We start from the raw sequence: 57,671 nt of genomic DNA on the forward strand, positions 1-57,671 counted from the left end.
CTGGTGCTCAGCGTGATCCACTACCAGGGCTTGAAGCAGTTTGCGACCCAGGCCTTGATGACCCAATTGGACAGCGAGGTGCATGTTACTCAAGAGAAGCTGGACAATGAATTACGAGCCATCACCAGTGGTTTACGCTTGTTGACCGGGCATGAAACCATCATCAAGGGGGTTTCCAGTCTCTACTACAGCTCTCAGGTTCGGGAACGATTCGAATCCTTTACCAACCGCTATAGCATGGTCTCTTCCTTGTATCTGTTGACGCGTGATGGCCGGGTTCGGGAGAATTTTGGTGGCAAGATCCGCCCGGTCGAGAGGAGCCGGGAGATCCTGGAGGTCGTGCATAATTTGGGACGAGCCTATGAATCCGGTGTGACGGGGGGGCGGGTGGTGGTAATCGAATCACCTGAGCTGGTCCCGGGGGCCGATCATCGTGCCTTGGTGTTCATATCCATCATCAATAGCGTCATTGTGCGCAATAGTGATTCGCTACAGGGTTATCTCATCGCGGTCGTGCCATTTAGCAATATGCTGGCACAGGTCAGTCCCTCTGCGAACCAGCATAGTTCGGTCATTCAGCTCGGGGTGGCGTTGCCACCGGATGAGGAAGGACAGATCAGTCAGAGTCTGCGTTTGAGCGTCGGTGAGAAGGATTATTCGCCCAGCGTCAATCTGTTTGTGAAAGTGAGCCGCTCGCCAGAAAGCATGAGCCAGGCGGTCACCGAAGCGATCCGTCCCTTCATCAGTTATCAGCTGGTGGTCATGTTGGTGATGATCGTGTTGTTTGTGCTGTTTTCCCGTCCTATCTTCCGCGCCTTTAATGTCCTGTATGGCATTATTCAGCGCATGGAGGCAGGACAACTGGTGCAGGGAACGACCTCGCGAATTTGGGAATTTGCCCATACCGAACGTCTGCTGATCGATATGCAGGCCCGCATCCGTCAGCAGCTCACGACACTGGAGCATAACAACCGCGATCTGGCCCATCTGGCGGAAGAGAAAGATCGTTACCTGCACGAACTCAGTCAGCTGAATCATAGTCTGGAAGAAAAGGTCCAGGAGCGGACCAATAAGCTCGCGTTGATCCTGCAGCGCATCGAAATCAGCAACCGCATCTACAACCAGGTGATTCATTTGCGTCAGGAGTTGAGTACCGAAAGCTCGGATCAGTCCGTACTCAATGCTGTGATCAAGCGGGTGCAGGCTTGTGAGCTGGGCGTTCCTTTTATGGTGGTACTGACAGTGCCGAATAGCCCGGTGATGTCGTACCGGCATCCTGATTTTGTCGGCGAACCTCTGTTGCCGGTGCAGGAGCCGAGCACCGATTACCATATCAACGATGGTATTTATAGCATGCCGTTACCGCCGCCATTTGGTGGTGGTTGGCTGTTGTTTCAGGCTCAGAGTCTGCGAGAGGAGGAGCTCAAGGGCATGTTGTTATTTGCCCGTGAACTCAGCAGCTTCCTGGAAAACCGGGCCTTGACGTCTCGCTTGGCCTTCTGGGCTCGAACCGATGGTCTGACCGGGCTGGGAAATCGCATCGCTTTCGATCAGAGCATGGCGGGTTTGGAAACCTCGCTGGATAAGGAGGCCGGGCTATTCCTCATCGATGTCAATGGCCTGAAGGATCTCAACGATACCCGCGGCCACGAGGCCGGGGATGCCTTGCTGCGCACCGTGGCGAGTCGTTTGCTGAACTGTCTCAAGGATCTGCCAGGTTCGTTATTCCGGATTGGCGGTGATGAGTTTGTCATCCTGCTGGAAGGTGAAGCCGTCGCCAGTCACGATGTATTACTCCGTCGTCTGCAGGAGGCCCAGTTCCAACCGGCCAGTCTGGCGGGGCGTGAACATGGCATCAGTTTCAGTGTCGGGTATGCGGATAGCAAGCATACCCCTTTCTCCTTGCTCTATAAGATGGCGGATAAAGCCATGTATCAACAGAAGCAAGCTTACTATGAGCGCAAGCGCTCCGGTCATGAGCAAACGCTTGAGCATTCAGGAGAAAGCGTGTAATTTTCGCCTCTCGAGATTTTTGACGTTAATTACATGGACCATAGGGGATACATAATGCGCATTATTCTGCTGGGCGCTCCAGGCGCTGGTAAGGGTACGCAAGCCCAGTTTTTGATGGATAAGTACGGCATTCCGCAGATTTCTACTGGCGACATGCTGCGAGCCGCTATCAAGGCGGGGACCCCTCTGGGTTTAAAAGCCAAGGAAGTGATGGATCAGGGACAACTGGTCTCCGATGACATCATCATTGGTCTGGTGAAGGAGCGTATTGCTCAGGACGATTGCGCCAAGGGCTTCTTGCTGGACGGTTTCCCGCGCACCATACCGCAAGCCGATGCCATGAAAGAAGCCGGTGTCGTGGTCGATTTTGTGTTGGAGTTTGATGTTCCGGACGAAGAGATCGTCAAGCGCATGAGTGGTCGTCGTGTGCATCCAGGTTCAGGTCGGGTGTATCACGTGGTGTTCAATCCGCCGAAAGAAGCCGGTAAGGATGATGTCACGGGCGAAGATCTGGTGATCCGCGCCGATGATGAAGAAACCACAGTGCGTAAGCGTCTGGATATCTATCATCAGCAGACCGAACCGCTGGTCGGCTATTACAAGGCTGAGGCTGCGGCTGCCCGGACTCGTTACGAGCGTCTGGATGGTACACAGGCTGTTGACGTGGTTAGCCAGCAGTTGGCCAATCTCCTCGGCTAAGCTGTGATCGGATGACACCGGGCGCCCGTATCATTGGTACGGGCGCCTTTTGCATTTAATAAGGAGAGAAGATGCCGCAGCGTGGAGTCATTCTGGTCAATCTGGGGACACCAGCCAGCGCAACGGCGCAGGGTGTTCGCGAATTCTTGCGGGGCTTTCTCTCGGATCGCCGGGTGGTGGATGTACCGCGTTGGTTATGGTGGCCACTATTGCATGGTGTGATACTGCCACTCCGCAGTCGACGGGTGGCCAGGGCCTATGCCCAGATCTGGCAACCTGGGGGTTCACCGCTGATGGTTATCTCGCGGCAACAGCAAGCGGCGGTGCAAGAAGCGTTGCAGGGACTCGGGTATGAGATGCCGGTCGAGTTGGCGATGAGCTATGGCGAACCGTCACTGGGTACCGCCTGGTCACGACTCAAAGCTCAGGGCGTCGACGAGGTGCTGATCCTGCCACTCTATCCCCAGTACTCATCAACGACCACGGCGCCGATCTTTGATGCCTGGGCTCGAGTGATGGCGACTGAGCACAGGATCCCGACTACCCTGTTTCTGGACGACTATCACGATCATTCTCTCTATATTGCCGCCCTGAGCCAGAGTATTCGACACCACTGGCAAGAGCATGGGCAGGGGTACTTGCTGTTCTCCTTTCATGGCATCCCCGAGCGCTATGCCGAGCGAGGCGATCCCTATCCCCAGCAGTGCCGGACGACAGCACGTCTGGTCGCCGAGCAGCTGGCTCTGGAGGATGGGACGTGGGGCGTTTCCTTCCAGTCTCGTTTTGGCCGCGAGCCCTGGGTACAACCCTATACCGATGAGACGCTGATCCAGCTAGCTCATTCCGGCCGACGGCAGCTGGATATTATCTGTCCGGCGTTTGCCGCCGATTGTCTGGAGACGCTGGAGGAGATTGCGGTCGAGGGTAAACAGAGCTTTTTACAGGCGGGTGGAGAGCGTTATCACTATATTCCGGCCCTGAATGCCGAGCCGGCTCATGTGCATTTATTGACCCAGCTCATCACGCAAAGGTTTGCCTGATACACAAGGCGGCGAAACCCCTGTTCCCCCCCTATGCAAGGCTGAGGAATGTGCTAGGATCCGCGGCCTTTCGTCCTGGTCTGGCTGTTGCCTACAGCACTCATTATGAAATTTCCCGGTCAGCGCAAATCCAAGCATTACTTCCCGGTCGGACGGCGAGATCCCTTGCTGTCGGCCGTCAATCCCCTGTCGGCGCGTAGCCCGGCATATATCGTCGGTATCGATCAAACGTTGGTGGATATCGAGGCCCATGTGGATAGCCAGTTCCTGCAACGCTATGGCCTGAGCAAGGGCCATTCGATGTTGGTGACGGATGCAACGGCCGAAGCCATGTACCACGAGCTTGTCTCTCGCCAACTCATAGAGAGTCAGTTTGCTGGCGGTACCATTGGCAATACCTTGCATAACTACTCGGTGCTGAGCGACTCGGCGTCGATTCTGTTCGGGGTCATGAGCCGAAATATCGAAGTCGGCGGCTATGCCTATCGCTACCTGTGCAATACCTCCTCCAAGGTCGATCTCAACTACTTGCAGCCGGTAGCAGGGCCCATTGGTCGCTGCTTTACCTTTATCTCCGAGGACGGTGATCGTAGTTTCGGTATCAATGCCGGCATGATGAATCGATTGACCCCGGAGCATATACCTGAAGCTCTGGTGGCAGGGGCCTCGGCCCTGGTCATCAGCGCCTATCTGGTGCGAGGCGAAGAGGGCGATACCATCAAAGCGGCGACCATGAAGGCCGTCGAGCTTGCGACTCAACATGGTGTTCCAGTGGTATTAACTCTGGGTACCCGCTTTGTTATTGATGCCGATCCCCAGTGGTGGCGAGACTTTATTCGCCAGTACGTCACTGTAGTGGCGATGAATGAAGATGAGGGTGAGGCGCTGACCGGATTCTCGGATCCGCTGGCGGCGGCCAATCAGACTCTGGAGTGGGCCGATCTGGTGCTCTGTACTGCAGGTGCTCAGGGGCTCTATATGGCGGGTTACACGGAACAAACGGCCAAGCGGGAAACCAGCCACCCCTTGTTACCAGGAGCGATCCCGGAGTTCAATCGTTACGAATTCAGCCGTCCCATGTTGCAGCAAGATTGCCAGCATCCACTGCGGGTTTTTGCCCATATAGCGCCCTACATGGGCGGACCAGAAGCCATCAAAAATACCAATGGGGCAGGCGATGGGGCTCTGTCGGCGGTGTTACACGATATGGCGGCCAATCATTATCACCGTCAGGCGGCGCCCAACTCGGCCAAGCATCAGCTGCCGTTCTTGAGCTACTCCTCGTTCTCGCAACTCTGTAAATATGCCAATCGGGTCAGCTATGAAGTGCTGATGCAAAGTAGCCCCCGGCTGTCGCGCGGATTGCCGGAGCGGGAAGACAGCCTGGAAGAGGTCTACTGGGAACGATGAATGCCTGGATGTTTGCTAGTGATGACAGTTTGCTAAACTGGAGCGCGCCCGAACGGGCGCGTTTTTTCATCGATTTTTCCGGAGTGAATTGTGTATTCCGAACTACTTGCCCCTATCCATGCTTTTCTTGCCTGTCCAACTCCCGATGCCTGGATTGACGAGGCAGTGCGACAGCAGGATACATTGCTGATTGATCATGCCAACTGCGAGAAGAAAGCTGCCGCCACGGCGATGAGCCTGATGCACCGCTATGTGGAGCGCTCCGAGCTCTTGATCATGGCTTCGCGATTGGCGAGGGAGGAGCTACACCACTTCGAGCAGGTGGTCGAGATCCTGCGAGAGAGGGGGATCGGCTACCGGGTGCTGAGCCCATCGGGTTATGCCGCGGCCCTGATCAAGGAGGTACGGACCCATGAGCCTGCAGCACTGGTCGATAAGCTGATTATTGGTGCCCTGATTGAGGCGCGCTCCTGCGAGCGCTTTGCCAAATTGGCTCCGCATCTGGACGAGACGCTACGCCGCTTCTACTTATCGTTGCTGCGCTCTGAATCTCGTCATTATGCCGATTATCTGGCGCTGGCTGAACGTTATAGTGATGGCAATATCCAGCAACGGGTTGCCACTCTTGTTGAGAAAGAAGCCAGCTTAATCCTGGCTCCGGATCCGCAGTTCCGCTTTCATAGCGGTGTGCCGGTTTGCGCCATGGTGGAGTAGTGGTAGGTGCGTATTACCAGAATACGCACCTGTAACAAGAACAGGTTTTAACGCCGATACTCGTGGCCATAGCTCTGGATCAGCCGCCTGGTCACTTCATGCTGCGGTGCAGCAAAGACCTGCTGAGTCTCGCCGCTTTCAACCACCTTGCCTTGATGCATGACGATGACCTTATCACTGATATGGCGTACCAGCCCGAGGTCATTGGCCACGATCACATAGGCAATCCCCAGCTCCTGCTGCAATTTCAGCAGCAGGTTGATAATCTGGGAGCGAACCGAAAGATCCAGCATCGAGAAGGTTTCATCGGCCACTATGATGCGGGGGTTCATGATCAGAGCCCGGGCGAGGGCCACACGCTGCTTCTGACCCGAGGAGATCATCTGCGGGTAGAAGAGTGCATGTTCTGCCAGCAGACCGACCATGCGCAAAGTCTCCTGCACCTGATGGGCTCGCTCTTCTGGCGTCATGGCGGTATTCAGCATCAGCGGAGCTTCGAGGATCCGCCCGATACGCAATCTGGGATTCAAGGACGAATTCGGGTCTTGAAAGATCATCCGGATCTGCTTGCAACGCTGCTCATAATCATCGGGGGCTATCAGTTGTCCATCGACACGAATTTCCCCCTCGCTGGCAGCGACGACTCCCGCCAGTATCTTGGCGAGCGTGCTTTTGCCGGATCCGGCTTCACCGACCAGGGCCAGGGTTTCACCAGGCTCCAGAGTGAAACTGATCTGCTCGAGGGCACGTACCGCCTCTTTGCGAAACAGCCCACGGCGTTCAATAAAACTCTTGCCAATATTGGTTACGCGTAACAGCGGCTCGGCCTTCATTTTTTAGCTTCCTCCATATTGAGCGGGAAGTGGCAGCTGTACTGCTGATTTTTGAGTCGGGTGATGGGCGGGGTTTGGACACATAATTTTTGAGCATAGGGGCAGCGCGGGCCCAGGCGGCAACCGATCGGCAGATGCTGCAGCGGGGGTATGGCCCCAGGGAGGGCATTGAGCCGTGATTTATGGGGCAGGCGACCACTGAAGTCGGGGATCGCATTCAACAAGGCATTGGTATAGGGATGATGGGGGGTTGCCAGCAATTGTTCGCGGCTTCCAGTCTCGACCATCTGCCCACAATACATGACGGTAATGGTCTCCGTCAGATTGGCGATGGTGGAAATATCGTTACTGATCAACAAAATAGTGGTGTTGTTGTTCTGGTTCATCCGATCCAGCAGCCGCAGCAATTGTGCCTGGGTGGTGGACTCCATCGCACTGATGGGTTCATCGGCAACCAACAGCCGAGGCTTGATGGCAATGGCCATGGCGATCATCACCTTCTGGCACACCACCTCGGAGAGTTGGTGGGGGAAAGCGGCCATGACTTTCTTATGATCCTTGATGCCAACCCGGTGCAACAAGCCAATCGCGTGCTTCTTGCGCCAGAACAGGCGCTGCCACCAACGACCTTCAAACACCCGGCCCGGGATGACCTCAATCAGTTGGGCACCGATCGGCATGGAGGGATCGAGACAGGAACGTGGCTCCTGAAAAATCATGGCAATATCACGGCCAATCACTTTCCTGCGTTCGCGCGGGCTCAGACTCATCAGATCGATGTCGTTGATCCGCATCCGATCCGCGGTGACGCGCCAGTTTTCTTTTTTCATGCCCATGATGGCCTTGGCGACCAGGCTCTTGCCAGAGCCTGATTCACCCACCAAACCCCGGATCTCCCCTTCATTGAGGGTCAGATTCACACGGTCCACGGCCTTGACGCGACCTTGGGGAGTATCGATTTCGATGGTGAGGTTGCGAATATCGAGCAATGGCATCAATCAATACCCTTCTGTAACGCACTACGCAGTCCATCGCCGACCAGATTGGTGACCAGGACACTGAAGATGATGGCAAAACCGGGCAGCGTCACCGTCCAGGCACCGATATAGATGAGATCCATGCCGTCGGCCAACATGGTTCCCCATTCCGGAGACGGCGACTGCGCACCGATCCCCAAAAAACAGACTGCGCTGATATCGAGGATGGCGGTGGACAACGCACGCGTGGTTTGCGCCACTATGACGTCGACGATATTTGGCAAGATCGCCAGTCGGAGGATCCGCAGCGGCGGTGAGCCATCCAACCGGACCGCGACTATATACTCTTTTTGCAGTTCGTCATTCACCGCGTTGTAGGTCGCGCGGATAAACTGCGGTGTCAGGGTCAGGGTGACGGCCAGCGCCGCATTATCCAGGCCTGGTCCCATCACAGCAACCAGCACAATGGCCAGCAATAGCGATGGAATGGACAGCAGGGTATCGAGCATATGATGCAGGATACTGGACTTCAGACCTCGGCTCATACCCGCCAGCAGACCGACGGCACAACCGCACAGCATGGCAATCAGGGTCGCGACCACGGCACTGCCAAATGTGAGCCGGGCGCCGTAGATCAGTCGGGTCAGCAGATCCCGGCCGAGATCATCAGTACCCAGGAAATGCACTATGGTACCGTGCGCGGCCCATGACGGTGGCAATAACAAGGCATTGGGGTCTTGTTGAAGCGGATTGTAGCTGACAAAGGATGGCCCGAAGATCACCACCAGCAGCAGACACGCCATGCCCCACAAGGCAGCCATGGCGACCGGATTTTCCTTATAAGCCAACCACGTCTGGGTGACCGGCGACGGAATGCGGATTTCCGGATAGGTTTTAGCCTTGCTGGCCATAGGATTCCTTCCTCTTGGCAGGATAGAGCAGGGTGGAGAGCAGCTCGGTGGCAATATTCAGGACCACCAATACGCTGGAGATCAGCAACATACTGGCCTGGATGGCGACATAGTCGCGGCTCATGATGCTGTTAATCAGCCAGTGACCCAGACCTGGCCATTCAAAAACCTGCTCGATGACGATGGCCGAGGTGATGATGGCTCCAAATTGTAACGACAGTTGCGGCAAGATCGGCGGTAGGGCATTGCGTAAACCGTGACGGGAGATAACCGCAAGCGGTGACCAGCCACGACTGAAGGCGGCCTTGATATAGTTTTGCTTGAGCACTTCCAACATAGAGCTGCGCACCAGACGCGTGACCTCGGTGATCGGTAACAGTGCCAGGGTCAAGGCGGGCAGGCAGAGGTGTTGTACCGCGCTCATAAAGGCTGGCCAGCGTTGGGGCCCTGCCATCAGCCAGGTATCAATCAGCATGAAGCCGGTTACCGGTTTGATTTCGTATAACAGGTTCAGTTGACCCGAGGAGGGCAGCAGCTGGAAGTGCATCGCAAACGCCATGATCAGGAGCTGGGCCAGCCAGTACACAGGGATGGAGGAGCCCAGCACGCTGAAACCCATGATGCCGGTATCCAGCCAACGTCCCTGATTCAGCGCGGCAATGGTGCCTAATGGAATGCCGATCACAGTGGCGAGTAGCACAGCTGCAAAGCAAAGCTCCAGCGTGGCAGGAAGATGTAGCATGATGGTTTCGAGGATCGGCCGCCCCGATTGACTGGATACACCAAAGTCGCCGGAAAACAGGCGGCGCAGATAATCCAGATAGCCGCTCCACAGACTCTGCCCACCGGGACCGAGGCGATACTCCAGCCAATAGGCGAACAGGCTGAGGATCAGCAGGGTAAAGATCAACAAGTTCAGTCGTCTCAGGGTGTAGATCAGCATGTTTTATTCTCGATAGGCACGCTTGAAGGAGATGCCCCCCATGGGGGTCAGTTCCAGGTTATGCAGGTTCTTCCAACCGGCATAGAGATATTGTGAATGCGCCAGAGGGATCAGCGGAACGTCCTGATACACCATTTCCTGCATCTGCTGATAGGCTTCGATGCGTTGTGCCATCCGGGTGGTCGTAATCGCTTGTTCCAGTAACCGATCAAACGCTGGCTCGCACCAGCGTGAATAGTTGGCGCCCTTTTCTCCGGAGTCCTGACAACTGAGCAATGGTCGGAAGAAGCTGTCGGGATCGGCAGTATCGGCATTCCAGCCCATGACGACGGCGTCATGGCGCCCCTCTTGCAGCAGGATCTGTATCAGCGTGCCGCGCAATTGGGCCACTTGTACCTCGATCCCCAGCTTGGCCAGATCACTCTGGATCAGCTGGGCGGTCTTCTGCGCATTGGGGTTGTAGGTTTGATTCGCGGGTTGGACCCAAAGCGTCATCTCGAAACCAGCTTCGAGACCCGCTTTTTTGAGCAGGGCTTTGGCGGCAATCGGGTCGTAATTGTACTCGCCAATATTCGGGTTGTGCGCCCAGGAAATCGGCGGTAACAGGGTATTGGCCCATTCACCGGTCCCGAAATAGACAGCTTTGAGCAAATTATCTCGATTGATGCCCATGGCAATGGCCTGGCGTACCCGCAAGTCGTCGAATGGTTTTTTCCGGACGTTCAGTGCTAAGAAGGCGGTATTAAGCGCACTTTCCTCATCGAGCCGCAGGTTCGATTGCTTGCGAATGAAATCCAGCTGGCTCGCGGCGGGAAACGCCATGACCTGGCACTCTCCGGTCAACAACTTGGCCAAACGCTTGGTTGGACGCGGGGTATAGTCAAATGCCAATCGCTCCAGGGCCGCAGGTTGATCCCAGTACAGCGGGTTGCGGTGCAGGCGAATGAATTCATTGCTGCGATATTCTTGCTGCATGAAGGGACCGGTACCGACGGCGAGTTGATCCAGTTGCGCTGGCCGACCACTGAGTAGCAATTCCTGAGCGTACTCAGCCGAGAGGATCACGGCATAATCGCTGGCTAGACTGGCGAGAAAGGAGGCATTGGGCGCGTTGAGTTCGAACTGGATCTGATGGTCGCCCAGTTTGCGGATATCGCGGATCTGCTGGCCAACCCCGGTGTTGTCAAAGAAGGGGTAATGACCACCGGATATGTCGTGATAGGGGTGGCTCGGTATCCGCATGCGGTCGAAGCTAAACAGCACATCTTCGGCCGTAAATCCACGGGTAGGGCTGAACCAGTCAACCCGGTGGAATTGCACCCCTTTGCGCAGCGTAAAGGTGTAGGTCAGTCCGTCACGACTAATGGTCCAACCCGTTGCCAGAGCTCCTTCCAGACGCTGAGTCGCGGGATTGACGGTGAGCAGTCGGTCATAGAGTTGATGGGAGAGCGAGGAGCCCAGCGTGCCTTGACCATACAGTTGCGGGTTCATGCTGGAGGGGGCGCTCTCGACACAGTAGACGGCACCGTTTTGTTGCTGTGCCTCATCCTGTTGGCACCCGGCGAGTAGTAATCCCAGGCTGCAGAACAGCAGGATGCGTCCTGCGCGCCATATCTCCAAAGTGCTCATCATTCATTCATCTCATTAGCAACAGGCCTGGTATTGAGCCCATATTTGCGGAGTAATCCTCGTAGCTGATCGTAACTTAAGCCAAGGGATTGTGCAGCTAATCTCTGGTTAAAGTGTTGTTGCAGCAATGTTTGTTGCAATAACTGCCGTTCGTAGTCGGCTAGATGCTGTTTCCAGTTCAGTGGGGTTGTCGGTAACGCCACCTCCTGTAGCTCCTCCGGTTCATGACGCCATGGTGAGGCAAATGGATCCAGAACCAGCGACGCCAGCGGAAGCTCGGGCTCGGCCTGGCGATACAGGCTGCGTTCGATAACATTGCGCAACTCCCGCACGTTCCCCGGCCAGGAGTGGCCGAGCAGTTGTTGCTGAACCGCGGCACTAAATCCGGCAAAGGCAGGTAGCCCCAGCTCTTGACTCAGGCGCTCGGCAAAGTGCCGCCCGAGCAGCAAAATATCTTCACGGCGGGCCCGCAAGGGCGGCAGTGTGATGACATCAAAGGCCAATCGATCGAGCAGGTCGGCACGGAATTGGCCACTACGACTCAAGGCGGGCAGGTTGGCATGGGTGGCGCAGACCAACCGCACATCCACTTGCATGGATTGTTGTCCGCCGACACGTTCGAATTCGCCATATTCGATGACGCGGAGCAGCTTTTCTTGCAAGCGGGGGCTCATGGTGGCGACTTCATCCAGAAATAGCGTGCCACCATCGGCTCGTTCAAAACGACCCGGATGGCGCTTTTGCGCTCCGGTGAAAGCGCCGGCTTCATGACCAAACAACTCGGTTTCCAGCAGGCCCTCATTGAGAGCCGCGCAATTAATCGAGATGAAGGGTTGCTGCCACCGGGAGGAGAGATAATGCAGCCGGTGAGCAAACAGCTCTTTACCGGTGCCGCGTTCACCAATCAGCAGCACCGGACGCGGGATCTGCGCCAATCGTGATACCTGCTCCAGGACCTCCACAAACGCATTGGATTCACCGAGCAACCGTTCTTCTTGCATCATTTCACCTGGTTAATTTCACCAACTATTGGTTTATTTAATCATGGGCGTTGCCACGCCAAAAGCTTATTTTTATTTATTAAGATTATTAATCAATGAGTTATATGTATTTCCGCATCTGGCCTGATTATTGCTCTATTCGAAGTGGCAACTGTATCTGGCGAAATTAACACGCTACGCCAGGTGACATAGTGACACCGGATCTTGTAAGGAGACCACCATGGGTATTTTTTCTCGTTTGACCGATATTGTGAATGCCAACCTCAATAGCTTGCTGGACAAAGCCGAAGATCCGCCCAAGATGGTGCGATTGATCATTCAGGAGATGGAAGAGGGGCTGGTGCGCGAGCGCTCCAATCTGGCCCGTTACTTGGCCGACAAGAAGGAATTGCGGCGGCAACAGGAGCGCAATCAGCATCAACTGCAAGACTGGCAGAGCAAGGCGGAATTGGCTTTGCAAAAGGGCCGTGATGATCTGGCCCGTGCTGCCCTGATTGAAAAGGGCAAACAGCAGCAACTGGTCGATGCTTTGGGTCAGGAGTTCACCGCAGTTGAGGAGGGGATTGCCAAACTGACGGCGGAAATTGAGCTGCTGGAAGCCAAGCTGGAGGATGCGCGCGGACGTCAAAAAGCCATGTTGCTGCGTTCGGCAGCGGCTCAGAGTCGGCTGAACGTGCAGCAGCACGGACAGCGTGCGACACCACACTCCATCATGGAAAAATTTGATCGGATGGAGCGCAAGATCGAAGAAATGGAAAGTAAAGCCGATGTATATCATCCGAATCCCAGTTTGCAGCAACAATTTGCCGAACTGGAGGCCGACGATGCGATATCCCGTGAGTTGGCTGCCATGAAGGAGCGGTTACAAACCGCTGCCACCAAGGAGGAGTAAATGAGCGCCATCTGGATAGTTTTTGTGGTGCCCGCGATCCTGTTCATGATCTTCGTCGCTCCGATCTGGCTGGTGCTGCACTATCGTAGCAATCGCCAGTTGGGGAACGGCCTCAATGAGCAGGAGTTAGCCCGTCTGACGGCTCTGGTAGCCCAGGCTGAATTGTTGCAACAACGAGTGCATACCCTGGAGCGGCTGCTGGATGTTGATAATCCGCAGTGGCGTGGTGATGGGGAATCGCGAGGAGGTGGACATGAGTAAGAACCTGTACCGGGATCCGCAACGGGGCGCACTGGGGGGAGTCTGTGCAGGCTTGGCAGATTACCTGGGTGTCGAGATCTGGGTGGTGCGGCTGGTCACGGTGACGGCGCTGATCTTTGCATCCTTTTTGACGATGCTGCTCTATCTGGCAGCCTGGGCCATGTTGGATAAAAAGCCCAGAGTCGAGGGGGGAGCGAGCGCGAGTTATGGTGCGGCACAACTCAAACAGCACGGCTGGCAGCAAGGCTTAATGCCCCATCAGGCTCTGGATCGCACGGCCCAGCAGCTGGATGCGCTCGAGCGGCGCTTGCAGGCTATGGAGCGCTGCGTTACTTCCAAGGAATACCAACTCCGTCGTGATCTGCAGAGGCTGTAATGACCCTGTTTGACAAGTATCAGTGGCAACAATGGCAGGAAAAAGCGGAGACGCTGGTCAATCGTTCGCTGGATCGCCACCTGCGATTGGCGGTGACCGGGCTCTCCCGGAGCGGGAAGACTGCGTTTATCACCGCCTTGGTGCAACAGCTGGAACAGGCTGGTTTTTCTGCCCGCTTGCCCCATTGGCAGGTGCTGCAATCGGGGCGCCTGCTGGGGGCTCGTCGGGTGCCCCAGCGCCACCACCATATCCCGAGTTTTCCCTATGAGGCCGGGCTTACCTGCTTGTATGCCGATTTGCCGCTGTGGCCTGAGCCAACACGAGGCGTGAGCGAGATCCGGCTGGAATTACGCTTTGACAGTCATCACCCGCTGTTGCGCCATCTCAAGCGGGATGCCAGCTCGCTGTTTCTGGATATTGTCGATTACCCCGGTGAGTGGCTGCTGGATTTGCCGTTGCTGGAGATGAGCTATCAGCAGTGGAGCGAACAGATGCGACACCAGCTGGCAGATCCGCTCTTGGCCGCTGCCGCCAGCGAGTGGCTGGCATTGGGGGCTGGCTTGTCGCTGAGCGAGCCAGGTGATGACGGTGCCCTGCGGGCTCTGGCTGCCCGTTATACCGACTGGTTGCATCATTGTAAGTCCCAACTGGGTTTGTCGTTGATCCAGCCCGGTCGTTTCGTGTTGCCGGGACAGTATGCCGATGCCCCCATGTTGCAGTTCGTGCCTTGGGTCTGGGAGCCGCTAGCGGAAACCGCTATTCCAGGCTCCTTGCAGGCGATGCTCGAGGAGCGGTTTGCCTCCTACAAACAGCACCTGGTCCAGGGATTCTATCGCGATCATTTTGCCTCCTTCGATCGCCAGATCGTGTTGGTAGATTGTTTGCAGCCATTACAAGCCGGCGCCCGAGCATTTGCCGATCTGGAGCAGACATTGGCACTGTTGATGCGCAGTTTTCACTATGGTCAGAGCAGCTGGCTGCGACGGCTGTTTTCCCCCCGGATCGACAAGCTGCTGTTTGCCGCCAGTAAGGCCGATCATGTCACGCCGGATCAGCATGCCAATCTACAGAGTCTGCTGCGGGATTTGGTCCAGCGCGCGTATGGCGTGGCGCGATTTGAGGGCATCACCATCGAATGTTTACCCATCGCATCGGTTCGCTGTTGTGATTATCGGCAGGTAACGCATGAGGGACGGACTTTGACTGCATTGTCAGGCACCACCCTCGATGGTGAGCCGGTACACCTGTTTCCCGGTGAAGTCCCTGCCGCGCGTCCAGGTGGTGATTACTGGCGCGCGGAGATCCCGTTCGGGTTTATCGCGTTACGTCCTCCAAGCTTGCAGCCCGGAGTGGCGATGCCTCATTTGCGCCTGGATCAGGTTCTGGAGTTTTTGCTGGGAGATAAGATGCAATGAGTACGACCGAGGAACAACCGCGGCTACAGGGGCGTGTCGATCTCCCCTTGCCTGCGGAGGAGCCAGCCTTGCCGCATCAGGGAGCCATCCTGCTGTCGGAGTCGGAATTAGCGCACAGTCAACCGTACGAGGATCCACTCGCCAGTGCCACCGAGGACTTGGTGCCGCGGGCGTTACAGCGTCGTCGTTTCGGGGCTCTAGGCTGGGGATTGGCCGGGGTTGCCATGCTCAGCGTGGTCCAGTTGGGGAGTTTCGTCTGGCAATCATTTCAGGATTCCTGGCTGTGGGGCGGACTCTGGAGTGGCGCACTGGGACTGTTAGCGGTTGGCGGCGCCCGTCTGTTGTGGCGCGAGTGGCGCGAGCTGCATCTGCTTAAACGACGCCAGGATAGCCAGAGCCAGGCGCGGGTGTTGCTGCAATCGAATCAGCCGGATGGCGCTCGTGGTTTTTGCGAGGCTTTGGCTGTCCAAACCGGTGCCAAGCAATCGGCAGGATATGTCCGCTGGCAGGCGGAGTGTGAGTTGCATCATAGCAGTGCCGAACAGCTGCAACTCTATAGCCAACGAGTGCTTAGCGAGCAGGATCGGCAAGCCCGAGCTTGCATCTCGCGCTGGAGTGGGGAGGCTGCCGTGCTGGTTGCCATCAGTCCGTTGGCGAGCGTGGATATGTTGCTGATCCTCTGGCGCAGTCTGAAGATGATTGATGAAGTCGCTGCCTGCTATGGTATCCGTTTAGGTTATTCCAGTCGGATCCGACTGTTGCGCCAGATTGCTCGTCATATGCTCTATGCCGGAGCCGCCGAGCTGATCACCGATGTGGGTCTCGACTGGCTGGGGGCGGAGCTCTCGGCTCGTCTCTCCGCCCGGCTGGCGCAAGGCGTTGGTGCGGGTTTGTTAACCGCGCGTCTTGGGCTGCAGACCATGCAGGTTTGTCGTCCCATTCCTTTCAGTGCTGACGAAAAACCGCGTTTGGGTCAGATCCGTCGCGAATTATTGTCGCTGTTGGCGAACAAATTGGGTCGCGTTTTGACTGGGGCGGCGGTATCCGTCCCGACAGACGCAGCAGTAGGTGCTGATGTCGAGACCACAGGCGATTCCAGAATAAATTAGATCTCATATGAAGCCGAATTGATCCACTGTAGTGTAACAACTCACCACACTCTCAAGCCCCTTATGCGGGTGCCAGGATACAGGCACCACGCGGGTACATGACGGAGAACAAGGAACATGGGAATGAGCAGATCCACACGCATGATGATGGCAACTCACACTAGGGCTCTGATGGAGGGCTGGCGGCGACTTCTATGGCCGATGAGTGTTTTACTGTTGGCTCTCGGGTTGAGCGGTTGCGATGTCAATCGCATCCCTACGTTGGATGAACAGACCAAGGCGGCTTGGGCGCAGGTCGAAAATCAGTATCAGCGTCGCGCCGATCTGATCCCCAATCTGGTCGCAACGGTCAAAGGATATGCCAGCCACGAGCGGGAGACGTTGCAAGCCGTTACCGAGGCGAGGGCCAAGGTAGGGAGTATGCGTCTGGATGCTGCCGCCTTGAGTGATCCGGCCCGGATGAAAGCTTTTGAACAGGCACAGGGACAGCTGAGCGGAGCGCTGCAGCGTTTGATGCTGGTTACGGAGAAGTATCCGGATCTGAAAGCAAATCAGAATTTCCTGAGTCTGCAGGCACAACTGGAGGGGACTGAAAACCGCATCAGCGTGGCGCGACGTGACTACATCGCGGCGGTGCAGGCCTTCAATACTGAGATCCGTACCTTCCCGGGTCTTATCTGGCATAAAGTTCTGTATAGCGAACTACCACCAAAAGAAAACTATGAAGCCACCAAGCCCGGTGCCGAGCAGGCTCCTGAGGTGAACTTTTGATGAAGGGGATGGGCAGACGTGTACCCTGGACGGCTTGCTGGCTCACCCTGTTGCTGCTGCTCTCCGTCACGGTGCGGGCCGAGGTTGCCTTTCCAGCATTGACCGGACGGGTGGTGGATCTGGCCGGGATCTTGACGGCGGATGAGCATGAGCAACTGGTTGCCCAGCTGACCGAGCATGAACGCCAGACCAGTAACCAGTTGGTGGTCGTCACTGTGCCGACCCTGGATGGTCTGAGCATCGAAGAGTATGGCTATCAGCTGGGGCGACATTGGGGCATAGGTACGCGAGAGCATAGCAATGGCGTGCTGTTGATCCTGGCTTTGCAGGAGCGCAAGGTGCGCATCGAGGTTGGTTATGGGCTGGAAGGGGCTTTGCCGGATGCGATAGCCGCCAATATTATCCAGACCCGCATACTGCCGCACTTTAAACAGGGGGATATGGCGGCGGGAGTCAGTGCCGGGGTGAGTGCCATTTTGCAGGCAGTCCAGGGCGAATATAAGCCGCAGAAGGTCAATCACAAGAGTGGTTACTCGAGTCTTATTTTCTGGTTCTTGCTGCTGGCGTTTGTCGGATTGACCTTTCTCAGCATGTTTGGTCCTCCTGGTTTGCGACAGGCACTTCGTGGCTGCTCCCATCGCAACGGCGGTTGGGGCGGCGGCTGGGGCAGTGGTGGCTCTGGGGGCAGTGGTTTCGGTGGTGGTGGGTTTAGCGGAGGTGGTGGCGGATTTGGCGGCGGCGGTGCCTCGGGTGATTGGTAACGGAGTGGGTCATGAGTTTAATGAATGATGTTTTTGCCAATGAGCTGGCTCAACAGATCCAGCTCATCGAGGAACAAACAGATGCCGAGATTGTCACGGTCCTGGCGCGGCAGAGTGATGACTATCTGTACATCCCGACGCTCTGGGCGGCGTTTATCGCCATGTTGACGCCATTAGTTGCCTATGAGTTGGGATTTTGGCTTGAGTGGCAGGATATCTTTATCTGGCAATGGGGGATCTGGTTCGTGGTATCGGTTGCCTGTCGCTGGATGCCGCTGAAAATGCTGCTTGTGCCTCGCCATGTTCGTCGGCGCCGAGCAAGCTTGATGGCGCGTCAGCAATTTTTGGCTCAGGGGCTGCACCATACCCGGGATCGACTAGGGGTGCTAATTTTTGTCTCTGAAGCCGAACGTTATGTGGAAATTCTGGTGGATCAGGGAGTTGCAGCACGGGTTGATGATGGCGAGTGGCAACAGATCATCAACGATTTCGTGCAGCAGCTCAAATCGGGTCAAATTGAAGTGGGTTTTAGGCAATGCGTAGCGCAAGTGGGGACCCGGTTAATCACCCTGTTTCCAGCCAATGTCCCCCAACAGCAGTTGTCGAATCGTCTGGTGCGGCTCAATTAACGGCGAGTTTGATTACCCTGCACAGCAGGTGGCGAGCGTACAGCTTTGCACCTTGCATCTGGCGCTTTAGCTTGGGCATCCCCGAGCCCTGTTTTAGTTGAGAGATGAGATGTTTGATACCCCACAAAGTGATGTGCGCATCATTGGTCATCGTGGCGCCGCTGCCGTCGCGCCGGAAAACACCCTCGCATCCTTCCGTGCCGCCGCGGCTTTGGGGGTCCGCTGGGTCGAGATGGATGTCTCTGTGCTGGCGGATGGCGCCCCCGTCATTTTTCATGATGAAGCGCTGGAGCGGTGCAGTAATGGCCGAGGGCTGCTCGCCGAAGTTGACTTAGCCTATGTACGGCAGTTGGATGCCGGTTGTTGGTTTGCACCACAATTTTCCGGAGAGCGGATCCCGACCCTGAGCGAAGCGTTGCAGGAAATCCAGCGTCTAGGCATGGGGCTGAATCTTGAAATCAAACATGATGGACCGGGTCTGGAGCGGTTGGTTGCTACCGTGTTGAGCACATTGGCGCTCGAGTGGCGCGACAGTGACAAACTTCTGTTGTCCAGCTTCAATCATCAGGCGTTACGCCTGTGCCGGAATCAGGCACCTCATCTGCGTCGCGGGCAATTATATGAAGTGGTTCCTGCCAACTGGCAGCAAGAGTTGCAGGAGATCGATGCATATAGCTTGCACTGTGACTACCAGGCACTCGATTCCATGTTGGCTCGGAGTATCAAAGCAGCGGGTTATCGGTTGCTCTGCTATACGGTCAATGACCCGCAAGCCGTGGCCCGGCATTGGGGCTGGGGAATGGATGCCATATTCACCGATGATCCGGCTCGTTTTTTAGGGAATGAGTGATGTCTCAAGTCGTTACATTGCTCACAATCAGCAGGCTCCCGAGCATTGCAATGAAATAATATGCACTACGCTGATGATAGGTCAGGATAGAGAACATGCGATGCCGCGTGGTCTCAGGGTGTGGTAGCGGATTGCGGTTTCCGACGGGTAATTTGGCGGCGGCGTCGCCTCAAGGGGAATGGGCTCATGAGTGATGATCTGCTCTTTATCGACGATGAACCGGCTCAAGAGACGGTGCGTAGCCTAGCGCAGTGGCAGGTTATGATCGTGGACGACGAACCAGCGGTGCATGAGGTAACTCGGCTTGTTATGTCGGGATTTACCTTTGATGGTAAAGGACTGGAGTTTATCCATTGCTATAGTGCCGGGGAGGCCGTCGATATTCTGAGTGAACGCAACGATATCGCCCTCATCCTGCTGGATGTGGTGATGGAGACCGATAGTGCCGGATTGGATCTGGCCCGCTATATCCGCGAAGATCTGAAAAATTTGAATGTACGAATCGTGCTGCGTACCGGACAGCCTGGGCAAGCGCCGGAAGAGCATGTGATCAAAACCTATGACATCAACGATTACAAAGAGAAGACCGACCTGACCCATGGCAAGCTGATGACGGTATTTTATGCCTCCTTGCGAGCCTATCGGGACATCATGCGTCTGGAGCGCGCCCGACTGGGCTTACGCCGGGCCATTGATGCCATCACCGAAGTTTATGATTCTCACAACTTACGACGTTTTGCTTCTGCGGTGCTTGAACAGGTCAACTATCTGTTGAACCTGGATGGGGATGGTCTCTGCGCCAGTCGAGTTTCAGCCTATGCCGCGTCTTCCGAAGATGGTCGACTCAAGGTGCTCGCCGCCACGGAAGCCTATTCCGGCCTGCAGATTGATGAGGATGTCGAGCAGCTCCCCCCTGATGTGCAGGAAGCATTTCACAATGCGTTGCGAGATCGCCGCAGCCAGTTCGGTGCTCATTATTTTACCTGCTATTACCACAGCAAGGCCGGCTCCGAGACCGTGGTCTACATGTCGTTTGCGGATGTAATCAGCGCCGATGCTCGCGAATTGCTCGAGATCTTTACGGCCAACGTTGCCATCACCTACGAGAGTCTGCTGCTGCGAGAGGAGATTGAGGAGACTCAGCGCTCGACTATTTTCATTCTCGGTGAGGCGGTAGAAAAACGCTCCAAAGAGACAGGCGCCCATGTCAAACGGGTGGGTGAAATTTCGGCATTACTGGGCCAGCTCTCGGGTATGAATCTCCGTGATGTCGAGTTCTTGCGGCAGGCAGCTCCGTTGCACGACGTCGGTAAGATCGGTATTCCGGATCGGGTATTGAACAAGCCTGGCAAGCTGGATCCGGATGAGTGGGCGATTATGCAGACTCATGCCCTGATTGGCTTTGAAGTTCTCAGCAAGTCGGATAAGCGAGTACTGCAGCTGGGTGCGACTATAGCCCACGAACACCATGAAAGCTGGAATGGTGAGGGGTATCCTCGGGGCTTGAAGGGGACCGATATTCATATCTCCGGGCGAATTGTGGCGATTGCGGATGTGCTGGATGCTTTGGTCAGCCCGCGCTGTTACAAGATTGCCTGGCAATTCAGTGATGCCGTGGATTATATCCGGCAGGGAGCTGGTAGGCATTTCGACCCGGAACTGGTCGCATTATTTTTAGCTAATTTACCCGCGATTGAAGAGATTTACCGCAAGTACCCGGATTAAAAGGCGATGGCCTGCAGAAAGAAGTAAGGCTGCCATGGGCAGCCTTACTGACGTCGGATGATGTGAATGGATTAGGACTCGATACCCTGGCTGCGCAGGTAATCTTCGTAGTTGCCACCAAAGTCGATAATCTTCTCGGGGGTGATTTCCAGCACCCGAGTGGCCAGGGAGCTGACGAATTCACGGTCATGAGAAACAAAAATCAGGGTACCCTGATACATCTCCAACGCCATGTTCAAGGATTCGATGGATTCCATGTCCAGGTGGTTGGTCGGTTCATCCATCACCAGAATATTGGTGCGTTGCAGCATCAGCTTACCGAATAGCATCCGCCCTTTCTCACCGCCGGAGAGAACCTTCACCGATTTTTTGATGTCATCCTGACTGAACAGCAGACGTCCTAGAACGCTGCGAACCGCCTGTTCGTCATCACTTTCATGTTTCCAGTCCGCCATCCAGTCAAAGACGGTCTTATCGGTCTCGAAGTCGGAGGCATGGTCCTGAGCGTAATAACCAATTTTGGCATTTTCCGACCACTTGATGCTGCCCGCATCTGGGGGCAACTCGCCCACCAGCGTCTTGATCAGTGTGGATTTACCAATCCCGTTGGCGCCGAGGATGGCAATCTTTTCACCGACCTCCACCATCAAACGGAAATCTTTGAACAGCGGCCCCTTGTCGTAGCCCTTGGCCAAGTTTTCGATTTCGAGAATATTGCGATACAGCTTCTTCTCTTGCTCGAAACGGATGAAAGGGTTCTGGCGACTGGAGGCCTTGACCTCTTCAATCTTGATTTTTTCAATCTGTTTAGCTCGCGAAGTCGCCTGACGAGACTTGGAGGCGTTGGCACTGAAGCGACTGACAAAGGATTGCAAGTCGGCAATCTGGGCTTTCTTCTTGGCATTGTCAGAGAGCAGACGTTCGCGTGCCTGGGTGGCCGCGGTCATGTACTCATCATAGTTGCCCGGGTAGACACGCAACTCGCCGTAATCCAGGTCAGCCATATGGGTGCAGACCATATTCAGAAAATGGCGATCATGCGAGATGATAATCATGGTGCTGTTGCGTTCGTTCAGCACTTGCTCAAGCCAGCGGATGGTATTGATATCCAGGTTGTTGGTCGGCTCGTCCAGCAACAGGATGTCCGGGTTGGAGAACAGCGCCTGTGCCAGCAACACCCGCAACTTCCAGCCTGGAGCCACTTCACTCATCGGGCCCATGTGCTGTTCCACCGGAATGCCAACCCCCAGCAGCAGTTCACCGGCTCGGGATTCGGCGGTATAGCCATCGTATTCGGCTACTTTGCCTTCCAGCTCGGCGGCACGCATATAATCATCGTCGCTGGCTTCCATATTGGCGTAAATGGCGTCACGTTCTGCGATAGCGGCCCATAACTCGTTATGGCCCATCATCACCACGTCAATCACACGCATCTCTTCATAGGCGAATTGATCCTGCTTCAACTTACCGAGGCGCTCATTCGGGTCAAGGTACACGTTGCCCGCGCTCGGCTCCAAGTCACCACCGAGGATCTTCATAAAGGTCGATTTGCCACAACCGTTGGCACCGATAAGGCCATAGCGATTGCCATCGCCAAACTTGACGGAAATGTTTTCGAACAGCGGCTTGCTGCCGAATTGCATGGTGATGTTGTTGGTAGAAAGCAAGATTTAGCTCCAGCCGGTGAGGGCGAGTGGTGGCCATTAGGGCTCCGCACGCGCGAACCTAGGCCAATTAATGAAAACAGGCGCCATAGTAGCGATCTTGCTCACAAAGTTCAAAGCCGGGAAGGAAAACTGGTGGTTGCATCAAGGACCCGGAACTCATTTGGGCGGCTTTTGCGGCACTTTTATCTGGATCCGCTAGATTTTTACCAATGTCCTTAGCAAGAGAGCAAATCGATGCGCGAGTTTCTTTCCCGCTTCAAACTCACCAATCTGTTGTTGGTGATCGCCATGTGTCCGGTGGTGTACGCACTACTCGTCGGAGGGTACTTGATTTCTGGTTTGCAGCAATCTGTCGATCAGGATCAACAGACACTTCGCCTGATGGATGTGATTCGCGCTTTGGATCGGGTGGTGGATGCCAATGCGGCAGAGCGCGGGATCAGCATGGGCTATCTTGCCAGCAAGGGGGGGCGTTTTGTCGATGAGCTCCGACAAGCTCGTCTGCTGAGTGATGAGACTCTTCAACAGTTGAGGCGACAACTAGCCGATGTGGAGCAGTTAACCGTATTAACACGGATCCCCGCATCCTTTGAGTTGCGAGCGGCGATCCGGGGCCAAGTGGATCAGCTCGACTCCGAAGGGGTCTTTGCAGCGTATAGTCAGCTCAATGGCGGTTCGCTGGATGGATTGCGGGTTTTAATCAACCGGATCCCGGTTGAAACCGTTCGTGAACAAGCTCAGGGATTACTGGATTTGTTGTCACTCAAGGAGAATACCGCGCAACTCAGGGGGCTGGTGAATGGCATGCTCAGCGCCAATCGCGCTACCCCAGATGTCTTGTTCAAGTTGCTCGCCCTGAACACGGAGGATCGACGTCTGATGGCTCAGCTGGAACTGACGGCATCACCAGACTTGCAGGTTGCGGTGCAACAATGGCGGCAGGGGGCTGAAGGACTTGCCGTCAAAACCATGCTGGATCAGGTTCGGCAGCAGGGGGCTGGCCCCTATTCCGGTTTACAAGCTGGCTCCTGGTTTAACGCGGTCACCGCTCACATCCAGCAGTTGAGCCAGCTTTCAGCGACCCAGTTGCAATCCATGATGACCTATACCCGACAGCGGGTGCAGACCAACCAGTCCGCGGTCTGGATCGCCGGTTTCCTGGCTGTCAGTTCAACCATTCTGCTGATTGGCATGAGTTGTCTGCTGATCCGGATCACCAGCCAGCGGGTTCGAGGCATCGAACAAACGCTGACGGTGATCGCCGAGCACCAGGATTTGACCCTGCGTATTCGCGACTCTGGCCAGGATGAATTGGCCCACATCAGTACTGCGGTCGATAACTTATTGCAGCAGATGGTCCGCTTGCTTGGGGAAATCCATGCTCATTCAGTGGAGGCGCAAGCCGTTGCCAAGGCGGTTGATCAGTTGAGCGGACAGGGGCAGCAGCAAGCGGCCATGACCCATCAACATGCCGATCAAATCGCTGCTGCTGTAACCCAGATGGCACAGTCCAGCGTCGAGGTTGCCCGGCACACCCAGCAGGCAGCTGCTGATACTCAGGCCGTACGTGACCTGGGGGCTGAAAATCGGGATATCAGCCGTCATGCCAATCAACTCATCACCACTTTGAGCCATGAAATCAAGTTGACCCATGGTGAGGTCGAGCAGTTAGCGGCCCGTAGTCAGCAGATCGGCTCGATTCTGGATACCATCAGTGCCATTGCTGAACAAACGAACCTGTTGGCGCTCAATGCGGCCATTGAGGCCGCGCGTGCGGGTGATCAAGGCCGAGGTTTTGCCGTAGTGGCCGATGAAGTCCGGCAATTGGCTAGCAAGAGTCAAGGCGCGACCGAAGAGATCCGGACTATGATTGCGGCGTTGCAACAGGGTGCTAAGCAAGCGCTGGAGAAAACGATCCGCAGTCATACCTGTACGGAGCAGACTGCGGAGGCGATTGGGCGTTCTGAGCATGCCATGGTGACCTTATTTAGTCATATTGACAGCATGAGTGGCGTCATTGGACAAATAGCCGAGTCGGTGGATGAACAAACCCGAGTCGCACAGATGCTAAATGAGCAGGTAGAGCAGGTTGCGCTCCTGGCCGATGGGACGCGGCAGGTGGTTATTGAAAGCCATCAACAGACGGTGTTGCTGGATCAAGCCGCCAGCTTGATCCATCAGGAGCTGGCGGCTTTTCGGCTACAGTCATAGAGGGTCGTTGCTAGGTTCGAGGTGACAGTATCTGCTGGCACCGACCTGGCAGGATCGGCAGTGGCTTGGGTTTTGAGCTGCTGCTCACTTCCGTAGGGCCGCTGAACCAGCTCTGCAACTCGGCATCACAACCGTCACCTGGCGGGATTGGTTTTTGCGCCTGGCAGTCCCGGGCACCCCGAGGACACTGCAAGCGGACATGCAGATGAGCCCGATGGCCGAACCAGGGGCGGATCCGGTGGAGCCAGCTGCGATCCCCCGTCGTTTGTGTACACAGTGCCTGCTTGATTGCTGGATGCACAAAAATACGCTCCACCCGAGAGTCGGATGCGGCTAATCGAAGCAAGGTTTGTTGCTGCGTGCTGAAGGCGCGACTCACATGCCGGTTATCTGCTCGGACCATATCTAGAGGGGTTGGATTGGCTAACTGTTGCCGAGACAATGGGGGGGCGGCAAACCGGAACCAGATATCCACATCCAGACCATTCTGGTGGCTGCGATGACCTGAGCTAAAAGGTCCGCCTCGCACCATGGCCATGTCGCCAATTAATAGCGGTGGCAGTCCTTGGGATTGGCTGCGCGTGACTAGATCATGCAAGTAATCCACCAGCGCCGGATGACCGAAATAACGCCGCTGAGCTGGACGCAACAGCTGATAGCCCTGGCCGTGCAAAGCCATCTGCTGGCTACCTTGTAAACATCCGGCACTGTAAGAGCCTATGGGTTCTGGATGCCCGGGGGCCGGAGTTGTCAGTAAAGGCCAGGGATTACCCAAGGCCAGTGCCAAGAAGAGATGTACCACTCGATAGTTCCTTGGATACGCAGGCTAAGCATGGTGCTATTCGAGCCTGAATTGAGTGGTTGTGCAAGTGATTGCTGCCATGACGTTGTGATTAACCATAACGCTCCACTGGCAGCGTTATGGTCGTCAGCATCATTCGTGTTTCAACTAGCACATACCAGCAACAAGACGGCTCGAGCGCCAAGGGTATAGCTGGTGCCGACTTCCGGCAGTGGCCGCCCATGAGAGTTGATATCATCAGGTGCTGAGAGACTGGTATCGGTGATCCGTAACCAGGTCCCTTGTGGATTATGGGGTGGGGGAGGCAATTCCAGTGTCAATGGTTCCCAGAAAGCGTTGAAGAAGGCGTAGTAGTCCGCCTCGTGGCTGAGCGAATAGGCCGTAAGCCCGATGGAGCGCGAGTCGTCACCCCAGTCTGGAGCATAGGGTTTGACGCCGTGCCAGACGATGCGGGCGTTTTCCAGGGCATCCCCCAACGAAATCAAATCGGATGTTCCGCTCCCGCGCAAGGCGCGATAGCTCAGCAGCTCACGCACAAACCGGAACATCTCGTCACGCTCTGGGCTGGAGTCCCAATTCATCCAGCTGATGGCATTATCCTGGCAATAGGCATTGTTGTTACCCTGTTGGCTGCGTAGCCGCTCATCCCCCATCAACACCATAGGGGTGCCGACCGAGATCAGATTAATCGCCATCAGGTTCTTGGCCTGGCGCAGGCGCAGGGCCCGTAACTCGGGATCTTCCGTTGGACCTTCGACGCCATGATTCCAGCTGTAGTTGGCATCACTGCCGTCCCGATTATCCTCACCATTGGCCAGATTGTGTTTTTGGTTATAACTGACCAGATCCCACAACGTAAAACCATCATGGCAAGTGACAAAATTCAGGCTCTTGTGAGGATCGGCATAGGGTGCCTGATAGATATCCGGACTACCGGTCAGACGGCTGGCCAGGCGAGACACCATGCCTCGGTCGCCTTTGATAAAGCTGCGTACATCATCCCGGAAATGGCCATTCCATTCGCGCCAGCGTGCACCAGCCATGCGGCCGACTTGATACAAGCCACTGGCATCCCAGGCTTCGGCGAAGATCTTGGTCTCTGCCAGGGTGTAATCGCTGTCGATGGCCAACAGAGTGGGCGGATCATTCAGCGGATGTCCGTTTTTGTCACGCGAGAGAATGGCTGCCAGATCGAAACGGAAACCGTCGATGTGCATCTCTTCTTTCCAAAAGCGCAAGCTGTCGGTGATCAGACGTTTGGTCATCGGATGGGAGGCATTCAGGGTATTACCGCAACCGGAGTAGTTGGTATTGAAGCGACGGCTCTCATCAAGGATATAAAACGCCGAGTTATCGAGGCCTCGGAAGCAAAAGGTCGGACCCTCATCATCGCCTTCGGCGGTGTGGTTATAGACCACATCCAGGATGACTTCGATATTGGCCTTGTGCAGCGCTTTGACCATGTCGCGAAACTCATCCAGCACGCCATTGTAACTGCTGTCACTGGCGTATTGGGCGTGGGGTGCAAAGAAGCCCATCGGGCTGTAGCCCCAATAATTGCTGTTGCCGGGACGTGCATCCTGAGGGTCGAACTGGAAGACTGGCAGCAATTCTATGGCCGTGATACCCAATTCTTGCAGGTAAGGGATCTTGTCAATGACGCCAGCATAGGTTCCGCGACGGACTTGAGGCAGTCCGGAGCTGGGATCCTTGGTAAAACCGGCGACATGCATCTCGTACACCACGGAGGCGGAGAGTGGATGCCGCGGCATTTTGTCTCCTTCCCAGTCATAGTTCGCCATGGAAATGACGGCACACTTGGCGCAGCCTTCCAGATTAGATCCGGGCGCAGCTGCCTTTTGTCGATCGTAGTTGTCAGGCAGGACGATGCGCTTGGCATAGGGATCGAGCAATACTTTCTCAGGCTCCCAGCGGTTACCCGGCATATTCAATAACAGGCACGGGATACGCCAGCCATACAGTTGTCCTGGCAGGACTCCTGTCACATGCACATGCCAGTAATAACCAGAACGGTGAGTCGGTGCTTTGAGACGGATGACTTCCGGGTCTGTGTCCAGCTCAGAGCGAAACAGCAGCAGCTCCATCTCTTTGGCAAAACGCCCCCAGATGGCGAAATTGACCCCGTCGTGTTCGACGGTGGCGCCGAGTTCTCGGCAGTGGCCAGCGGTTATCACCTTGGTCATTTTCATGGTAAGCATCCTGTCAACTGTCCTTTCATGCAGATATCAATGGTACTGCATATGCGTCGGGGCGGAAGGGGTGGCACCTGAAAAAGTGTATTGAAAAGGTTATCTTCTGGTTCCTGGCCGCTGTTGGGGGACTCTTATGTCTACATTCTGTCTATTTTTTGTGCTGCACGGATCACGAAAATGGATTGAGTCCTTATAAAACCGGAACTTATAGCAGCGTAATCACTCTAATTTTTTCGATGTTATCGCGCCGCGGATTGACTAGTGATCCGCTATGCCATGAGGGATGAGCCGATCTTTGCCCCGAGCGGCATACCCACTCGACAGGCTGATATTCCGCCGAATTCGCAATGAAAATAGAGTGACAAGGAGTGCTAAACCATGCTCAAAGAGCTGCTGATCGTCGGTTGTTGTTGGCTCCCAATGTCAGGGGCGGGGCTTGCAAACGAGGTTCACGCGAGATCCAGTGATGTGGTATCCCCCTCGATCTATGGCGAGTGGAAGCTGGTAGGCGCATCGGTGGCTGTCCCGGTAAACTGTCGACGGACCCTGATGCGGATCTCCCCGGATGGCTATGTCAGTGAACAGAGCCAATCTGCTCACGGTGAGCTATTTTCTTTTCGTGCCCAAGCTCGTATCAAACAACAGGGCAGTCGATTTTTGTTGACGCTCAGTTCGCCACACCACAATGGCAAGCCGGATTGTCTGGGCAATCCGGCCCGTTATATCAGTAACAATTTTTTGAACTCGGTCCATCTGCAACTCAATGGTAACCGGCTGTACCACTATCTGGGGAGTGATCAACAGGCGGGTTATCTGCGCTATGAGCGCGTGCCATTGGTTGAGCGTCGGTAGCCCAGAATCCGAGATCGCTAACCGGACAATTTCCAGTCAAAGGCCGTCGCGGCGGGCCTATGGTCATGGCTCTTGCGAGGCGAGTGTGATTGCCACAGGGGCAAGAAGAGCAACTCCATCTGTCGGGCGCGCGCCAAATCAAAGAGTCCTTTTGCAGTTGCTGCTTCGGCACTGATATTGCCTTGTAGAACATCGACAAAATGGTGCGCAACTTGATGATTGGCGCGGATCCAGGGATTGACCTCGGCGGGTTCCCCATCCGTGATCGCCACCCCGTCCGCCAGCAACGGCTCGAACCACCAGCCGCGCTCGGGACGAAAACCACCGCGCAGTTGGTAAGCGTTCTGGCTGCCGATCAGGGTCATATCAAAGTGCAGCCCGGGCATGGGCCAATCACAGAGCAGAATATCCAGCAGGGCTCCCTGACAGGTGAACTGTACGGTCATGTTATTGCCCTGACCAGCAATCACCCCTTGGTACTCGAAATCATCGAACAGGGTATAGAGCAGAGAGAACGGATGCACCACATCTTCGACGAACCATTCAACCGGGCTCTTGGGGTAGGGCAGGTTCACGCCGACAACGAGACAGATGCGGCGGAGCTCTCCCAGATCACCGGCCTGGATCCGGGCTTTGAGAGCCTGCGCAGTTTGCAAAAAGGGGAATGGATAACTGACATAGATGCGGGACGAGGCTAGCGATGAGAAGGCGGCCTGATTATCAGGGGTTATGCCGAGGGGCTTTTCACAGAGGATGGCCCGATCCTGAAACGCTTGCAGATAACCCAAATGACTCGCCGTCGGGGTCGCGATGGCGATCACATCGCAGTCGCCCAAGGTATCAAGATCTGTACCGAAGCGCGGGATCTGCTCCTCGTGCGCGATGCGTGCCACCAGAGCCGCATCGTGGGCCATCAGGGCATCGACCTGACACCCGGCTTGTCGTAGGCCGGCGACGTGGACGCGGCCCCAGTTGCTGCCGATCACTCCGGCAGTGAGCATGGTTTTGTTCTGGTTCATTTTTAATCCCGTGAATCCTGATGGGGGCGAGTCTGGTTGCTCGTCCCTGTTGTTATGATGTGGTTCCGAGCCTTGCGACAGCGCGGCTCGGTCTTGAAACGGTAAACAGACCACCTATGTGGTTGCTGTGGATTTGTTCGAGGCCACATTAAGACAGAGCGACCGATTATGCAATTTTCTGCTGTTATCCGTGTTGGAACCTCGGCACGCGGTGTTCAGCGTGCCTTGACTGGGCGACTGAAATGAAGGATGAAACGGGCGCCCCCCAGTTCGCTCTGCTCGATGGACATTTGACCGCCATAGGCCTGGAGTATGTCCGTGGCGACAGCGAGACCTATACCTTGCCCTGGTTTCAGCGTGTCAATGCGTACACCTCGTTGCAAAATCTGCTCCCGCCGATTCACTGCGACTCCCGGACCATCATCGGCGACATCCAGTACTAGCTGTTGCTGATCGTGGTAGAGTCGAACTTCCACATATTCCAGACAATACTTGCAGGCGTTTTCGATGATATTTCCCGCTATTTCCATGAAGTCATTGCGATCGCCGTAGAAAACCAATCCGCTGTCGCAGTTGAGAGTCAGCACCACGCCCTTGCGGTCGTAGACTTTTCGCAGTGCATCACACAGCGGTCTGATCAGTGATTCGACATCATGTCGTTGCTGGAATAATCCTGGCTCGGGTCCTGTGGCGGCCCGTCGCAGATAATAGCCAATCTGTTGTGAGATACGGCTGATCTGCTCTTGCACGAGGGGCTCTTGTGCCGACATCTGCTCTGGTTTTTCGCGCAGGGAATGAAATGTTGACTGCAGGACTGCTAAAGGGGTTTTGATGCTGTGAGCCAGATCGCCGAGGGAATGGCGGTAGCGCTCGAGTTGCTGACGTTGTTGCTGCAACAACAAATTCAGGTTCTTGACCAGATCATCGAGTTCCCGTGGTGGTACAAACTCGAGCTGTTGCTGGGTACCCCGTTCCAGTTGCCGTACGGCAATCGCCAGTTTATCGATGGGCCGCAGACTCCATTTGGCGGCAAACCAGACAATTGGCAGCAAGATCAGTAGATTCACCAGCGTGACGGTCTGAAAGGCATGCCATAGGTAGGAGTTGTCTTCGCGCTCCTCCGGTACGGTATCGATCATGGCAACCCGCAAAGCAGGTCGTTCTGCGGTGGCCGGATAATGTTGTATTCGGACAGAATAGCTGTAATCGCCGAATTGCTGGAGTAAGCCTTCTTCTTCGATGGGCAGGGGGTTACCCTTGCGATCGTGGGAGCCGGGTAAGAGTTGTGGATGTTCAATCTCGTACAAGCCTGCCTGTCTGATCCATTGTTCCGTCAGGTAGCGCCGAAATTCAGGTAGGTCCCGAGACTGCCAGATGAGCTGATTGTTGGCATCGAATACCCAGGTGGCATATAACCGTTTACGCAAGGCATTTCCCGGACTGAGCAAACGGAGCTGGCCATCCCGGATCTGAACCAGTGTCATGAAGGCATCAATATCGCGCTCCATCCATTGGTTGGTATAACGCAGCTGCATCATATTCTGGCCGACGACTGCCAGCACCGCGTACAGCATGGAGATGAGCAGCAATCCTGCCGCGGTGCCAGCGATAAAGCGTAGGCGTAACGAACCGTGTAGGGCCTTCATGTCGGCATGTCAAAGCGATACCCCTGACCACGCACGGTCTGGATCGCATCCGGTTGATTCTCCAGTTGCATCTTGCGCCGCAATCGTCCCATCAACACATCAATGGTATGAGTCTCGCGTAGCTCTGCATCGGCATACAGCTGGAACATCAAGGTATCTTTACTGATTACTTCGCCTGAGCGTCGCATCAGGAACTCCAGGATCTGGTATTCAAAGGCGGTTAACTTGACAACCTCATCATTAATTTTAAGCTCCTTGCGGCTTAAATCCAGCAGGTAGGGTGGTGCCTGGATGAGCGAAGAGGCCAGACCGCTGGCGCGACGAACCAGCGCATTGATCCGCGCTACCACCTCTTCGAGTTGAAACGGTTTGGTCACGTAATCATCGGCCCCGGCCTCCAGCCCTTTGACCTTATCTTCCCATGCTTCGCGTGCGGTGAGGATCAGGATGGGAAAGGCGATGCCATGCTGGCGCCAGCGGGTGATAAGACTCAAACCGTCCTCATCTGGCAATCCCAAATCGATGATGGCCAGGTCTAGTTCATGTTCCTGACAGTAGTAGTCAGCCTCCCGGGCATCGCTGGCGCTGTCAACCAGATGTCCTAGTTCCTGAAGTTGGACGCCCAGATGATGGCGTAATAACAGATTGTCTTCGACGAGCAAAATCCGCATTGGTAATACCTCGAGTGATGGCCAGGAGTGGGATCAGGCATATCGGAGCCTGATGGATGACGGTCATCTAAGGGTGCTGGAGTGCCGGCTGACCGTTCCGCGACTGTGTCCAGTCTAACGAATTCTTATTGAACTTTAGATAAACCAGCTACCATTTTACCGATATATCAGTCGGATAGCGGAACATCATTATCCCTTCTCCCATTTGGGGCCTATGGGTTAGTATGAGCCTGTTAGCAGTATGTTATTCCATGAATCGGAGCCTTATATGTTAAAAGAATTCAAAGACTTTGCGATGCGCGGCAATGTAGTGGACATGGCGGTGGGGATCGTGATCGGTGGTGCGTTCGGAACCATCGTCAAGAGCCTGGTCGATGATGTATTGATGCCTCCGATCGGCTTGTTGCTGGGCGGAGTCGATTTTTCCGATTTTTTCCTGGTGATGAAAGAAGGCGCCAAGGCTGCCGCGCCTTACCACACCTTGGCCGATGCCAAGGCCGCTGGTGCTGTCACCATGAATCTGGGACTGTTTGTTAACTCGGTCATCAGTTTTGCCATCGTCGCATTCGCACTGTTTATGGTGGTCAAAGCGATGAACAAGCTGCGGATGGAGAAGGCGGCCGAACCGGCGGCACCCACCAGCAAAAACTGCCCGCATTGCTGCACGGACATTCCTATTCAGGCCAAGCGTTGTCCCCATTGCACCTCTGATTTGGGCTGAACTGCCTCAGAGGTCTGCGCACCCGGCGGCTCGGATATCTGGGCCTCCGGATACGATCCCGTTCTTCGTTCGGAGTGAAACCATGGCATTGATGGGACGGTTGCTTTTGGCGTTATTCGTGTTATCGGGCTGTAGTGACAAACAACCCAGTGGTGAGATAACCAATGGGCCGGAACAAATTGCCGAAACTTTTTACCGCGCGTTGCGGGCGAACCCGCTGGTTGACTTACCAGCGCCAGAGCAGTACCGGGTGTTTCGTCCCCTGTTACAGCAGAGTCTATTGCGTCGGCTGGAGCAGGCTTATGTCGTGGATCGGCAAATCCATGCTAACGAGCCGCAACCGACACCACCGCTTTCGGAAGGCAGTCTGTTTACTTCACTGTTTGAGGGGGTCACAGATTTTGAACTGATTGGCTGTCAGACCAAAAAATTAACCAGCCGATGTCAGTTCAATTTGATCTATGACAATCAGGGCAAGACGGTGGAGTGGCAGGATGGGCTCCGTTTGCGCCAAGGCCGCCTCGGCTGGCAAGTCGAGGATGTGGTCTACGGTGGCGACTGGGACTTTGCGCCCAAAGGAACCCTGACCTCACGGCTGGATACCATTATCCGTATGGCGCCAGCACCCATAGATAAACTTGAAAAATAACAACAAGTTAAAATTTCTATTCCTGAAAAAAGGCGTGAGGCAGGAGTGGTTACGAGGTCATAGGGCCTCGGTAATTGGAGAAAATAGACTCATGCATCATTCAACCGTACTGGCCGCATTATTGGCTTCGACACTGTTCCTTCCGACCGCAAATGCCAGCGAAGCGGCCCATTGGGGCTATGAGGGGGACGTCGCACCGGCTAACTGGGGCCATCTGAGTGCCGAATATGCGACCTGTAACACGGGTAAAAACCAGGCTCCCATCAATATTCAACACGCGGTCAAGACTCAACTTCCGGCCATTCCCTTTGCTTATCAAGCTGGCGGTCAGCAGATCATCAACAATGGGCATACGATCCAGGTGACTTATGCCGCTGGTAGTCAACTGAGTGTTGATGGCGTGCCATTCATGCTCAAACAGTTCCATTTTCATGCGCCCAGTGAGAACCTGATCCAGGGCAAGCAATTTCCGCTGGAAGTGCATCTGGTGCACAGCGATCCGGATGGTAACCTGGCGGTTGTCGGTTTGATGTTTGAACAGGGCGCGGCCAATCCGTTGCTGGCGACCCTGTGGCAACAACTGCCGCAAAAGGCCGGTGACACACTGACGCTGAGCCAATCAGTTAACGTCGCCGATCTGTTGCCCAAAGATCACAGCTACTACCGTTTTGCGGGCTCCCTGACCACGCCGCCCTGCAGTGAAGGGGTTCGCTGGTTGGTGTTGAAGCAACCGATGACGGCATCCAAGGCACAGATTGAGCAATTTTCCCAATTGATGGGGCATCCGAATAATCGCCCGGTGCAGCCAGTCGGTGCGCGTCTGATCGCGGAATAATCCTCCTGTTCCGGAAAACGATCTGGGGACAGGTCGTTTTCCGACGGAGTAAGATGACGGATGGTTGCTCTCGGGTACCCTCGTACACAAGGGCACCCGTCGTGCAATCCGTCTGATCGCCCGGGCCGAGCCTCGTACTGTCACCATTGATGGCAGCTCGGGCTCTGCAGTCAAAATAACGACTCTGGCTCTTGCTACCGAGTCAAGATCACGAGGTGATTACCCCTAGGAGGCGCAGATTGATGAGCGGCAGCTTATGCTCGTGAATACTTGTATTCAGGGAGTCCTGGATACCGATTTCTATAAATTGACGATGCAACAAGCCTACTTGCATCAAGCCCCCCGTGTTGAAGCCGAATGGGAATTTCACTGCCGTAGTGATGAGGATCTGACTCCCTATCTGGATCTGTTGCGGGAAGAGCTGGATGGTATGCAACGTCTGACGGTGACCTTGCCGCAACTACGGGCGCTGTCGCGACAGGCACCGTATCTGCAGACCGATTACCTGGATTTTCTCTACCATTTCCGCTTCGACCCGGGTTTGCTGCACCTCGGCATTGACAAGGGAGGGCTCAGCATCAGTGCACGTGGTTTGCAGACCGACATTTCCCTGTTTGAGATCCCGGTGCTTGCCACCTTGAGCGAATTACGCAACAGCGTGCGTTATCCCGAGGTGACGCCAGAACAGATCGAGCGTAGTACACTCAGCAAAATTGCCGAATTACACCGGCTTGGAGATAGTGTCGATCTGGCGGCATTTCGTTTCAGTGACTTCGGTACCCGGCGTCGCTTCAGCTTTGCTGCTCAGCAACAGGTGTTGGGTTTGCTGAAACAGCATCTACCCGAGCAGTTGGCGGGAACTAGTAATCCGTTGCTGGCCCAGCACTTTGAGTTACCTGTGGTGGGCACCATGGCCCATGAGTGGCTACAGACCCATCAGGGCTTGAATTATCCGCTGGCGAGCAGCCAAAAAGTCGCGCTTGAGAACTGGTTACGGGAATATCATGGTCAGCTGGGTATCGCGTTGACCGACGTGATTGGTATCGATGCTTTCTGTCGAGATCTGGATTTTCAACTGGCAAGCCAATACAGTGGCTTCCGCCAGGACAGTGGGGACCCCATTCTGTGGGGGGAGAAGTTGCTGGCTCGATTGGAAGAGCTGAAGATCGATCCGGCCGACAAGACATTGGTCTTTTCCGATGGCTTGGACTTTTCTCGGGCCGTGGCCCTGTATCGTCACTTTTTGGGGCGGGTCAAGACTAGCTTTGGGATCGGAACCTGGCTGATGGCGGATTTCGGGGTGAATCAACCCTTGAATATGGTGATGAAGCTAGTGCGGGTCGGACGTCAGTCCGTGGCCAAAATATCGGATAGTCCGGGCAAGACCCTGTGCCGGGATCGGGCTTATTTAAATTCATTGATGGAGGCATTCGCAGTGGAGGCGAGTGTTCGCCATCAGGTTCTCAGCCAAGTTATGTGAAATGGCATCTCGGATGCCGGAGTCATGGCTTGGTGTGATAGGAGCGGAAGTTTCATGCGTCAAACCCTGACTCTGGCTACGGCCTGTATCAATACCACACCGCTGGATCTGGATGGCAATCTGACGCTGATCCGCCAGGCGGTGCAGCAGGCCCAACTGGCGCAAGCCGATGTACTGTTGCTGCCGGAGCTATCCTTGAGCGGCTATGGCTGCGAAGACATGTTTTTTGTCGCCGACTGGCTGGAGTCCTTGCCGGCTGAGTTGATGGCGCTGGCCGGATCTTTACCGGAGCATCTGTTGGTGGCAGTCGGTTTTCCGCTGCACGTCGCCGGCGGCCAGGTGTTTAATGGCGTCGCGCTATTGTCCCAAGGCAAGTTGCATGGTGTGGTGTGCAAGCAACACCTGGCGCGCAGTGGTATCCATTACGAACCGCGCTGGTTCACACCCTGGCCCGCTGGTCTGGTCAGCACCATGACCCTGGCAGGCCAGACGGTTCCAGTGGGCGATCTGGTGTTTGATGTCAGTGGTGTGCGGATCGGCTTCGAGATCTGCGAAGACTCCTGGGTGGCCTCGCGCCCTGGTCGTAGTCTGTTCGAGCGTCGCGTCGATGTGATCCTCAACCCCTCTGCCAGCCATTTCGCGCTCGGCAAGCAACAACAACGCAGTCAGTTTGTTCGAGAAGGCTCGCGGGCCTACGGTGCTGTTTATGCCTATACCAACCTGCTGGGCTGCGAGGCTGGGCGCGCTGTTTATGATGGTGACGCCATGATTGCCAGTAATGGCGACTTAGTGCTGGTGGGCGAGCGTCTGAGCTTTGCGCCATGCAAGGTTTATAGCGCCACGGTCGACCTGCAGGTCAATCGCGCCCAGCGCCTGATCAGTAGCCAGTCTCTGGTGCCGGATTCGGCGACCGGTATTGCCGAGGTGGATTTTGTCTGGGCTCCCGAACCCTTTTGTCGTCCCTTGTCATTGGCTTGTAGCCTGCCAGCAGAGGATGAGCACGCCGAAGCTTGCCGTGCGGTGGCTCTGGGGCTGTGGGACTGGCAGCGCAAGACCTATACCGGTGGCTATGCCCTGAGCCTCTCCGGTGGCGCTGATTCCGCCCTGTGCGGGGCACTGGTCTACATGGCGCAAGTACAGGCCTATGCAACCTTGGGTGAAGAGGCCTATCGGACTGAACTAGCCAAAGGGCGGCTAAAACCGGCGGCGCGTGGTGACCAAGATCCCCTCTGCTGGTTGCGTGAACAGGTGATGCCGCTGGTATTGACCACCCTCTATCAAGGCTCTGAATACAGTGGTTCGGTCACCTATAACGCGGCGGCCGGTTTGGCTGCCGAACTGGGCGCCACCCACCATGCCTGGTCGATTGCCGAACTGGTGAGTGGTTATCTGGGGTTGGCTAACAGCCTGATGCCCGAGGATCCGCTCAATTGGCAGCGCGATGATTTGGCGCTACAGAATATCCAGGCTCGGGTGCGGGCACCGGGGATCTGGTTGCTGGCCAATCGGGGTAACAAGTTGCTGATCGCCACCTCGAATCTTTCCGAGGCTAGCGTCGGTTACTGCACCATGGATGGCGATACGTCCGGCGTTCTGTCGCCTATTGGTGGTATCAGCAAATCCAGAGTGTTGCAGATCAACCGTTATATTCTGGAGCAGGGGATCCCCCTGCAAGATAGTGCAGAGCTTGGGATCAAACGCCTGGCGTTGCCGGCGATGCAGGCAATTGTCCATCAGGCGCCAACGGCCGAGTTGCGGCCTGTCGAGCAGACGGATGAAGCGGATCTGATGCCATTTCCGGTACTGGATGCCATCCGGCGTCTGAGCCAGACTCAGCACCTGACGCCGAAGGGGGTGCTGCAGCAGTTGCTGCGGGGTGAGTTTGCTGCCCAGTACGAGATCAGCCAGTTGGTGGCCTGGATCCGCCGTTATTATGGTCTCTATTGCCGCAATCAGTGGAAGCGCGAGCGTATCGCCGTCAGCTTCCATATCGAGGCGGATAGTGCCGATCCCAAGACCTATCGCCGTTTCCCGGTGCTCTCCAGCCAGCTCACGCGCGAGTTAGCCCAGATGGATGCCTTTGCGGCTAGCTTGTAACCCCAAATCTGTCAATAAAACAGCCCCGCGAGGGGCTGTTATTGTTTCGGGGCGGAGATGACGGTAGTTGGTTGCTCTCAGGATTGTTCCGTCTTGGCCTGCAGCTCCTGATCCGTATCGATATAGCGTTGGGCAATGTCGATAAAGGTTTGTTCGATCTGGAAAAAGGCATCAACCACATCGGGATCGAAATGGCTGCCACGTCCCTGAGCGATGATTTCGGCGGCTTTGGCATGGGGCATCCCTTCTTTGTACACCCGACGGCTGATGAGCGCATCATAGACATCGGCCAAGGCCATCAAGCGTGCCGACAGCGGGATAGCTTCGCCAACTAACCCTTGGGGATAGCCGGAGCCATCCCATTTTTCGTGGTGGCCATACGCAATCTCCTTGGCCATCTGCAAAAACTCGACCGACATACCGAGGGATTGTTCGGCGTGTTCGATGGCTTGCAAGCCCAGCATCGGGTGACGTTTCATGACGGCAAACTCTTCGGGCTCATAACGACCGGGTTTGAGCAGGATCCGATCTGGAATGCCGACCTTGCCGATGTCATGAAGCGGGGCCGACTTGAACAGCATGGCGATGGTGTGATCATCGAGTCGGGCGGCAAAATGAGGGTGCTGCCGTAGCGCCTCGGCCAAGGCTTTCACGTAGTGCTGAGTGCGGCGGATATGGTTGCCGGTCTCGTTGTCTCGGGTCTCGGCCAGTGAGGCCATGGCCAGTATGGTGACATCCTGAATGGCTGATATTTCCCGGGTTCGCTTGCCGACTTCCAACTCCAGATAGTCACTCTTGCTGCGTAGAAAGTCGGCACTGGCTTTCAGGCTCAGGTGCGTCTTCACGCGGGCCATGACCACCGGGGGACTGATGGGTTTGGTGATGTAGTCGACGGCGCCCAGTTCCAGACCGAATTCCTCATCCTCGATACTGGCCTTGGCGGTCAGGAAGATGATAGGAATGTTCCGGGTCTGCGGATCCTGTTGCAATTGGCGACAGACCTCATAGCCATCCATCTCTGGCATCATGATATCCAGCAGGATTAAGTCCGGCCTCGGTTCACTGGCGGCGATGCGCAGGGCTTTTTGCCCCTGGTTGGCCACTTTGACCTTGTAGAGATCCTTGAGCAAAAAACTCATCATGCTCAGGTTTTCTGGAGTGTCGTCCACGACCAGAATTGTCGGTTTTTCCAGTGGCAGCGCCTCATCCGTCATCATGGTCATGCATCCTTCTTCCAGTCGGTGACTATTTCCAGGGCTTGTTCAAATTCGAAATTACGGATCGCCTCATCTAACTGCTGTAGTCGTTCGGAGGAGCTTTGTTGCAGCTGGGAGTGATGCTCATCCAGCACGTCGAGGGCTTCGGAGTCGTCCTCACCCAATAGTTGTGCTAATCGCTCGAGAACTGGACGGATATCGGTGCCGGTATCGTCATGTGGGGGCCGCTCGGCAGGCTCAGTCTCCAGGGCCTCCGCCAGCTGATGGCACAAATGGACCAACGCTGGCTCCAGATCATCTAATGAGTGACGAGTGTCAATCTGTTCACGGATAGCTTGCTCCAGTGCCGCCGCCTGTGCTTGCAAGGCGCTAGCCCCTATGTTGCCGGCGACACCCTTGAGGGTATGGGCCAACCGCTCGGCCAGGGCGTGATCATGGGCCTGCAGCGCGTGGCGGATCTGGCTTACTGCATCCTGCTGACTACGGGCGAACTTGCGTAGCAGATTGCGATAGAGCTGCTGATTACCCATCACCCGCCGCAGGCCTAGCTCGGTATCCAACCCCTCGAGCGTCGGCAGCGGTATTGCGGTCCCTGAGGTATCGAGTAACGAGACATTGCAGGATGAGAGTTCCCGGTTGACCACAGTGCTCTGCCATGGCGGTATCCAGCGTAGCAACGCTTGCCAGAGTTGATCGGGTTCGATGGGTTTGCTGACAAAGTCGTTCATACCCGCGGCCAGACACTGTTGCCGGTCCTGCTCCATGGCATTGGCCGTCATCGCGACCACCGGCAGTTGAGCCCACTGCGGGTTTTGGCGTATGGCTCGAGTCGCCGTCACCCCATCCATGACGGGCATCTGCATATCCATCAGTACCAGATCGAAGGTACTTTGCTGCAGATGATCCAGCGCTTCCTGGCCATTGGCCGCTATCTCGACCTGGAAACCGGCTCCGGTGAGCAATTCGCAGGCTACTTCCTGGTTGAGTTCATTGTCTTCAACCAGCAGCAGACGAGCACCTTGTCGCGTGCTCAGCATCTCTTCGATTTCAGTGGCGTTATGTCGGCCAGGATTGCCTTTTTCGGGTGAGAAACCGGCGCGCTTGGATGCATCGGTGGCGCGTCCAGAGGCGAAGCCCTCAGCTCCGGCTCGCAAGCGCATGGCGGTGTCGAACAGTAGCGACGGCGTGACCGGTTTGGCCAGATGGGCCGAGATGGTGCTGCTACTGTGCTCATCGAGTCGAGCCGCGTATTCACCGCTGTGCAACACCACCACGGCGGGGGGTATCGCCAGGGCCATGTCGGCCAGTTGCTGGGCCATTTGCTGACCACTCATTTGCGGCATGCCGTCATCGACAAATACCAGCTCGATCGGTGCCGAGGACATGCTCTGGCGGATTAGTTCCAGCGCGGCCGTACCATCGGTGGCGATGGTAACGACAAAACGCATGGCGGTCAGCATATGGGCGATCGCCTCGGCCGTTTTGGGGTTGTCATCGACCACCAGGGCACAGGTGCCGCGCAAGTCGAGACTCGGTTGCCGGTTGTTTGAGAGCTGCTCGGCGGTGGCCGGTTGCAGCAAGGCGGTAAACCAGAAGGTGCTGCCGCTCCCCAGATGGCTGTCGACACCGACTTCGCCCTGCATCATTTCTGCCAGCGTTCGGGAAATGGCCAGGCCGAGGCCAGTACCGCCATATTTTCGCGTGGTCGAGGCGTCGGCTTGCTGGAAGCTGTTAAACAATCGGCCCATTTGCTCGGCGCTTAAGCCGATGCCGGTATCGTGCACGGCAAAATAGAGCAGCAAGCCATCGGTGCGAGTTTCTTCTAGGCGGATTTCGAGTCGGATATCGCCCTGTTCGGTGAACTTAACGGCATTGCTCATGTAGTTGATCAGGATCTGGCCGAGGCGTAGCTCATCACCGACCAGTTCATAGGGAACATCCGGCGCTATGTCGATGATGAATTCCAACCCTTTTTGGTGGGCTTTTTCGGCGGTCAGATCGATCAAATCATTCAACAAATCGTCCAAGGCAAACGGTTGAGGGTTGAGTGCCAACTTGCCGGCTTCAATCTTGGAAAAATCCAGAATATCGTTGATCACCCCGAGCAGATGACGTCCCGAGCGATGGATCTTGTCGACAAAGTTATGCTGACGCTTGTCCAGATCCGATTTCTGCAGCAGGTGGGTCAGCCCCAGAATTGCATTGAGCGGGGTGCGGATCTCGTGGCTCATGTTGGCCAAAAAGTCGGATTTCATCCGCGCCGCCTCTTCGGCCAGCTCCTTGGCATAGGCCAATTCGGCTTCGGCTTGTTTTTGCGGATTGATATCCACGAAGGTGCCGACTAAGCCGCCGGGCTGACCATTGGTCTTGCCAAATCCGGCCACCCAATACAGGGTCTGGTGGATGGTGCCATCGGCAAAGGGAATGGGCATTTCCCGCTGGATGGTGCCGACCTCGCGGATGATGCGCTCATCTTCTTGCTGATAGAGTATCCGGTCAGCCTCGGGCAGATACTCCAGATCCAGCACCTGCTTGCCAATCAACTGTTCGGTATCGATACCGAAAACTTCACCATAGGCTTTATTGAAACCGGCAAAACGGCACTCCGCGTCCTTGAAAAATAGCGGGTAAGGAATGGTATCCATCAGCACTTGCTGGAATTCCAGTTGATCAGCTAGTGCCTGTTTGGCTTCCTGCTCCTCGGTCACATCCAGCCAGTAACCATTCCAGACATAGCCGCCAGTGATCAGCTCGGAAACCTCGGCCCGTGTTTCGATCCAGCGCAGTGTTCCATCATGACCCTGGACCCGGTACAGCAGCTCGCGCGAAGTATCCCCTGGTGCCAGTGTGTTCACGCTCCGCTGCACCGCTTCCATGTCGTCGGGATAGATTTTTTCCCAGCGAATATTCGGATTGCGCATCAACTCCTGAGCGGAGACCCCCCAGATTTTTTCCGCTTTGCTACTGATAAAACTGAAGTTGGTATCCTGAAAGTCTGTTGTTTCATAGCGGAATACGGCGCAGGGGAGGGATTCGGTAATCTCGGTGATCAGTCTGCGCGACCACTCGGCCGCTTCGGTGATCTCCTCGAGTTCTCGAGTTCGGGCCAGGACCTTCTCCTCAAGGCTGCTGTTGAGCAACTCGAGGGATGAGGTGGCATCCAGCAAGTTGCGGCGCATCAGCTCCTGGGCGCTGACTAGCGCCTTGAGTTCACTGATCCCGCTTTGCACTCGCATTGGTGCTTGAAGATCCATGTTACCGATGCGGCGACTTTCAAGTACCAGAGCGCGCAGTTGATGGGCAATGCGGCGGGCAGCAGGGACCACGATGATAGCGGCCAAGGAGAGTGAAAAAAGCAACATGGCCAGAAACAGCCCCCACTCTTTGGGGCCCAAGAACAGGAAATCCTTTCGCGGTGCGTAGATACCAATCCAGATAGTCTGATTCCCCAGTGGCATGGGACGGAATTGACTAAACCAGCTCTTCCCGGTCGAGAGGCGTTCACTGCGCAGTTCTCGTTTGGCTTTACCGGCTTGATACCATGCTTGGGTGCTTTCCATCACCGCGGGATGGCCTGATTCCAGTATGGAATCAAACAACTTGGGGATGCCGTAGCCGTTTTTTAGGTTATCAGCCAGCATCAGTTGGTGACGGGACAGAAGATGCATCTGATCATCGAATAGCACGGCAAAACCATGGGTACTGACTTCCAGTTGACTGGTGTAGTGGGAGACATCTTGCAGTTTGATATCCAGGGCAATGATGTAGCGCTGAGCATCGGGTGTCTGGAATTGTTGGCTAATCGTCACTCCGGGCTCGCCGGTGGTATAGAACAGATAAGGTTGAGTCCAGTTGATATGATTTTTTTCTGTATGGCGGCTGGCAGCCTGGAACCAGGGACGGGTCCGTGCGTCATAGCTGGACTGAACGTCTTTCATGGTCGAATGCTTTAGTTGGCTATCCCAGGTTAATTGTTGAACCTGATTGTTATTGCCGTCGGGATGGCTAATGCGGTTGAAGGGTTGACCGCGATCGTCACGCATCACCAGCAGCTCTGTTCCATCGAGTCGAGCGATATGAATCGATGAGACGCTGGAGTTGTTATCTATAAACGGCAGGAAAAAGCTGTTGAATTCGGCAATCTGCTGCGGTTCAGCGGGCCATGCCACGTCGTTTACACCATCTTGTCCGGCGAAGAGGACATTGTGTTCGAGTACTCCCCGGATCGTATACAAGATGGTTTCTGTGCCGCGAGCCAACTGCTGTATGCTCGCCTCCATTTCGGATGATGCCTGGTTCATCTGGGCATCGGCGACTCGCTCCATGGTGGGCTGTATCAGCAGAATGTAGATGCCGAAACCGAACAGCAGCAGGGCACTGAGCACTATGCCGAAGGCGCGTGTCAGCATCATATGCAGGAATGAGGAGTGGGAGCGGAACAGAGCCATGGGCAGACCTTTACGGGCAAAGGTGGATAGAATGAATCTATCAGGTCTTACTGAGTCTGACAGCTGGCGTCGACAAAATCTGTTGTTGGCTGATCTTACGGCAGGTCCGTTGGTGCGGTGCGTCGCGAACGGGTAGCCCCTTTAGTGGCGAGCACGGCAAAGCAATGCTCCAAGGTTTGCAGATAAAGCGCCTTGTCGTTGTCATAGGGTAACGGTCGTCCGACGTAGGCATCGACAAAAAACGGGATCGGGATCCACTCGCCCTTGGGCATGGATTTGCCCAACCCTTGCAGATAGATGGGGATCACCGGGATCTCCGGCTGGTTCTTGAGTAGATGCCAGAGCCCGGGTTTGAGGCGAGAGAGCACTTCCGGCTCACCCCGGGTGCCCTCCGGGAACAGGATGATAATTTCCCCCTTGGCCAGAGCCTGCCGACAGCCAGCTAAGGGATCGGCGCTCGCTCCGGGTGTCTCGCCGGGGCTTGAGGACTCTGGTTGGTCATGACGGGGCATCTTGCTACGAACCACGGGGATCAGGCCCAAAAACCAGACCGCGATAAAGCGCAAGACGCGATTACGAAAGAAATAATCGGCCGCCGCCACGGGACGCACCTGCGGAATGCGCGACAGCGGCAGCAGGGTAAGCAGTACTAGCAAATCCAGATGGCTGTTGTGATTGGCGATGAGAATGGCTGGCCCCTGACGAGGCAGACGTTGGCGATGGCGAACCGTCAATCCCAGCCACAGCAGCACCACGGGCCAAGCCAGCAGGGTCACAAACAACCAGCGACACAAGGCGTACATGCCGCTCCTCCTCAGTAGTAGAAGTAGTACAGGGTGTGGAAGTAGAGGGGCGCGGTAAAGGTCAGCGAGTCCAACCGATCCAGAATACCGCCATGGCCGGGTAACAAGGTGCCGGTATCCTTGACCCCGATATCCCGTTTCACCGCCGACATCACCACGTCACCAATGAAGCCGAAGATGCCAATCTCCAGACCGACCAGTGCCGCTCGTGGCAGATCGAGCGGTGTAAACAGCGGGGTGAGCAGCAAACTGACCAGCAGGGTGGTGACGGCACCGCCCAAGAAACCCTCCCAGGTCTTGTTCGGACTGACCAGGGGCAAAATCTTGCGTTGGCCGAGGGTCTTGCCCCAGACAAATTGCGCCACATCGTTCATCTGGGTCAAAAATACCAATAAGAACAGCAGGCTAGCGCCAGTGATTATGCGATCCCCTTCGATATAGTCCGGTAGTACCAGCAAGTAGGCCATATGACTCAAGGAGAAGACCGTGGTCATCAGCCCCCAATGCAGGGTGGAGGTGGAATTGAGAAAACCCTTGGGATGCCCGGAGAGCACCAGGCGAGTCGGCAGCAGCAGGAACAGATAAACCGGAATGAAGATGATGAACATGCCGTACCAGGCCTGGACGACCCAGAAATATTGCAGCGGTATGGCGACGTAGGCCCAGAGGAAGGCCCAGCGATCCTGCTGCCGGTTCGGCGTCAGGGTAATGAACTCCTTGAACGCCATAAAGCTGACGATGGCCAGCAGTACGCTGGGCAGCGGTTGCGGCGTCACCAGAATGGGCACAAAGAAGGCGATAATCCAGCACCAGGTGCGAATGCGCAGCAGGATCTCGCCCCGTGCCGGATGGCTGGCCGGAACCCGCCAGCGGGTGATGAGATAACCGGTGGCCAGTACGCTGACCACCAAAGCAATGCCGTAATAGAGCGGATCCATAAGTGCGGTCTCCTTGTCGTCTTAATGACTCTGCGGATGGAGTAGTGCCATTCGCAGCCGATTGTAACAGGTCCATATCATCAGGCCACAGGCCAGAAGCAGCAGTATGTTGATGAGGGACGTGAAGGCATCGCCGAGCAGAGCCGTGCCCAGGGCCAGTCCACAGGCGCCGATCAGGGTGGCGCGATCACTCTTACCCATGGGACCCTCATAGCGACGGCCACCGCCAATCAGTAGCCCGGCTACTCCGGCATATTCGGTCAGCAATGCCAGCCAGATAAAAAGGGCAATGAGCGGAGCCCAGATCTCCGGCACCAGTGCCAAGGGTACGAAAAGTGCGCCATCGGCTAGGACATCACCCATCTCGTTGAGCAGTCCGCCGAGGCGACTCTTCTGGCCATAGTCCCGTGCCAGTTGACCATCGATGGCATTGAGCGCCATGCGAATAAACAAAAACAGCGGCAATCCCAACCACAGCCAGCGCGCGGCATCCAGCTGCTGCCATTGCAGCAGGCTCAGGGCTGCGCCATACCCTATGGAGAGTAGACAGGCCAACGTCGTGACCTGATTGGCGGTAACACCCCGGTGAGCCAGTCGGGCGGTAAGAGGGGCGAGCAGCGCCAGAAAGCGCGGCTTGAGTTGATAAACGCTCGGCATAACAGCTCCTTGTGGGTGGTAATGGGCGGGTCGGGTCATCGAACCGATCCGCCCCTGTCATCGTGCAGCGGCTTACGCCGTTTCGACGGCTAGTGCCACTTTGCGACCACTCAGGCGATAGCTGATAAACAGCAGACCCATGATGGCGATGAGTAGCACGCCGAAGGCGAAGACCTCCTGCGCCGGATCGAACCACTGGCTGGCCAGATAGTGCAGACCGACAAATGCCGCAATCAGCAAGTTTTCACAGAAGTTTTGCACCGCAATGGCGTGTCCGGCGCCGACGCTGGCCTGGCCGCGGGATTGCAGCAGGGCATTGAGCGGAACCACGAAGCAACCGGCGGCGGCGCCAAGACCGATGAGCAAGGCACCGGCATGCCACAACTCGGTGGCCAGGCCCATAAACAGCAGGGGAGCGCCAATCAGCAAACCGGCCCACAGGGCGCGGGGGGCATGCTCCAGGCGGATGAAGGCCCCGGCCAGACCGGCGCCGATGATGATACCGATGGAGACTACGCCGCCCAGATTAGTGGCCGAGCTGGTGTCCGCGAGTCCCAGTGCAAAGGGAACCCAGGCAAACAGCACCAGACGCAGGGTCGAACCCGAGCCCCAGAACAGGCTGGTACCCAGCAGCGAGGTGCGGGCTTGACGATCCCGCAACAAGGTGACCACAGCACCGGCAAAATCCCGCACCATCACAGTCACCGACGCCTGCTCCAGCGCGTGCACGATCGGCAGTCGCGGGATCAGCAGTGACAGCAGCACCGCCAGCGCGTAGCAGCCGGTCACGACCGCCAGCAACAGCACCAAGGAGCTATCAGCCAACCAGCCCCCGCAGACAAAGCCCAGCAAAATGGCAACTATGGTCGAGCCTTCCATCAGGCCGTTGGCCTTAACCAGCTGCTCGGTACCGCAAAGCTGGGTCAGGATGCCGTACTTGGCGGGCGAGTAGACCGCCGCCCCGATCCCGGTCAGCACATAGGCGATGATCACCCAGAGGATGGTGGCTTGATCGCCCTGCAACGCTATGGTCAGCATGACGATGCCGGAGACCAGTTTGATGCTGTTGGCGAGCCACATCACGCGTCCCTTGGGCAAGGCATCGGCCAGCAAGCCGACAAAGGGGGCCAGCAGTATGTAGGGCATGACGAAGCTGCCCTGCAACAGGGCATCCATCCCTTTTTCTGCAGATAACAGCAGCACCAGCTTGATGGCACCGACCAGGATGGCATTGTCCGCAAAGGCTGATAGGAACTGGGCAATCAGTACAGCACTCATGCCACGGGAAAAGAGCGGCTTGCTGGCCGCAATTGGGGTTGAAGTATGATGCATGGTGATCGCTCCTTGATCAGGCCGTAGCCAGGGTCTTGAGGCTGACATAGTCAATTTTACCGGTGCCGAGCAACGGCAGGGCGTCGATCCGGCGGATATCCCGTGGCACGGCCAGGGTCTGGGCTCCCTGTTCACGAGCCACTTGGCTGAGTTGTTCGGCGTTGAGTGCCGGATCCGTGGTGAACAGGACCAGCGCTTCACCCTTGCTCTCATCGGGGCGTACGCTGGCGGCATGCTGTTGTTCCGGGCTGACCAGGGCCGCCAGTTTTTCCACCACCTCCAGCGAGACCATCTCGCCGGCAATCTTGGCAAAGCGTTTGAGGCGACCGGCGATGGTGACAAAACCTTGCTCATCCACGGCGACAATATCGCCGGTGTTGTACCAACCGGTTCCCAGCTCCGAGGCCGTCGCCTCCAGTACGCCAGGATTGCTGTCCCGCAAGTAACCAGCCATCAGATTGGGACCCTTGACGTGCAGGATGCCGCCCTGCTCGATGCCCGGAACCGGGACTAGACGCCATTCGATACCGGGCAGGAACTGGCCGACCGTGCCGGTGCGATAGGCCATGGGGGTATTGACCGCTAGCACCGGGGCCGTTTCGGTAGCGCCGTAGCCTTCGAGGATGCGGATGCCGAATTTTTCAAACCACAGCTCGCGCACCGGTTGCGCCAGCTTCTCTGCTCCGGCAATCACGTAGCGCATACGGAAGAAGTCATAAGGGTGGGCGTGTTTGGCATAGTTGCCAAGGAAGGTACTGGTGCCGAACAGCACCGAGCAGTTGCGATCATAGACCACCTCGGGGATCACCTTGTAGTGCAGGGGCGATGGGTAGAGGAACAGCTTGGTCCCGGTGACCACCGGCAGCAAGGTGCCGGCCGTCAGGCCAAAAGCATGGAAGATCGGCAGTGCATTCATAAACTTGTCATCCACCGAGAAGTCGATGACCGACTGGATCTGTGCCAGATTGGCCAACAGGTTGCGGTGGGTCAACACCACACCCTTAGGCACCCCTTCAGAGCCTGAGGTAAAGAGGGTAACGGCTTCGGCCTCGCTGCGCTGGGTTGGAACCAGCAGACGGGGCAGGCACAGTGCCGCCAGCACCCACAGCTTGTCCTGCCAGGTAAAGGCGGCGCGCAAGTCTTCCAGATAGAGCACCTTCAGACTCTCCGGCAGTGCCGCGATCACCTCCTGCAGCCGAGCAGTCTCGATAAAGGCGCGGGAGCTGATCAGCGTCTGGATCCCGGCAACCCGGCAGGCAGATTCGATCCCCTGCCGACCGGCGGTGTAGTTCAGCATGGCGGGTACCCGACCGAAGGCACCGCTACCGATCATCAATCCCAGGGTGGCAGCCAGATTGGGCAGCAGCAGCCCGATGCGCTCACCGGGTGCCGCCAGCCGGGTGGTCATGCGGCCCAGCGCTAGCGTCATCTTCAGCAGATCGCCATAGCTTTGTTCCACCTGACGCATATCTTCGAGCAGCAGATAACGGCGGCCATACAGCGAGATGGCACCGAGCAGCGCCTCATACAGGGTGCCGCGGGGGCGGGAGGCAAACAGCATATGTTGCATGATGCGGCGCAGTGCTTCTCCAGCCTTGGCGCGACGTTCGTGGCTGCTGCTGGCTTGCGGCATGGCGATGGTTTCAGTCGGCATGATGGTGATGCGCATCTTGGGTAACCAGCGACGCGGATAGTGACCGCCCATGCGGCTGAAATAGGTACGCGCCGGGCCATCCAGATGCACCGGAAGCACAGTGGCGCCAGTCTTGGCCGCAATAAAGGCTGGGCCGTTATAGATCTTCATCAGCGAGCCGGTGACCGTCAGGCGGCCTTCGGGAAATATGACCACAGGACGGCCCTGTTCGATGAGACGAACGACCTGTTTCATACCCATGGGGCTTGTCGGATCGACCGGCAGATAATCAACCAGTGCCAGCAGTGGCTTGAACAGCCAGTACTCGGCAACCCAGGTATGCACCACAAACACCGGATTGCCGGGCATGAAGATCCCCAGCAGCATGCCATCCAGGAACGACTCATGATTGGCCACTACCAATACACGTTCCTGCTTCAGTGCCTGCCAGTCGCCGCGGACTCGCACGCGAAACAGCAGGGTAAATAATACGCGCAATAACAACTTAATCAGGATTCGCATCGGGATTCCCTTCCTCGTTCGGGTTTGTTACAGGGCTCAGGCCTCATCCTGCAGGTAGGTGAGTACCGCCTGCAGGGAGTCATTCAAATAGGGTTTGTCGATCCAGAAGTAGATGGTTTTGCCCTGGCGCTCATGTTGCAGAACCCCGGCTTCACGCAGGATCTTCAGATGATGGGAGACCGTCGGGCGCGAGAGGGTGGAGACTTCGGCCAGTTGACCGGCGGTCAGCCGTTCACCCGGCTCGAAGGTCAAGAGCAGTCGCTGGCGATGTTCATCCCCCAGGGCATTGAACACCTTGGCAATCTGCTGCCAAGTCTCGGGAATGGCGCGTGAGTAGTCGTGATGCATGGACTCATTTCGAATTAATTAAACATGTCGACATAATAAGTGGGTGTTCAATTTTGTAAAGTCCTGATTCTGTGAAGCGGTGCAAATTATGCTCAATACATCAGCAAAAGATGTCTGGGCCAATAGAGTAATGCCAGTTGCGTTAGCGAAGGAGAGATAGCCTGTTGAGCCAACCGTTGGCGGCAGGGATGCCGCCATCGAGCCCCCATGGAAGGGTTTACGGCGAGTTGGCGAGAGAGGTTGTCTCTCCTGAACCTCTGAACTGACAAGCATTAGGGTCTACAGAGTAGGTGTATTTCCGAGCGGGTTATGCGGTAACACCGGCTTTTGCTTGCACTTGCGCCCGCCAATCGCCAAGATCGCCGCTGATCTGTTTCTACCTTCGAGTCTGTTATGTCGAAACCCTCCAAGCCCCATGGCGCATCCCGCTCGGCGCCGTCTGCTGCGTCCGTCAAAGCCAGCCTGCACCCGCGCAATCCCCATCAGGGGCGCTATGACTTTGGCCGCTTGCAAGCCGCGTCTCCGGAGCTGCAGCCGTTTGTGCGCATCCAGGCCCAGAGCCAGCAACAGACTATCGATTTTGCTGATCCATTGGCGGTCAAGGCCCTGAACCGGGCGCTCCTGGCGGCTGACTATGGCATTCAGGGCTGGGATATCCCCGAGGGTTACCTGTGTCCTCCCATACCGGGGCGGGCGGATCATATCCATCATCTGGCCGATCTGCTGGCCAGTTGTCATAAGGGCAAGGTACCCACAGGCGAGCAGATCCGCGTGCTGGATATCGGGGTGGGCGCCAATGCCATCTATCCGCTCATTGGACATCACACTTATGGCTGGTCCTTTGTCGGCAGCGATGTCGATGCCGGTTCCCTGGCCTCGGTGGCGCGTATCCAGGCGGCCAATCCCTCACTGGCGCAGGCGCTGGTGTGTCGACGGCAGCCGGATGTCAGCCAGATCTTCGGTAACATCATCCAGGCCGACGATATCTTCGATCTGACGCTGTGCAATCCGCCGTTTCATGCATCGGCCCAGGAGGCGGCGGCCGGTAGTTTGCGCAAGGTGCGAAACCTCAATAGCCAGAAGACCCGCACTGAACAAAGGGCGAATCTAGATCAGGCGACCCTGAATTTTGGCGGCCGGCAGAACGAGTTGTGGTGCGAGGGTGGTGAGCTGCAATTTATCCTGCGCATGATCCGCGACAGCCAGCGGTTTGCCGGTCAAGTGTTCTGGTTCTCGACGTTGGTCTCCAAGGGCGAGAATGTGACGCCCATCCGCAAGGCGTTACAGGCCGCCAGGGCGGTCGAGGTGCGGGTGATCGAGATGGCGCAAGGGCAAAAAACCAGTCGCCTGGTGGCCTGGACCTTTCAACCGCTGGCCCAACAACAGGCCTGGAGTCGTTTCCGCTGGGGGTGAGAGAGCTTCTGTTGCCGGTGACTGGTGATGCATTGCTCTGGCAGGGTAAGATTGACACCATCTGCCATGAGAGCATCCATCCAGAACATCAGCTCCTGCAATGCTCCAATGTGTCTTCTCTACCATGCCAAGGGATTGTTATGAAATTCAGATTCGCGCCACCGCCATTTGCTCTGTTGCCCTATCTGGGGAAATGGCTGCTGCTGGCCAGCCTAGTCGCCCTGTTGGCAGGTACCGCTTCCGCGCTGTTTCTGTTTGCGCTGGAATGGGCCACGCAGACCCGGATCGCCAACCGCTGGTTGCTGGCCTTGTTGCCGTTGGCCGGTTTTGCGGTGGGTTGGGTCTATCTGAAAGTGGGGCAGCAGGTAGAGGCGGGGAATAATCTGCTGATTGATGAAATTCACGATCCGAAAAATACCATTCCCTTGCGCATGGCCCCTCTGGTGCTGGGGGCGACCGTTATTTCCCATCTGTTTGGCGCCTCGGTCGGCCGGGAAGGAACTGCGGTGCAGATGGGTGGTGCGTTAGCCGATCAGGTGACCCGGCTATTCCAGTTGCAGCGGGATGATCGACGGGTGCTATTGATGGCGGGGATCAGTGCCGGTTTTTCTTCGGTGTTTGGTACGCCCTTGGCGGGCGCCATCTTCGGCCTGGAGGTGCTAGCGATAGGCCGCATGCGCTACGATGCGCTGTTGCCCTGTTTTATCGCGGCGATTATGGCGGATAAGGTCGGGCTCTGGTGGGGCGTGCAGCATACCCATTACCTGATCCCGCAGATCCCCGAGGTCACGGGGTGGGGTCTGGGAGCCATGCTGATCGCAGGCGCCCTGTTTGGTCTCACCGGCAAGCTATTTGCCGTGGCGACTCACTGGCTTGGTGCCCAATTCAAACGACGAGTCAGCTATGGGCCGTTGCGGCCTTTGCTGGGGGGGGCTGTCATTGCTGCCGTCGCCTGGTTTTTCCACGGCGATCGCTATATCGGCCTGGGGATCCCGACCATCCTCGAGGCGTTCAGCCAGCCGTTACCACCCTATGATTTTCTCGCCAAAATGGGCTACACCATTGCCTCGCTGGCGAGCGGCTTCAAGGGGGGGGAAGTCACACCGCTGTTCTATATCGGCGCCACCCTGGGCAATGCGTTGGCGCCGGTGCTGCAGTTGCCGTTTCCACTCTTGGCAGGAATTGGCTTTGTCGCCGTTTTTGCCGGCGCCGCCAATACCCCGCTGGCGTCCACTCTGATGGCGATAGAATTGTTTGGTAGCGAGATCGGCGTCTATGCCGGAGTAGCTTGTGTCATGAGTTACCTCTGTTCCGGTTATGCCAGTATCTATCGCTCCCAACGGGTGGGGAGCGTCAAGACCACGGGCCAGCTTCCAGAGAACACAAAACTGGTGGATGTCGATCATTTGCGACGACGCCAGATCGCGCGGCAAATAGTGGAAAGACGCAAGCCGAAATAACCGGCTCTCGGGGCTACCAACTGTAACCGAGACCGAAGAAATGCTTCCAGTCGCTGTGCGATTCCTGAGTGCTTTGCAAGGCATCGAGTTCGGTGGAGAAGGTCGATCTCAGGTGTTGGGTCAGGCGGATGCGCATGCCTGCTTCGGCCGTGATGGCATAGTCCACTTCCTGAAAATAGGGATAGCTGTATTCGCCATTGGTGTAGAGCTCCAGTAAACCATCCTGCAGCAGAAAACGGCGATAATCCCAATTCAGCGTCAGGATGGAAAAGCGCAGATCCGGTTGACTGTGGTAACGGTAGCCCTGACGACCGAGCGTGGTGCCCAGTTCGAAACGGCCACTCTTGTCGTCATAGAAGCGATAGCCAGGCCCACTGCCATATTTGAGCTCCTGATAGAGATCATTTTGAAAATCGCGAGAGAAACTGGCGTCCCCGCGCCAAAACCAACTCGTGCTCCAAAAATAATCCAGCGAGTTGGTCAGCCCGTAATTATGGCGGTCGCGCTCGCCATTGGTTTTTTGCAATTCCCAATCGGCGTCCAGCTTGTCACGCCAATAGCCTTGCAAGAACTCGTTTGTGGTCTTCAGGCGTAGCTTGTCACTGGAATCCTGATCCCGCTCCAGATCCAGACTGAGATCCAGATTACCCTTCCAACTGAACTTTGGGCTGAAATGGGCTGGCTGCCGAATATCGGTGATCTGCTCTTGCCGCAACACTCGTTGTTGTTGCGGCGCTTTGAATTCGACCAGGCTGGCTCCGGCCGGAGGCGGCTGCTCACCCGGCGCCAGGGTGATGAGCAGGGGGTGGCTGGATTCGATGCGTTGCACCTCCGGCCAGCGAATGGACAGGGTGCCTGCGTATTTCGTTGCCAGCCGTAGCTTGCCATCCTGGAGTTGCTCGATTGTGCCACTGAGTCGATCGCCATTTTTCAGCCATATCTGATCGGCCTGCACCGGAGCGGCGAGGGCACAGTACAGGCCGATAACAATGCTGTGAGCTAGCGGCTTCACCGGTTGAGTCTCCGGCCTAGCCAAGAAAGGCATGTTTGCGTCATAAAAAAGAGAGTCAACGCCGTGGCGTGACTCTCCGCTGCAGAATGGGCGACGGCTTTGCTCAATCGAACTCCTGAGCTTCGCGCAGGCGTAGTTGGCGGGCTTCTTCTTCGTCGCGCACGGTATTGATTTCATCCAGGATCGAATCCAGGTCAACCGCTTCGGTGCTCTCTTCGAAGTGGCCGGTCAGTTTGCTCTCCGGGGTCAGCTTGCCATCTTCATACAGAGCCCACATCTCCTTGGCGTAGCGGCGGCCCAGCAGCTCGGGGGCGAACTGGCCGTAATACTCGGTAATATTATTGACATCGCGCTCGAGCATGGACTTGGCGTGGTTGTTAGCAGCGGCATCCACCACTTGGGGCAAGTCGATGATCACCGGGCCAAACTCGTCGACCAGCACATTAAACTCGGAGAGATCGCCATGGACCAGACCGGCACATAACATGCGCACCACATACTGGATCATGATGTCGTGATCTTCGATCGCTTGCTCGTCGGACATGGTGACATCGGCCAGCCGCGGTGCGACATGGCCTTCTTCATCGGTGATGAGCTCCATCAGGAGCACGCCATCGAAACAGCCATACGGCTCTGGCACCCGGACTCCGACACTGGCCAGCTTATAGAGGGCATCGACTTCGGTATGTTGCCAGCTCTCTTCTTGCTGCTTGCGTCCGAATTTGGAACCCTTCTCCATGGCCCGGGCATCGCGGCTATTCCGGACCTTGCGTCCTTCCTGGTATTGCACGGCCTGCTTGAAGCTGCGCTGACTGGCTTCCTTGTAGATTTTGGCGCAGCGAATATCGGTACCGCTACGCACCACAAAGACGTCGGCTTCTTTACCACTTTTCAATCGGCGGATGACTTCATCAACCAAGCCGTCATCAACCAGAGGTTGGATTCGTTTTGGAATTTTCATGACGTCCTTGTACCTTATTTGCGCCCGCGATGGAATCATCTGGCTGAACTTCTGTGCTTTTGCCAAGCCAGGAGCTTGGTCCTACACCCACTGCTCCTGTCTTGATCTGATCCTACCCGGCCTGTTCTCGCAGTAAAGAAACCTGAAGTGGCGGGCCTTGCAGGCCTATATATCCTTCCGTCTTCTAATAGCGGTGGGCTACGACATGGATCTGTCCTGCCATACTGACTAGGAGTGGGTTACATCCTTGCACCGTTATCTCGTGTGCTCCGTGGCGGGATTGTCCGCAGGGGATCCTGGCCCCACGATCTGAGTCCGTAGAGGGAGAGCACCATGGAAAGTCAGTTACATAGTTTGCCGGCGTTGTTTCGCCAACTGGGGTTGGCGGATACCCCCGAGGCGATTGCCGCGTTCGTGGCCCGTCAGGCGCCATTACCCGCCCACGTACTGCTGGTGGACGCCCCTTGCTGGAGCAGCGCCCAAGCCCAGCTATTAGCTCAGGCTCTGGATGATGATGCTGACTGGGCCGAGGTAGTGGATGAGCTGGACTTACTGCTGCGGGAGCCCAGGCCATGACGGGCGAACGACTGGAGCGGGATTCCATGGGAGTGATCGGTGTGGCGAACGATGCCTTCTGGGGCGCGCAGACCCAGCGTGCGCTCCTGCATTTCCACATCGGTCAGGAGCGCTTCCCGCGCAGTTTTATCCGCGCCCTGGGGCTGGCCAAGCGGGCGGCCGCCGAAACCAATATGCAGTTGCAACGGCTGGATCTACGACGAGGGGAGGCAATCGTTGCAGCCGCGATCCAGATGATAGCGGGCGAGCTGGATCCCCATTTCCCGCTGACCATCTGGCAAAGCGGCTCCGGAACCCAAACCAACATGAATGCCAATGAGGTGCTGGCCTATGTGGCCAACCGGCAACTCGGTGAACACGCGGGCACTCCTGGAGCGGTTCATCCCAATGATCACTGCAATCTGGGGCAATCGACCAATGATCTGTTCCCAACCGCTATGCATATTGCCGCGGTCGAGCAACTGCATCAGCAGTTGTTTCCGGCCTTGTTACGGTTGCAGTTCGCGGTGCAGCAGCAGGTCATGGCATGGCAGGACATCATCAAGCTGGGGCGTACTCACTTGCAGGATGCGACCCCCCTGACGTTGGGGCAGGAGTTTTCCGCTTATGTAACCCAGCTGGGGTGGGGGCTAGCGCGGCTGGAGGCGACACTGCCGCGGCTTTATCCACTGGCGCAGGGCGGGACCGCCGTCGGAACCGGCCTGAATACCGCCATTGGCTTCGCCGAACAATTTGCTACCCGGATTGCCACCCTGACCGGGCTGCCATTTACCTCTGCTGAGAATAAATTCGCCGCCCTGGCCGGGCATGAGCCGCTGGTCGAGCTCTCGGCGATGTTATCGACACTGGCCGTCAGTCTGAACAAGATGGCCAACGACATTCGCTTACTGGGATCCGGGCCGCGCTCGGGACTGGGAGAATTACGGTTACCGGCCAATGAGCCCGGCTCCTCCATCATGCCGGGCAAAGTGAACCCGACCCAATGTGAGGTGCTGACCATGGTCTGCGCCCAGGTGATGGGCAATCACACCAGCATCAACATGGCAGCCGCCCAGGGGCAGTTGCAGTTGAACGTGTTCAAGCCGCTGATGATCTACAACCTGCTGCAGAGCCTGCAGCTGTTGAGTGATGCCATGGCCAGTTTTGCCGAGTATTGCATTGCGGGCTTGCAACCGGATCGTGCACGGATGGCGGAATTACTGGAGCGCTCCTTGATGCTGGTCACGGCCCTGGCGCCGCGTCTGGGCTACGAACAGGCAGCCGCCTTGGCGCAGGCGGCACTGGTCAACGGCACCACGTTGCGGGAGGAGGTGATCCGTAGTGGTTGTTTGTCGGCGCAGGAGTTTAACCGGTGGGTTCAGCCCCAGCAGATGCTGGCCCCGCACTAGTCCGTTGGGTGCGCAGGTCCGTTCGGATATAAGAAGCCCCCGGGGAGCGGTCCGTTGGTACGGTCCTATCGCCGGGGGCAAGGGGTTAGCTCTACAGGTTCAAGCTAGCTGTGCTTAATAACTCAACCCGAAGCCATATTCGTACAGCGGATTGGCCGAGTCGTGAGCCACGTCTTCATCTTGAGCCAGTACCGCACTCCAGCTGGACGGTAACTCGAACGGCAGTTTGCCCTTGGGCGCGGCGGCACCGGTCAGGACATCGAAGAAGGCGGTATCCAGAGCGCCGAAGTTAGCCAGCAGGGCATCGATATCGCCAATCACGTCGGTCAGGATGGCCGGACGGTCGAGGTAAATCGAGGCGACGACCGGGATGCCGGCGGCTTTGGCGGCCTTGATGGCAGAATAGTCGGCACTACCGGTATAGACACCGGCATGATCGGTATCCTGGATCAGGCTGCTGCTGTCCGCGAATCCAAGCTGGCCGAAGTGTACGGTACCAAACGGGAAGTGCGGATCGGTTTCATACGGCGTGCTGATGCGCAGGATCGCCAGGTCAGCCTCCGCCGGATCTGTGACAACCGTAAAGCCATATTGCGCAGCCACAGTCGCATTGACGTTGTACAGGTAGACCTTCTTATAGCTACTGGCGATGGTTTCGGCGCTCAGCGGCAGTATATTGGCATTGTTCTTCAGCAGGACATGGGCCGCACTCTGTGCCGCGTGCCCTTTGGCCTGGAAGTCACTGTTACCGACCAGCTCGACGGCAGCCGCTTCGTCCACATAGGGATTTTCAAACAGGCCCAGATCAAACTTCTGCTTGAGGATCCGCAGTACGGATGCATCGATTTGCGCCTCGGTAACCAGACCACTCTCGACTGCTGTTAACAGATAGGCGGGTTCATCGACGCCGCCAAACTGATCGACCCCAGCATCAATGGCTTTGGCATAGCGCTCGGCGACCGTCATGCTTTCTACACCCCAGGACATACCAAACGACATACTCCAGGGGCTAACTCCGGCGGCCACTTCTTCATCGCTGAGACCAGATACGCATTTATCGACGCAGTCATTGACGATCCCCCAGTCACTCAATACCACGCCGCGGAAGGCAAAGTGACCGCGCAGCAGATCGGTCAGGATC

At 56.4% G+C, this 57,671-nt stretch carries 49 protein-coding genes (2 of these 49 cut by a window edge); 26 read left to right on the forward strand and 23 right to left on the reverse strand.

Features of this window, described 5'->3' with window-relative positions; all coding sequences use genetic code 11:
• The 5 genes from ACZYUB_RS03880 to ACZYUB_RS03900 form a co-directional block, all read left to right on the forward strand.
• Positions 1-2,013: the 3' portion of a sensor domain-containing diguanylate cyclase gene (locus tag ACZYUB_RS03880; RefSeq protein WP_463945716.1), read on the forward strand. The gene continues 60 nt to the left of window position 1, outside the view; the window shows 2,013 of its 2,073 coding nt (coding positions 61-2,073); its start codon lies beyond the left edge, outside the window; it ends in the stop codon at positions 2,011-2,013.
• A 54-nt stretch (positions 2,014-2,067) separates the two neighbouring features.
• On the forward strand, positions 2,068-2,712 hold the full coding sequence (adk, locus tag ACZYUB_RS03885) for an adenylate kinase (RefSeq protein WP_460885034.1): 645 nt from the start codon (positions 2,068-2,070) through the stop codon (positions 2,710-2,712).
• Positions 2,713-2,783: 71 nt separating this feature from the next.
• Positions 2,784-3,752, forward strand: coding sequence for a ferrochelatase (gene hemH / locus ACZYUB_RS03890; protein WP_463945718.1), 969 nt, complete (start codon positions 2,784-2,786; stop codon positions 3,750-3,752).
• 105 nt (positions 3,753-3,857) lie between these two features.
• Positions 3,858-5,162 (forward strand): inosine/guanosine kinase, encoded by a 1,305-nt coding sequence (locus ACZYUB_RS03895; RefSeq protein ID WP_463945720.1) that lies wholly within the window; start codon positions 3,858-3,860, stop codon positions 5,160-5,162.
• Positions 5,163-5,252: 90 nt separating this feature from the next.
• Positions 5,253-5,876, forward strand: coding sequence for a MiaE family protein (locus tag ACZYUB_RS03900; protein ID WP_463945722.1), 624 nt, complete (start codon positions 5,253-5,255; stop codon positions 5,874-5,876).
• 47 nt (positions 5,877-5,923) lie between these two features.
• On the opposite strand, the gene ACZYUB_RS03905 is transcribed toward ACZYUB_RS03900, so the two are convergent.
• The 6 genes from ACZYUB_RS03905 to pspF are packed head-to-tail and all read right to left on the reverse strand — an operon-like array spanning position 5,924 to position 12,170.
• Entirely contained in the window at positions 5,924-6,709 is a 786-nt protein-coding gene (locus ACZYUB_RS03905; protein WP_463945724.1) for a peptide ABC transporter ATP-binding protein, read from the reverse strand.
• On the reverse strand, positions 6,706-7,704 hold the full coding sequence (locus ACZYUB_RS03910) for a peptide ABC transporter ATP-binding protein (RefSeq protein WP_460885029.1): 999 nt from the start codon (positions 7,702-7,704) through the stop codon (positions 6,706-6,708). Before ACZYUB_RS03910 ends, ACZYUB_RS03905 begins: the two co-directional genes overlap by 4 nt.
• Complete coding sequence (locus tag ACZYUB_RS03915) at positions 7,704-8,597, reverse strand: ABC transporter permease subunit (protein WP_463945727.1); 894 nt, start codon at positions 8,595-8,597, stop codon at positions 7,704-7,706. Before ACZYUB_RS03915 ends, ACZYUB_RS03910 begins: the two co-directional genes overlap by 1 nt.
• Complete coding sequence (locus tag ACZYUB_RS03920; protein WP_460885027.1) at positions 8,581-9,540, reverse strand: ABC transporter permease; 960 nt, start codon at positions 9,538-9,540, stop codon at positions 8,581-8,583. Before ACZYUB_RS03920 ends, ACZYUB_RS03915 begins: the two co-directional genes overlap by 17 nt.
• Before the next feature lie 3 nt (positions 9,541-9,543).
• Positions 9,544-11,172, reverse strand: a complete 1,629-nt coding sequence (locus ACZYUB_RS03925) for an ABC transporter substrate-binding protein (protein WP_463945729.1) — start codon at positions 11,170-11,172, stop codon at positions 9,544-9,546.
• On the reverse strand, positions 11,169-12,170 hold the full coding sequence (gene pspF / locus ACZYUB_RS03930; RefSeq protein ID WP_463945731.1) for a phage shock protein operon transcriptional activator: 1,002 nt from the start codon (positions 12,168-12,170) through the stop codon (positions 11,169-11,171). The genes ACZYUB_RS03925 and pspF overlap by 4 nt, the downstream gene beginning before the upstream one ends.
• Positions 12,171-12,390: 220 nt before the next feature.
• Between pspF and pspA the strand changes: the two genes are divergently transcribed.
• From pspA to ACZYUB_RS03980, 10 genes are all read left to right on the forward strand, one after another.
• On the forward strand, positions 12,391-13,062 hold the full coding sequence (gene pspA / locus ACZYUB_RS03935; protein ID WP_463945733.1) for a phage shock protein PspA: 672 nt from the start codon (positions 12,391-12,393) through the stop codon (positions 13,060-13,062).
• On the forward strand, positions 13,063-13,323 hold the full coding sequence (pspB, locus tag ACZYUB_RS03940; protein ID WP_463945734.1) for an envelope stress response membrane protein PspB: 261 nt from the start codon (positions 13,063-13,065) through the stop codon (positions 13,321-13,323).
• Complete coding sequence (gene pspC / locus ACZYUB_RS03945) at positions 13,316-13,699, forward strand: envelope stress response membrane protein PspC (RefSeq protein WP_463945736.1); 384 nt, start codon at positions 13,316-13,318, stop codon at positions 13,697-13,699. Before pspB ends, pspC begins: the two co-directional genes overlap by 8 nt.
• The gene (locus ACZYUB_RS03950; protein WP_463945738.1) at positions 13,699-15,114 is read left to right on the forward strand and encodes a YcjX family GTP-binding protein; all 1,416 of its coding nucleotides are present in this window, start codon (positions 13,699-13,701) and stop codon (positions 15,112-15,114) included. Before pspC ends, ACZYUB_RS03950 begins: the two co-directional genes overlap by 1 nt.
• Positions 15,111-16,223, forward strand: coding sequence for a YcjF family protein (locus ACZYUB_RS03955; protein WP_463945740.1), 1,113 nt, complete (start codon positions 15,111-15,113; stop codon positions 16,221-16,223). Before ACZYUB_RS03950 ends, ACZYUB_RS03955 begins: the two co-directional genes overlap by 4 nt.
• Before the next feature lie 171 nt (positions 16,224-16,394).
• Complete coding sequence (locus tag ACZYUB_RS03960) at positions 16,395-16,994, forward strand: LemA family protein (protein ID WP_463945928.1); 600 nt, start codon at positions 16,395-16,397, stop codon at positions 16,992-16,994.
• Positions 16,995-17,002: 8 nt separating this feature from the next.
• The gene (locus ACZYUB_RS03965; RefSeq protein WP_463945742.1) at positions 17,003-17,755 is read left to right on the forward strand and encodes a TPM domain-containing protein; all 753 of its coding nucleotides are present in this window, start codon (positions 17,003-17,005) and stop codon (positions 17,753-17,755) included.
• 11 nt (positions 17,756-17,766) lie between these two features.
• Entirely contained in the window at positions 17,767-18,384 is a 618-nt protein-coding gene (locus ACZYUB_RS03970; RefSeq protein WP_463945744.1) for a TPM domain-containing protein, read from the forward strand.
• A gap of 109 nt (positions 18,385-18,493) precedes the next feature.
• Positions 18,494-19,234 (forward strand): glycerophosphoryl diester phosphodiesterase, encoded by a 741-nt coding sequence (locus ACZYUB_RS03975; RefSeq protein ID WP_463945746.1) that lies wholly within the window; start codon positions 18,494-18,496, stop codon positions 19,232-19,234.
• Between the two features lie 186 nt (positions 19,235-19,420).
• Entirely contained in the window at positions 19,421-20,959 is a 1,539-nt protein-coding gene (locus tag ACZYUB_RS03980) for a DUF3369 domain-containing protein (RefSeq protein WP_463945747.1), read from the forward strand.
• Positions 20,960-21,030: 71 nt separating this feature from the next.
• On the opposite strand, the gene ACZYUB_RS03985 is transcribed toward ACZYUB_RS03980, so the two are convergent.
• The gene (locus ACZYUB_RS03985) at positions 21,031-22,626 is read right to left on the reverse strand and encodes an ABC-F family ATPase (protein ID WP_463945749.1); all 1,596 of its coding nucleotides are present in this window, start codon (positions 22,624-22,626) and stop codon (positions 21,031-21,033) included.
• Between the two features lie 234 nt (positions 22,627-22,860).
• Here ACZYUB_RS03985 and ACZYUB_RS03990 point away from each other — a divergent pair, with 234 nt between their 5' ends.
• Positions 22,861-24,837 (forward strand): methyl-accepting chemotaxis protein, encoded by a 1,977-nt coding sequence (locus ACZYUB_RS03990; protein WP_463945751.1) that lies wholly within the window; start codon positions 22,861-22,863, stop codon positions 24,835-24,837.
• 10 nt (positions 24,838-24,847) lie between these two features.
• Here the strand turns inward: ACZYUB_RS03990 and mepA are convergent, their stop codons facing one another.
• Both mepA and glgX read right to left on the reverse strand, forming a co-directional pair.
• A complete protein-coding gene (gene mepA, locus ACZYUB_RS03995; protein ID WP_463945753.1) occupies positions 24,848-25,639 on the reverse strand; it encodes a penicillin-insensitive murein endopeptidase in 792 nt (263 codons plus the stop codon).
• A gap of 143 nt (positions 25,640-25,782) precedes the next feature.
• Positions 25,783-27,849, reverse strand: coding sequence for a glycogen debranching protein GlgX (gene glgX / locus ACZYUB_RS04000; protein ID WP_463945755.1), 2,067 nt, complete (start codon positions 27,847-27,849; stop codon positions 25,783-25,785).
• A gap of 381 nt (positions 27,850-28,230) precedes the next feature.
• Here glgX and ACZYUB_RS04005 point away from each other — a divergent pair, with 381 nt between their 5' ends.
• On the forward strand, positions 28,231-28,704 hold the full coding sequence (locus tag ACZYUB_RS04005; protein WP_463945757.1) for a hypothetical protein: 474 nt from the start codon (positions 28,231-28,233) through the stop codon (positions 28,702-28,704).
• A 17-nt stretch (positions 28,705-28,721) separates the two neighbouring features.
• Here ACZYUB_RS04005 and ACZYUB_RS04010 read toward each other — a convergent pair whose 3' ends face one another.
• From ACZYUB_RS04010 to phoP, 3 genes are all read right to left on the reverse strand, one after another.
• A complete protein-coding gene (locus ACZYUB_RS04010) occupies positions 28,722-29,723 on the reverse strand; it encodes a Gfo/Idh/MocA family protein (RefSeq protein ID WP_463945759.1) in 1,002 nt (333 codons plus the stop codon).
• Positions 29,724-29,938: 215 nt separating this feature from the next.
• A complete protein-coding gene (locus tag ACZYUB_RS04015; protein WP_463945761.1) occupies positions 29,939-31,369 on the reverse strand; it encodes an ATP-binding protein in 1,431 nt (476 codons plus the stop codon).
• Positions 31,366-32,040, reverse strand: a complete 675-nt coding sequence (gene phoP / locus ACZYUB_RS04020) for a two-component system response regulator PhoP (protein WP_463945763.1) — start codon at positions 32,038-32,040, stop codon at positions 31,366-31,368. The genes ACZYUB_RS04015 and phoP overlap by 4 nt, the downstream gene beginning before the upstream one ends.
• A 268-nt stretch (positions 32,041-32,308) precedes the next feature.
• Between phoP and mscL the strand changes: the two genes are divergently transcribed.
• The 5 genes from mscL (at position 32,309) to nadE (ending at position 37,822) form a co-directional block, all read left to right on the forward strand.
• Entirely contained in the window at positions 32,309-32,761 is a 453-nt protein-coding gene (mscL, locus tag ACZYUB_RS04025) for a large-conductance mechanosensitive channel protein MscL (protein ID WP_463945765.1), read from the forward strand.
• A gap of 82 nt (positions 32,762-32,843) precedes the next feature.
• Positions 32,844-33,410 carry a hypothetical protein gene (locus ACZYUB_RS04030; RefSeq protein ID WP_463945767.1) on the forward strand — a complete coding sequence of 189 codons (567 nt, stop codon included), beginning with the start codon at positions 32,844-32,846 and terminating at the stop codon, positions 33,408-33,410.
• A 91-nt stretch (positions 33,411-33,501) separates the two neighbouring features.
• A complete protein-coding gene (locus ACZYUB_RS04035) occupies positions 33,502-34,245 on the forward strand; it encodes a carbonic anhydrase (protein WP_463945769.1) in 744 nt (247 codons plus the stop codon).
• 256 nt (positions 34,246-34,501) lie between these two features.
• Positions 34,502-35,725 carry a nicotinate phosphoribosyltransferase gene (gene pncB, locus ACZYUB_RS04040; RefSeq protein ID WP_463945770.1) on the forward strand — a complete coding sequence of 408 codons (1,224 nt, stop codon included), beginning with the start codon at positions 34,502-34,504 and terminating at the stop codon, positions 35,723-35,725.
• Between the two features lie 54 nt (positions 35,726-35,779).
• Positions 35,780-37,822, forward strand: coding sequence for an NAD(+) synthase (gene nadE / locus ACZYUB_RS04045; RefSeq protein ID WP_463945772.1), 2,043 nt, complete (start codon positions 35,780-35,782; stop codon positions 37,820-37,822).
• A 77-nt stretch (positions 37,823-37,899) separates the two neighbouring features.
• Here the strand turns inward: nadE and ACZYUB_RS04050 are convergent, their stop codons facing one another.
• The 8 genes from ACZYUB_RS04050 to ACZYUB_RS04085 form a co-directional block, all read right to left on the reverse strand.
• Positions 37,900-39,045, reverse strand: coding sequence for a response regulator (locus tag ACZYUB_RS04050; protein ID WP_463945773.1), 1,146 nt, complete (start codon positions 39,043-39,045; stop codon positions 37,900-37,902).
• Positions 39,042-43,487, reverse strand: coding sequence for a response regulator (locus tag ACZYUB_RS04055; RefSeq protein ID WP_463945775.1), 4,446 nt, complete (start codon positions 43,485-43,487; stop codon positions 39,042-39,044). Before ACZYUB_RS04055 ends, ACZYUB_RS04050 begins: the two co-directional genes overlap by 4 nt.
• 95 nt (positions 43,488-43,582) lie before the next feature.
• Positions 43,583-44,290, reverse strand: a complete 708-nt coding sequence (locus ACZYUB_RS04060) for a lysophospholipid acyltransferase family protein (protein ID WP_463945777.1) — start codon at positions 44,288-44,290, stop codon at positions 43,583-43,585.
• A gap of 11 nt (positions 44,291-44,301) precedes the next feature.
• Entirely contained in the window at positions 44,302-45,228 is a 927-nt protein-coding gene (locus tag ACZYUB_RS04065; RefSeq protein ID WP_463945779.1) for a phosphatidate cytidylyltransferase, read from the reverse strand.
• Between the two features lie 21 nt (positions 45,229-45,249).
• On the reverse strand, positions 45,250-45,885 hold the full coding sequence (locus tag ACZYUB_RS04070; RefSeq protein WP_463945780.1) for a CDP-alcohol phosphatidyltransferase family protein: 636 nt from the start codon (positions 45,883-45,885) through the stop codon (positions 45,250-45,252).
• 72 nt (positions 45,886-45,957) lie between these two features.
• Positions 45,958-47,217 carry a lysophospholipid transporter LplT gene (gene lplT, locus ACZYUB_RS04075; RefSeq protein WP_463945782.1) on the reverse strand — a complete coding sequence of 420 codons (1,260 nt, stop codon included), beginning with the start codon at positions 47,215-47,217 and terminating at the stop codon, positions 45,958-45,960.
• A gap of 16 nt (positions 47,218-47,233) precedes the next feature.
• Positions 47,234-49,372, reverse strand: a complete 2,139-nt coding sequence (aas, locus tag ACZYUB_RS04080; RefSeq protein WP_463945784.1) for a bifunctional acyl-ACP--phospholipid O-acyltransferase/long-chain-fatty-acid--ACP ligase — start codon at positions 49,370-49,372, stop codon at positions 47,234-47,236.
• A 36-nt stretch (positions 49,373-49,408) separates the two neighbouring features.
• Complete coding sequence (locus tag ACZYUB_RS04085) at positions 49,409-49,720, reverse strand: ArsR/SmtB family transcription factor (protein WP_460884998.1); 312 nt, start codon at positions 49,718-49,720, stop codon at positions 49,409-49,411.
• A 393-nt stretch (positions 49,721-50,113) separates the two neighbouring features.
• Here ACZYUB_RS04085 and rlmF point away from each other — a divergent pair, with 393 nt between their 5' ends.
• Positions 50,114-51,133: a 23S rRNA (adenine(1618)-N(6))-methyltransferase RlmF gene (gene rlmF / locus ACZYUB_RS04090; RefSeq protein WP_463945786.1), complete on the forward strand. Its 1,020-nt coding sequence runs from the start codon at positions 50,114-50,116 to the stop codon at positions 51,131-51,133.
• Between the two features lie 140 nt (positions 51,134-51,273).
• Positions 51,274-52,593: a voltage-gated chloride channel family protein gene (locus tag ACZYUB_RS04095; RefSeq protein WP_463945787.1), complete on the forward strand. Its 1,320-nt coding sequence runs from the start codon at positions 51,274-51,276 to the stop codon at positions 52,591-52,593.
• Positions 52,594-52,606: 13 nt separating this feature from the next.
• On the opposite strand, the gene ACZYUB_RS04100 is transcribed toward ACZYUB_RS04095, so the two are convergent.
• Together ACZYUB_RS04100 and ACZYUB_RS04105 are read right to left on the reverse strand one after the other, a co-directional pair.
• The gene (locus ACZYUB_RS04100) at positions 52,607-53,605 is read right to left on the reverse strand and encodes a DUF481 domain-containing protein (protein ID WP_463945789.1); all 999 of its coding nucleotides are present in this window, start codon (positions 53,603-53,605) and stop codon (positions 52,607-52,609) included.
• 103 nt (positions 53,606-53,708) lie between these two features.
• Entirely contained in the window at positions 53,709-54,566 is an 858-nt protein-coding gene (locus ACZYUB_RS04105; protein ID WP_463945790.1) for a PA4780 family RIO1-like protein kinase, read from the reverse strand.
• A 333-nt stretch (positions 54,567-54,899) separates the two neighbouring features.
• On the opposite strand from ACZYUB_RS04105, the gene ACZYUB_RS04110 reads away from it, so the two are divergent.
• Together ACZYUB_RS04110 and fumC are read left to right on the forward strand one after the other, a co-directional pair.
• On the forward strand, positions 54,900-55,142 hold the full coding sequence (locus tag ACZYUB_RS04110) for a DUF2789 family protein (protein WP_463945792.1): 243 nt from the start codon (positions 54,900-54,902) through the stop codon (positions 55,140-55,142).
• Entirely contained in the window at positions 55,139-56,530 is a 1,392-nt protein-coding gene (fumC, locus tag ACZYUB_RS04115; RefSeq protein WP_463945794.1) for a class II fumarate hydratase, read from the forward strand. The genes ACZYUB_RS04110 and fumC overlap by 4 nt, the downstream gene beginning before the upstream one ends.
• A gap of 114 nt (positions 56,531-56,644) precedes the next feature.
• Here the strand turns inward: fumC and ACZYUB_RS04120 are convergent, their stop codons facing one another.
• Positions 56,645-57,671 carry the 3' portion of a glycoside hydrolase family 3 protein gene (locus ACZYUB_RS04120; RefSeq protein ID WP_463945795.1) on the reverse strand. 1,025 nt of this gene lie beyond the right edge of the window, so 1,027 of the gene's 2,052 nt are visible here — the last part of the coding sequence; its start codon lies beyond the right edge, outside the window; it ends in the stop codon at positions 56,645-56,647.

This window comes from Pseudaeromonas sp. HNCC25DJ182 (assembly GCF_055413365.1).

Excerpts from the sequence above, each read along its gene's own strand:
- ACZYUB_RS03990 (WP_463945751.1), top strand. The coding sequence starts at position 22,861 with ATGCGCGAGTTTCTTTCCCGCTTCAAACTCACCAATCTGTTGTTGGTG.
- pspA (WP_463945733.1), top strand. The coding sequence starts at position 12,391 with ATGGGTATTTTTTCTCGTTTGACCGATATTGTGAATGCCAACCTCAAT.
- ACZYUB_RS04065 (WP_463945779.1), bottom strand. The coding sequence starts at position 45,228 with ATGGATCCGCTCTATTACGGCATTGCTTTGGTGGTCAGCGTACTGGCC.
- ACZYUB_RS04035 (WP_463945769.1), top strand. The coding sequence starts at position 33,502 with ATGCATCATTCAACCGTACTGGCCGCATTATTGGCTTCGACACTGTTC.
- ACZYUB_RS03975 (WP_463945746.1), top strand. The coding sequence starts at position 18,494 with ATGTTTGATACCCCACAAAGTGATGTGCGCATCATTGGTCATCGTGGC.
- pspF (WP_463945731.1), bottom strand. The coding sequence starts at position 12,170 with ATGCAAGAAGAACGGTTGCTCGGTGAATCCAATGCGTTTGTGGAGGTC.
- ACZYUB_RS04050 (WP_463945773.1), bottom strand. The coding sequence starts at position 39,045 with ATGACCATGATGACGGATGAGGCGCTGCCACTGGAAAAACCGACAATT.
- pspB (WP_463945734.1), top strand. The coding sequence starts at position 13,063 with ATGAGCGCCATCTGGATAGTTTTTGTGGTGCCCGCGATCCTGTTCATG.
- ACZYUB_RS04085 (WP_460884998.1), bottom strand. The coding sequence starts at position 49,720 with ATGCATCACGACTACTCACGCGCCATTCCCGAGACTTGGCAGCAGATT.
- ACZYUB_RS04015 (WP_463945761.1), bottom strand. The coding sequence starts at position 31,369 with ATGAAGGCCCTACACGGTTCGTTACGCCTACGCTTTATCGCTGGCACC.
- ACZYUB_RS04005 (WP_463945757.1), top strand. The coding sequence starts at position 28,231 with ATGCTCAAAGAGCTGCTGATCGTCGGTTGTTGTTGGCTCCCAATGTCA.
- ACZYUB_RS04110 (WP_463945792.1), top strand. The coding sequence starts at position 54,900 with ATGGAAAGTCAGTTACATAGTTTGCCGGCGTTGTTTCGCCAACTGGGG.
- fumC (WP_463945794.1), top strand. The coding sequence starts at position 55,139 with ATGACGGGCGAACGACTGGAGCGGGATTCCATGGGAGTGATCGGTGTG.
- hemH (WP_463945718.1), top strand. The coding sequence starts at position 2,784 with ATGCCGCAGCGTGGAGTCATTCTGGTCAATCTGGGGACACCAGCCAGC.
- adk (WP_460885034.1), top strand. The coding sequence starts at position 2,068 with ATGCGCATTATTCTGCTGGGCGCTCCAGGCGCTGGTAAGGGTACGCAA.
- rlmF (WP_463945786.1), top strand. The coding sequence starts at position 50,114 with ATGTCGAAACCCTCCAAGCCCCATGGCGCATCCCGCTCGGCGCCGTCT.
- ACZYUB_RS04095 (WP_463945787.1), top strand. The coding sequence starts at position 51,274 with ATGAAATTCAGATTCGCGCCACCGCCATTTGCTCTGTTGCCCTATCTG.
- ACZYUB_RS03970 (WP_463945744.1), top strand. The coding sequence starts at position 17,767 with ATGAGTTTAATGAATGATGTTTTTGCCAATGAGCTGGCTCAACAGATC.
- pncB (WP_463945770.1), top strand. The coding sequence starts at position 34,502 with ATGCTCGTGAATACTTGTATTCAGGGAGTCCTGGATACCGATTTCTAT.
- ACZYUB_RS04010 (WP_463945759.1), bottom strand. The coding sequence starts at position 29,723 with ATGAACCAGAACAAAACCATGCTCACTGCCGGAGTGATCGGCAGCAAC.
- ACZYUB_RS04030 (WP_463945767.1), top strand. The coding sequence starts at position 32,844 with ATGGCATTGATGGGACGGTTGCTTTTGGCGTTATTCGTGTTATCGGGC.
- aas (WP_463945784.1), bottom strand. The coding sequence starts at position 49,372 with ATGCGAATCCTGATTAAGTTGTTATTGCGCGTATTATTTACCCTGCTG.
- ACZYUB_RS04105 (WP_463945790.1), bottom strand. The coding sequence starts at position 54,566 with ATGAAAATTCCAAAACGAATCCAACCTCTGGTTGATGACGGCTTGGTT.
- ACZYUB_RS03910 (WP_460885029.1), bottom strand. The coding sequence starts at position 7,704 with ATGCCATTGCTCGATATTCGCAACCTCACCATCGAAATCGATACTCCC.
- ACZYUB_RS04055 (WP_463945775.1), bottom strand. The coding sequence starts at position 43,487 with ATGGCTCTGTTCCGCTCCCACTCCTCATTCCTGCATATGATGCTGACA.
- mscL (WP_463945765.1), top strand. The coding sequence starts at position 32,309 with ATGTTAAAAGAATTCAAAGACTTTGCGATGCGCGGCAATGTAGTGGAC.
- pspC (WP_463945736.1), top strand. The coding sequence starts at position 13,316 with ATGAGTAAGAACCTGTACCGGGATCCGCAACGGGGCGCACTGGGGGGA.
- ACZYUB_RS03895 (WP_463945720.1), top strand. The coding sequence starts at position 3,858 with ATGAAATTTCCCGGTCAGCGCAAATCCAAGCATTACTTCCCGGTCGGA.
- ACZYUB_RS03955 (WP_463945740.1), top strand. The coding sequence starts at position 15,111 with ATGAGTACGACCGAGGAACAACCGCGGCTACAGGGGCGTGTCGATCTC.
- nadE (WP_463945772.1), top strand. The coding sequence starts at position 35,780 with ATGCGTCAAACCCTGACTCTGGCTACGGCCTGTATCAATACCACACCG.
- lplT (WP_463945782.1), bottom strand. The coding sequence starts at position 47,217 with ATGCATCATACTTCAACCCCAATTGCGGCCAGCAAGCCGCTCTTTTCC.
- ACZYUB_RS04070 (WP_463945780.1), bottom strand. The coding sequence starts at position 45,885 with ATGCCGAGCGTTTATCAACTCAAGCCGCGCTTTCTGGCGCTGCTCGCC.
- ACZYUB_RS03905 (WP_463945724.1), bottom strand. The coding sequence starts at position 6,709 with ATGAAGGCCGAGCCGCTGTTACGCGTAACCAATATTGGCAAGAGTTTT.
- ACZYUB_RS03960 (WP_463945928.1), top strand. The coding sequence starts at position 16,395 with ATGGAGGGCTGGCGGCGACTTCTATGGCCGATGAGTGTTTTACTGTTG.
- phoP (WP_463945763.1), bottom strand. The coding sequence starts at position 32,040 with ATGCGGATTTTGCTCGTCGAAGACAATCTGTTATTACGCCATCATCTG.
- ACZYUB_RS03965 (WP_463945742.1), top strand. The coding sequence starts at position 17,003 with ATGGGCAGACGTGTACCCTGGACGGCTTGCTGGCTCACCCTGTTGCTG.
- ACZYUB_RS04060 (WP_463945777.1), bottom strand. The coding sequence starts at position 44,290 with ATGTACGCCTTGTGTCGCTGGTTGTTTGTGACCCTGCTGGCTTGGCCC.
- ACZYUB_RS03925 (WP_463945729.1), bottom strand. The coding sequence starts at position 11,172 with ATGATGAGCACTTTGGAGATATGGCGCGCAGGACGCATCCTGCTGTTC.
- ACZYUB_RS03920 (WP_460885027.1), bottom strand. The coding sequence starts at position 9,540 with ATGCTGATCTACACCCTGAGACGACTGAACTTGTTGATCTTTACCCTG.
- ACZYUB_RS03950 (WP_463945738.1), top strand. The coding sequence starts at position 13,699 with ATGACCCTGTTTGACAAGTATCAGTGGCAACAATGGCAGGAAAAAGCG.
- glgX (WP_463945755.1), bottom strand. The coding sequence starts at position 27,849 with ATGAAAATGACCAAGGTGATAACCGCTGGCCACTGCCGAGAACTCGGC.
- ACZYUB_RS03915 (WP_463945727.1), bottom strand. The coding sequence starts at position 8,597 with ATGGCCAGCAAGGCTAAAACCTATCCGGAAATCCGCATTCCGTCGCCG.
- ACZYUB_RS03980 (WP_463945747.1), top strand. The coding sequence starts at position 19,421 with ATGAGTGATGATCTGCTCTTTATCGACGATGAACCGGCTCAAGAGACG.